The 48,990-nt window shown below is 50.3% G+C and carries 40 protein-coding genes (1 of these 40 cut by a window edge); 33 read left to right on the top strand and 7 right to left on the bottom strand.

The genetic code is table 11. From position 1 onward, the window contains the following. Nucleotides 1–111: 111 nt before the first annotated feature. From GX364_07550 to GX364_07510, 9 genes are all read left to right on the top strand, one after another. Complete coding sequence (locus tag GX364_07550) at nt 112–1,497, top strand: ISLre2 family transposase (GenBank protein NLI70701.1); 1,386 nt, start codon at nt 112–114, stop codon at nt 1,495–1,497. A gap of 150 nt (nt 1,498–1,647) precedes the next feature. Next, nucleotides 1,648–2,337, top strand: a complete 690-nt coding sequence (locus tag GX364_07545; GenBank protein NLI70700.1) for a DUF1538 domain-containing protein — start codon at nt 1,648–1,650, stop codon at nt 2,335–2,337. Nucleotides 2,338–2,387: 50 nt separating this feature from the next. Beyond that, on the top strand, nt 2,388–3,134 hold the full coding sequence (locus GX364_07540) for a DUF1538 domain-containing protein (GenBank protein NLI70699.1): 747 nt from the start codon (nt 2,388–2,390) through the stop codon (nt 3,132–3,134). Beyond that, nucleotides 3,058–3,765: a P-II family nitrogen regulator gene (locus GX364_07535; protein NLI70698.1), complete on the top strand. Its 708-nt coding sequence runs from the start codon at nt 3,058–3,060 to the stop codon at nt 3,763–3,765. The genes GX364_07540 and GX364_07535 overlap by 77 nt, the downstream gene beginning before the upstream one ends. 46 nt (nt 3,766–3,811) lie before the next feature. Next, nucleotides 3,812–5,068: a hypothetical protein gene (locus tag GX364_07530; protein NLI70697.1), complete on the top strand. Its 1,257-nt coding sequence runs from the start codon at nt 3,812–3,814 to the stop codon at nt 5,066–5,068. Nucleotides 5,069–5,151: 83 nt separating this feature from the next. Beyond that, nucleotides 5,152–5,619 carry a hypothetical protein gene (locus tag GX364_07525; GenBank protein NLI70696.1) on the top strand — a complete coding sequence of 156 codons (468 nt, stop codon included), beginning with the start codon at nt 5,152–5,154 and terminating at the stop codon, nt 5,617–5,619. 129 nt (nt 5,620–5,748) lie between these two features. Further along, on the top strand, nt 5,749–7,224 hold the full coding sequence (locus GX364_07520; protein ID NLI70695.1) for a M23 family metallopeptidase: 1,476 nt from the start codon (nt 5,749–5,751) through the stop codon (nt 7,222–7,224). A gap of 766 nt (nt 7,225–7,990) precedes the next feature. Next, nucleotides 7,991–9,694, top strand: a complete 1,704-nt coding sequence (locus tag GX364_07515) for an alpha-glucosidase (GenBank protein NLI70694.1) — start codon at nt 7,991–7,993, stop codon at nt 9,692–9,694. 32 nt (nt 9,695–9,726) lie between these two features. Then, nucleotides 9,727–10,965 (top strand): acyl-CoA/acyl-ACP dehydrogenase, encoded by a 1,239-nt coding sequence (locus GX364_07510; GenBank protein ID NLI70693.1) that lies wholly within the window; start codon nt 9,727–9,729, stop codon nt 10,963–10,965. A 274-nt stretch (nt 10,966–11,239) separates the two neighbouring features. On the opposite strand, the gene GX364_07505 is transcribed toward GX364_07510, so the two are convergent. Further along, nucleotides 11,240–12,322: a hypothetical protein gene (locus GX364_07505; protein ID NLI70692.1), complete on the bottom strand. Its 1,083-nt coding sequence runs from the start codon at nt 12,320–12,322 to the stop codon at nt 11,240–11,242. 299 nt (nt 12,323–12,621) lie between these two features. Here GX364_07505 and GX364_07500 point away from each other — a divergent pair, with 299 nt between their 5' ends. The 10 genes from GX364_07500 (at nt 12,622) to GX364_07455 (ending at nt 21,699) form a co-directional block, all read left to right on the top strand. After that, the gene (locus GX364_07500) at nt 12,622–12,795 is read left to right on the top strand and encodes a hypothetical protein (GenBank protein ID NLI70691.1); all 174 of its coding nucleotides are present in this window, start codon (nt 12,622–12,624) and stop codon (nt 12,793–12,795) included. Further along, on the top strand, nt 12,795–14,183 hold the full coding sequence (locus GX364_07495; GenBank protein ID NLI70690.1) for a homoserine dehydrogenase: 1,389 nt from the start codon (nt 12,795–12,797) through the stop codon (nt 14,181–14,183). The genes GX364_07500 and GX364_07495 overlap by 1 nt, the downstream gene beginning before the upstream one ends. A 206-nt stretch (nt 14,184–14,389) precedes the next feature. Further along, the gene (locus GX364_07490; GenBank protein NLI70689.1) at nt 14,390–15,598 is read left to right on the top strand and encodes an alanine racemase; all 1,209 of its coding nucleotides are present in this window, start codon (nt 14,390–14,392) and stop codon (nt 15,596–15,598) included. 128 nt (nt 15,599–15,726) lie between these two features. Continuing rightward, a complete protein-coding gene (locus GX364_07485; GenBank protein NLI70688.1) occupies nt 15,727–15,984 on the top strand; it encodes a ribbon-helix-helix protein, CopG family in 258 nt (85 codons plus the stop codon). Nucleotides 15,985–15,989: 5 nt separating this feature from the next. Beyond that, complete coding sequence (locus GX364_07480) at nt 15,990–16,340, top strand: type II toxin-antitoxin system PemK/MazF family toxin (protein ID NLI70687.1); 351 nt, start codon at nt 15,990–15,992, stop codon at nt 16,338–16,340. Nucleotides 16,341–16,383: 43 nt separating this feature from the next. After that, nucleotides 16,384–17,088 (top strand): gamma-glutamyl-gamma-aminobutyrate hydrolase family protein, encoded by a 705-nt coding sequence (locus GX364_07475; protein ID NLI70686.1) that lies wholly within the window; start codon nt 16,384–16,386, stop codon nt 17,086–17,088. A 457-nt stretch (nt 17,089–17,545) separates the two neighbouring features. Continuing rightward, entirely contained in the window at nt 17,546–19,159 is a 1,614-nt protein-coding gene (locus GX364_07470; GenBank protein ID NLI70685.1) for a spore germination protein, read from the top strand. Nucleotides 19,160–19,162: 3 nt separating this feature from the next. After that, nucleotides 19,163–20,260, top strand: a complete 1,098-nt coding sequence (locus tag GX364_07465; protein ID NLI70684.1) for an endospore germination permease — start codon at nt 19,163–19,165, stop codon at nt 20,258–20,260. Beyond that, nucleotides 20,257–21,447 (top strand): Ger(x)C family spore germination protein, encoded by a 1,191-nt coding sequence (locus tag GX364_07460; GenBank protein NLI70683.1) that lies wholly within the window; start codon nt 20,257–20,259, stop codon nt 21,445–21,447. The genes GX364_07465 and GX364_07460 overlap by 4 nt, the downstream gene beginning before the upstream one ends. A 21-nt stretch (nt 21,448–21,468) precedes the next feature. After that, complete coding sequence (locus GX364_07455; protein NLI70682.1) at nt 21,469–21,699, top strand: hypothetical protein; 231 nt, start codon at nt 21,469–21,471, stop codon at nt 21,697–21,699. A gap of 98 nt (nt 21,700–21,797) precedes the next feature. On the opposite strand, the gene GX364_07450 is transcribed toward GX364_07455, so the two are convergent. Continuing rightward, complete coding sequence (locus GX364_07450) at nt 21,798–22,799, bottom strand: MBL fold metallo-hydrolase (protein ID NLI70681.1); 1,002 nt, start codon at nt 22,797–22,799, stop codon at nt 21,798–21,800. A 334-nt stretch (nt 22,800–23,133) separates the two neighbouring features. Here GX364_07450 and glpK point away from each other — a divergent pair, with 334 nt between their 5' ends. From glpK to GX364_07435, 3 genes are all read left to right on the top strand, one after another. Further along, on the top strand, nt 23,134–24,630 hold the full coding sequence (glpK, locus tag GX364_07445) for a glycerol kinase GlpK (GenBank protein ID NLI70680.1): 1,497 nt from the start codon (nt 23,134–23,136) through the stop codon (nt 24,628–24,630). A 34-nt stretch (nt 24,631–24,664) separates the two neighbouring features. Continuing rightward, entirely contained in the window at nt 24,665–26,824 is a 2,160-nt protein-coding gene (locus tag GX364_07440) for an alpha-galactosidase (protein ID NLI70679.1), read from the top strand. A 206-nt stretch (nt 26,825–27,030) separates the two neighbouring features. Then, entirely contained in the window at nt 27,031–27,561 is a 531-nt protein-coding gene (locus GX364_07435; protein ID NLI70678.1) for a DUF4878 domain-containing protein, read from the top strand. Between the two features lie 386 nt (nt 27,562–27,947). Here GX364_07435 and GX364_07430 read toward each other — a convergent pair whose 3' ends face one another. The 3 genes from GX364_07430 to GX364_07420 are packed head-to-tail and all read right to left on the bottom strand — an operon-like array spanning nt 27,948 to nt 30,993. After that, a complete protein-coding gene (locus tag GX364_07430; GenBank protein ID NLI70677.1) occupies nt 27,948–29,135 on the bottom strand; it encodes a glycine betaine/L-proline ABC transporter ATP-binding protein in 1,188 nt (395 codons plus the stop codon). Further along, nucleotides 29,116–29,979, bottom strand: coding sequence for an ABC transporter permease subunit (locus GX364_07425; protein NLI70676.1), 864 nt, complete (start codon nt 29,977–29,979; stop codon nt 29,116–29,118). Before GX364_07425 ends, GX364_07430 begins: the two co-directional genes overlap by 20 nt. Nucleotides 29,980–29,991: 12 nt before the next feature. Further along, nucleotides 29,992–30,993 (bottom strand): ABC transporter substrate-binding protein, encoded by a 1,002-nt coding sequence (locus GX364_07420; GenBank protein NLI70675.1) that lies wholly within the window; start codon nt 30,991–30,993, stop codon nt 29,992–29,994. A 611-nt stretch (nt 30,994–31,604) separates the two neighbouring features. Here GX364_07420 and GX364_07415 point away from each other — a divergent pair. From GX364_07415 to GX364_07380, 8 genes are all read left to right on the top strand, one after another. Beyond that, the gene (locus tag GX364_07415; protein NLI70674.1) at nt 31,605–33,767 is read left to right on the top strand and encodes a DNA topoisomerase III; all 2,163 of its coding nucleotides are present in this window, start codon (nt 31,605–31,607) and stop codon (nt 33,765–33,767) included. A 45-nt stretch (nt 33,768–33,812) separates the two neighbouring features. Next, nucleotides 33,813–34,883: a DNA repair exonuclease gene (locus GX364_07410; protein ID NLI70673.1), complete on the top strand. Its 1,071-nt coding sequence runs from the start codon at nt 33,813–33,815 to the stop codon at nt 34,881–34,883. After that, entirely contained in the window at nt 34,880–37,207 is a 2,328-nt protein-coding gene (locus GX364_07405; GenBank protein NLI70672.1) for a hypothetical protein, read from the top strand. Before GX364_07410 ends, GX364_07405 begins: the two co-directional genes overlap by 4 nt. Nucleotides 37,208–37,267: 60 nt before the next feature. After that, complete coding sequence (locus GX364_07400) at nt 37,268–38,476, top strand: M48 family metallopeptidase (GenBank protein NLI70671.1); 1,209 nt, start codon at nt 37,268–37,270, stop codon at nt 38,474–38,476. 700 nt (nt 38,477–39,176) lie between these two features. After that, on the top strand, nt 39,177–40,538 hold the full coding sequence (locus tag GX364_07395) for a TrpB-like pyridoxal phosphate-dependent enzyme (protein ID NLI70670.1): 1,362 nt from the start codon (nt 39,177–39,179) through the stop codon (nt 40,536–40,538). 435 nt (nt 40,539–40,973) lie between these two features. After that, the gene (rsxC, locus tag GX364_07390; protein ID NLI70669.1) at nt 40,974–42,281 is read left to right on the top strand and encodes an electron transport complex subunit RsxC; all 1,308 of its coding nucleotides are present in this window, start codon (nt 40,974–40,976) and stop codon (nt 42,279–42,281) included. 55 nt (nt 42,282–42,336) lie between these two features. Next, nucleotides 42,337–43,347, top strand: coding sequence for an RnfABCDGE type electron transport complex subunit D (locus GX364_07385; protein NLI70668.1), 1,011 nt, complete (start codon nt 42,337–42,339; stop codon nt 43,345–43,347). 154 nt (nt 43,348–43,501) lie between these two features. Beyond that, nucleotides 43,502–44,290: a 4Fe-4S dicluster domain-containing protein gene (locus tag GX364_07380; GenBank protein NLI70667.1), complete on the top strand. Its 789-nt coding sequence runs from the start codon at nt 43,502–43,504 to the stop codon at nt 44,288–44,290. Between the two features lie 96 nt (nt 44,291–44,386). Here GX364_07380 and GX364_07375 read toward each other — a convergent pair whose 3' ends face one another. Further along, a complete protein-coding gene (locus tag GX364_07375; GenBank protein ID NLI70666.1) occupies nt 44,387–45,514 on the bottom strand; it encodes a 2-hydroxyacyl-CoA dehydratase in 1,128 nt (375 codons plus the stop codon). Nucleotides 45,515–45,589: 75 nt separating this feature from the next. Next, on the bottom strand, nt 45,590–46,915 hold the full coding sequence (locus GX364_07370) for a 2-hydroxyacyl-CoA dehydratase (GenBank protein NLI70665.1): 1,326 nt from the start codon (nt 46,913–46,915) through the stop codon (nt 45,590–45,592). A gap of 231 nt (nt 46,916–47,146) precedes the next feature. Here GX364_07370 and GX364_07365 point away from each other — a divergent pair, with 231 nt between their 5' ends. The 3 genes from GX364_07365 to GX364_07355 all read left to right on the top strand — a co-directional run. Next, nucleotides 47,147–48,025 (top strand): ATP phosphoribosyltransferase, encoded by an 879-nt coding sequence (locus GX364_07365; protein ID NLI70664.1) that lies wholly within the window; start codon nt 47,147–47,149, stop codon nt 48,023–48,025. Next, nucleotides 48,022–48,717, top strand: a complete 696-nt coding sequence (locus GX364_07360; GenBank protein NLI70663.1) for a DUF2225 domain-containing protein — start codon at nt 48,022–48,024, stop codon at nt 48,715–48,717. Before GX364_07365 ends, GX364_07360 begins: the two co-directional genes overlap by 4 nt. 176 nt (nt 48,718–48,893) lie before the next feature. After that, nucleotides 48,894–48,990, top strand: partial view of an amidase gene (locus GX364_07355; GenBank protein NLI70662.1) — the beginning only. Its footprint extends 1,343 nt past the window's final position; 97 of the gene's 1,440 nt are visible here — the first part of the coding sequence; it begins with the start codon at nt 48,894–48,896; its stop codon lies beyond the right edge, outside the window.

The following is a 48,990-nucleotide window of genomic DNA, read 5'->3' as shown; positions in this document are numbered from 1 at the left end:
GTTGGTGTAAATTTACTTTAGGACTTTGGAGGAAATCTTTTATAAAAAGCGGAAGAGGAACCTCGTAGTATCAGCTTTACCAAATATTCCCCGAAGGGAGAGGTTCCTCTGATGGATATAATTCAAGCGGTAGAATCGAAAGTCCTGCAATTGTCGGCAACAATTTTGGAAAGTATTAATGGCGGCTGTAGTTATTTTGAAGTTCAGAAGCGTTTAAAGTCTGATCTGAACCATTTGGGAGTTTCATTGATGAAAGAAATTTTGGAAGGTCTGGACGAAAAAATACGTGAAGAAAGGGGTGAGAGGAGAGGGTATCACGTTGTGCACAGGAACCAGAAGAACAGGATAGTAACGTTGTTTGGGGAGATGGAATACCGAAGGACCTACTATCGTGAGAAAGCAACCGGCAAGTATGTTTACCTGGCTGACGAACGGGTAGGGATAACCCCGCATATGAGGGTAGATCCGGTGGTCAAAGCAGAACTGATGGAAGATGCTGCATCTATTTCTTATGAACAAGCCACGTGCCAATTTGAGAAACAGTCAGGGGTGAAGCTAAGCAAACAAACGGTTGCGAAAACAGTTGAATCGTTCCCCCCGCACAAGCCGGAAGAACCTGAGTCAAAGAAGAAGGTAAAGACTCTATACATAGAATGTGATGAAGATCATATCCCGTGCAAGAGAAAGCCTGGCCTTCAAGCACGCTTGATATATGTCCATGAGGGTCGTGTCGGCACTAAAAAAAGGCCTGCTCTGAAAAACGCATATTACTTTACCAGTGTTACCAAAGACGTCACTGACTTTTGGTTTGAGGTGTGTGATTATCTGGCGTCCCATTACGACCTGTTTTACCTGGAAAAGATATTTTTATCCGGGGATGGGGCCAGTTGGATTCGCACCGGCACAGAAGTTATGCCCGACAATGTCTTTTTCCTGGATCGTTATCATCTGTCCAAGTACATATTGGGCGCCACCGGCCATGTTAAGGGCATGAGATCGAAGGTATACAACCATATAAAAGAACTTGACCTACCGGGAGCAGTTGAACACCTTCGTGAAGCAGCAGATCTTGCAAAAACCGAATCTAGACGGAAACGTGTAGAACATACAATCAGGTATATAACAAACAATTGGAATGGCATCAAAACGGCGGTAACCAATCCCGATGTAAGCTGTAGCGCAGAAGGCCATGTCAGTCACGTTTTATCTGATCGGATGAGCAGCAGGCCCAAGTCCTGGAGTATTGAAGGCGCGGAAAAGATGGCCTCTATGCGGGCCATGCAAGCCAGCAAAGAAAGTATTGAAGATATTTATTTAAAAGCCTGTCCTGAAGGGCAGCCGTTGCTTGTTCTGAAAGAAGAAGCGGAAAAGCAGATGAAAAAATTAAGGAAAAGAATTTATGGCAATGAATGCAGGGGAAACATGCCGTTACTGCAGGGAGGCTTCAGTTTCACCAGGGAAGCTATTAAAAGTTTGATAGATAAAAAAGTGTGTTAAAAATTACGGGGTTCTCTCTTTTTTCCTAAAGTAGGTTGACACCGTCAAAATTGGTGGGGGAAATGCCAATGCTTTTTCCCTGTGATATAATTGTTATGTCAATTGCAGGTTTTGCAGTCCGTGGCTGTAGATTCAACCGGGGAGGTATGCATGAAATATTTCAAAGGAATAGCTCTGGAAGTTCTTTATTCCATTATACCCATCACCGCTGTGATTGTAGTTTTGCAATTTTCCCTTATCGGATTACCCATCGATATTTTTTTACGTTTCCTGGCCGGGGTGGTCATGGTCATTCTGGGCCTGATCCTTTTTCTGGCGGGGATGCGGCTGGGGATACTGCCCATAGGTGAATTGATCGGTGCAGCCCTGCCCGGAACAGGCAAGGCCTGGCTGATGGTTCTGTTCGGGTTTGTACTCGGACTGGTAGCCACCGTGGCCGAACCGAATGTGCAGGTACTGGCTTACCAGGTGGATGCGGTTTCCGGCGCGGTGATCCATAAAAACGTACTCATTTTTGCCGTGGCCCTGGGGGTGGCTGTGTTCGTTGGACTGGGCATGTTGCGCATCATCCTGAAAATTCCACTTGCCTATCTGCTCGTCGGGGGGTATGGATTGGTTTTTTTTCTTTCCGCTCTTGCACCCCCTCAATTTGCACCGATTTCTTTCGACGCAGCCGGAGTGATCACCGGGCCGCTCATCGTTCCCTTTCTCCTGGCCCTGGGGGTGGGTACAAGTGCGGTCCTGTCCGATAAAACCTCCGTGGATGGATTTGGACTGGTCGCCCTGGCCGCCATCGGACCCATCCTGGCCGTTCTTCTGCTGGGGGTGATCTATTTTTGAAAAGCTTTCAGGTTTTTGAAGGGTTCACCAACGTAATTTTCGAAGTAGCCATGGCTTTGATTCCGCTGGTTCTGGTCTTTGTTTTCTTTCAGTTCCTATCCTTGAAATTGTCACGAAAAAAACTGCGCCGCATCCTGCTCGGTTTCGGGCTTTCCTTTGCAGGACTTTCAATCTTTTTGCATGGGGTACAGATCGGTTTCCTGCCGGCCGGAAGACAGATGGGGATTGAACTGGGCAATCTGCATTACAACTGGGTGTTGTTGCCCATAGGTTTCCTGTTGGGTTTTGTAGTCACGTTGGCCGAACCGGGGGTCCATATCCTCAACTACGAAGTGGAGAAAGCATCCGGCGGCTATATCCCCCAGAAGGCGATGCTTTTCACCCTTTCTTTCGGAGTAGCCACCGCCATAGCTCTATCGATGGCCAGAATATTGTATGGTTTTTCGCTGTGGCATTTTGTTATCCCCGGTTTTCTGCTTGCTTTTATTCTGATTTACTATACAAAACGAACTTTTGTATCGATTGCCTTTGATTCGGGGGGTGTGGCAACGGGGCCGATGACAGTTACTTTTATCATGGCTATTGCTATCGGGGCGGCTTCCTCCATAGAGGGGCGTATTCCCTTGATGGACGGTTTCGGCATGGTAGCCATGGTTTACCTGTTTTCAATTCTAGCAGTGTTGGTTCTGGGACTGCTCTATTCTGTAAAGGAGAGAGAGTATGAGCGTAAAAGTGAACAACAGCAAGAAGATCATCTTTACGATTGTCCGGAAAGGGAAAGCTGCCAGGATAGTTAAAGCATCCAGGGAGGCGGGAGCGGAAGGCGGTACGGTCGTCTTTGGACTGGGTACGGGAAAAGATGAGACAGAGGAGTTTCTGGGGGTTACTCTTGAACCGGAAAAAGAGATGATAATCACCTTGATAGCGGAACAGAAACTGGACGATGTTCTGTCTGCCATCGGTCGGACCGGGCGCTTGAACGAGAAGGGCAGGGGGATTGCCTTTGTCATCGATGCATCCAGGACGGCGGGGATTGTGCATCGATCGGTAACAGGGATGGAAGGAGGTAGCAGGCGTACAATGGAACAGGAATGTTCATATGATCTTATCGTGACCATCGTCAATAAAGGCGATTCTGAAAAGGTGGTCGAGGCTTCCAGAAATTCAGGGGCGGAAGGGGGCACCATCCTGTCCGGGCGCGGTACAGGGATCCATGAGCAGGCAAAACTGTTCGGCCTGACCATCGAACCGGAGAAGGAACTGGTGTTAACCCTGATAAAAAATGAGTTGACTTCCCGGGTCCTGGAGGCCATTGTTGATGAAATTCAGTTGAATCGGCCCGGTAAAGGAATTGCCTTTGTCATCAAGGTTGAAAGAGTGGTCGGCATCAGCCATCTGATGGAAACGGATGCCGGGAAACAAGGATAAAAAAACAGGAATCAAAATGACCCCAATCGGGGTGGAGGTGAAGCAGGTGAAAAATTTTGCCCGACTCCTGGTTTTCATGCTAGCCGTTGCTTTGATTCTGGCTTTCCCCGGAGCGGTAATTGCTGCCCCTGCGACGGGGCTGGTGCTTCAGGAAGGGGGGACGGTTTCCTTGCCTCCCCCTGGCCAGATCGATGATTATCTGCGGATGAACCAGCTCCAGATGGTGGGCACACATAACAGTTATCACATAGCTCCCGAAGCGGACCTGTTGAAAAGAATCTGTTTTTTTAGCAAAGATGCCGCTGCATGGGATTATACCCATCTGCCCTTGGCGGAACAATTTGAATGCCAGAATATCAGGCAGATCGAACTCGACGTTTATTTCGATCCCGAGGGGGGGCTGTATGCCAACAGGGCCGGTGCGCTTCTGGTTGGAAAGGATATCCAGGCCGGAATCCCGGCGCTCGACAGGCCCGGTTTCAAGGTATTGCATGTTCCCCATATTGATTATGGAACACATTCCCATACATTGAAGGAGGCGCTGGAAACGGTCAGGGACTGGTCACTGGAAAATGGCAACCATGTGCCGATCATGATCCTGATGGAGGTAAAGGGGCAATTGCCGGTGGAAAGCTTGAGCCTTCCCCTGCGCGCCATTATTGCCGTGGCCGAATTTTTCTTGCATCTGTTCAAGGTTCCTTTTGCCCTGCCCGAACCTGTAGGGGCAGAGGCCCTTGCTGCCCTTGAAGAGGAGATTCTCTCCGTATTCGACCGGGAACATATCATTTCCCCGGACGATGTCCGTGGCGATTACCTTACGCTGGAGGAGGCAGTGCTCACCGAAGGCTGGCCCACATTGGGCGAGGCCAGGGGGCGTGTTTTCTTCGCCCTCGACAATGAGGATGAAGTCCGTGAACTGTACCTTGAAGGTGCCCCGACGCTGAAGGGCAAGATCATGTTCACCAGTTCACCTCCAGGTCAGCCATCGGCCGCATTCATCAAGATGAATGACCCGATGGGGCAGAATGAGGCACTGATACGCGAATATGTCCGCCAGGGCTATATTGTCCGCACGCGTGCCGATGCCGACCTTGTGGAAGGAATTGCCGGAAACACGGAACGATGCGAGGCCGCTTTCAACAGCGGAGCGCAGTATATCAGCACCGATTTTCCATCTTCGGGGGATTCCGGATACATGGTTACTTTGCCCGGTGCAGAAGGATATGCTGCCCGGTGCAATCCCGTTAACGCCATCCATGCCGATGATCGTGACCTGTATGAACTGTTAGAACCGCCGAAATAATAACGAACCGGTTATATTTGCCGAAATCATTGGTAATACTAATGCCATCGCCATACGGTTAACCCTTGGAAAAAGAGGGAAACATGATGATTGACGACAGGTTTACAGCCGGTTTCATAGCCGGAATTATCGGCGGTGCGGTTGCAAGCATCCTGGACTATATTTCATATGGCCTTGGTATAACCAAACTGCTATATATCGACTGGGCATCCGTATTTATTCTGGGGCATCGTTTTGAAAACATCGGGGAGGCCCTTCTGGGGCAGTGGGGTAATCTACTCTTTTGCGGTATGGCAGGAGTAATATTTGCTTACCTGGTGGTTGGCGTTACCAGCAAATATCTGTATTTCAAAGCTATTGCCTTCGCCTATATGGTTTGTTTTTTTACGAATGCAATGGTTTTTATGTTTGATATGAACGCCCTGAAACCCATCGGTGCCTGTACAGCCCTTTCCGATATAATAACGGATGGTATTTATGGTCTGGTGCTGGCCTATGCTTACCTGAAATTTTATTTCCCCGCGGCCGGGAGTTCCCGGAATCAAGCCTGATTTTCACCCACAAATCACTTTCTGAAAGCATGCCCCGCTATTTTTCTGTACTGAACAGGGATGATCCCCATATTTTATTTCTAAAAAGGGAATTGATTTCATATTCTCTATCAGGAAAGGGTGATCGTCTTGAAAAAAAAGAGTCGCTTCATATACCGGGGCATTTCCATACTTCTGATCATGATCATGATCTATTATGGGGGGGCGGCCTTGAAACTGTGGGAACCGATAACACTCCAATCCCATGAAGCAGGCAGCGAAAAATTTTCCGAAGAAAAAAAATGGTTGGCCGGACGTGAAAAATTGTATCGCAAAGCCGCGGCCGAAGCCAACCAGGGACTGACAGGTATCGCTGCTGCCCATCAACTGGATTGGGGGTTGCTTGCTGCCATAGATTTTTTGCTCATCACCACCGAAAAATTCAACAGGGATAGCTTCATACGCGAATTCGATGTTTTTGAATCTGCAATGTATCCTCACTTCAATATACATGAACTTGCCCATGCTCTCCGGCCCGTGCTTCTTGAAGAGGAGCCATATCAAGTGGTAGAAACCGTGTATATCTTGAAAGAAGAATACAGGGGGAAGGGTGGCAAAATGCCGGAAGATGGCATCGGCAATGACCTTCCCGGAAACCCGGAAGACCTGGTCAATCTCGGCCATTACGATGCAAAGACCACGGAAACAAACGTTGTCTTTCCCTTGAAAGTCGATACCTATATGGGAACTTTCACCTATCGCTACACGGAAAAAGATTATTCCCATGTTGCAGGCTACGACGATGAGGGAAGGGTTGCGAAAATGATTCACATCAGAGGGCCGGTACTCACGGACAGCAATTACGAGGAGGATTGGAGTCGTTTCAAGAAAGCCATCGTCGAGCACGCCGGGCTGGTAGAAGAACTGGTCTCGACCGGGGTCAAAGCCAGGGATTTTGTTACGCCTGAAGATAAGAGAAAGATCCTGGAAATTGCCCAGGAACTGACCTACGGTTTCAATTTTTTTGACATGATCGGCCACTACGGTCATGCCTGGCCAGTCCTGGAAGGCGGACGAAAAGTGAGTTCAGTCTTTGGTTGGCGGCCGGATCCTTTTGGCGGTGGGCGCCGTGAATTCCATACGGGCCTGGATATTGCTCCCATGGTCAAGGGGAGGCCGGGGGATATCCTCGTGGCATCGGCCTCCGGAAAGATTCGTGCCCGGGGGGGGTACGGTTCACCCCGTGGTTTTTATCTGGAGATTGACGACAAGAACGGGTTACGACACCGCTATTTTCATCTCGATGGAAGAAAACCTTTTCATCAACGTGCCCTTACCGGAAATATCAAGGTGGGGGAAATCATAGGTTTTATGGGCACGAGCGGCAGATCCACGAATGTACACCTTCACTTTGATGTCAGTTATGACGGGCAGGTTCCGGCCATCCTGAAAAATGTTAAATGGATCGATGATGATGAACGCAAGGGCTTGAACCGCAAATATATCCATGAAAGATATTTTATCTGCCCCTGTATATTGCTCAAGCATGTTGCCCCCGACATTGAAAACAGCTGCAATTCCCCCAACCCGAAGGTTACAGGTATGTCCAGAAGGGAAATGCCTTGACATGGTCGTGTGGTTTTTGTACAACCTGACGGTGGATTTCATCTACCCCTCACCCTACTGCCAGAGAAAGAAAAGGTACAACCTGTCATTCTGAGAGAGCGGCTGTAGTTTGCCGCGACCGAAGAATCCCCTCCTCAAGCACCCCTTACTATCGGCATAAACTGGTTCCCGTTTTCCCCGTACGGATATGTTGGCGTCAGCGACATAGAGTGAATGGTTGCCATAGCCGGTGAAGGCGAGGAAGCGAAACGGGACTGCCGACGTGATGTGACAGAGTATTACCTGTCATTCTGAGGAAGCCCTGCTTTTGGGGCGACCGAAGAATCCCCTCCTCGTACACACCTTGGTGCCGGAATAAACTGGTTCCTGTTTTTTCCTGGACCGGTCGCCGAGCCAACATATAACAAAAAGAAAAAGAAAACGTGGGCGGCCGAGGAGACCCTTGCTAATACCACTTACTCAGGGGGGGAAGCCATTTCCCGGGTTTTATCTTTTCGCATACCAACAAAAAGAAAGCTTCAATTCCCGAAGAATCCCCTCCTCAAGATTAACTACTGCATGAATTTTACGGTGCAAAAAGTACACCCATTTAAAAAAGGAAATCGTCGCCCGATTATAGAAATAACCAGAGAGTTGCCGGGAAGAATTCAAAAATAATTTTGAATCATATACATGATATGTACGTTTTCACAAACAGAGCCAGATGGCCTGTATGAACATGGGATCAAGTTATTCAAAAAAGTTATTGAAAGGATGGTGTAGCCTGATGGCAGGAAAGAAGAACAACAACACCGACAAAGATTGGTGGAAGAAGGCGGTATTTTATCAGATTTACCCAAGAAGTTTCATGGACAGTAACGGTGATGGAATCGGCGACATACCGGGTATTATCTCCAAGCTCGATTATCTCAACGACGGCACGCCCGATTCACTGGGCATAGATGCCATCTGGTTTAGCCCCTTTTTTAGAAGTCCGGACCACGATTACGGCTACGATATCTCCGATTACTATGACATCGATCCGCGCTATGGAACACTTGAGGATTTTGACCGGCTGGTTGACGAGTGTCATAAGCGCAATATCAGGGTGATGCTTGATCTTGTTGTAAACCATACTTCAAACGAACATCCGTGGTTTCTGGAGTCCAGTTCCTCGCGGGATAACCCCAAGCGTGATTGGTATATCTGGTGTGATGGGCGGGGTCCTGACAACAAGCCCCCCAATAACTGGAGGAATAATTTCTTTGGCTCGGCTTGGGAATGGGATGAGCATACTGAACAGTACTATCTGCATTCTTTCCTGAAAGAACAGCCCGACCTGAACTGGTACAATCCCGAGGTGAAGGAAGCGATCTTCGACGTGGTACGTTTCTGGCTCGACAGGGGTGCGGATGGCTACCGTCTCGATGTGGCCCATCATTATTGCAAGGATGTGCTGCTGCGCGACAATCCCCCTTTTTATTTCAGGGAGAGAGTGCCTGACAAGTTGTCCTGGACTGACCGCCGACTGGAATACAACCTGTTTTACCTTCTGAGCTTGCCGGAGTTTCAGATCAACAGGTACAACAAGCATCATCCCGAGACTCATTACATCCTCAAAGAATTCCGCCGTATCCTGGACAGTTATCCGGGGAGGACCAGCGTGGGGGAGATCGAAAATGAAGACCCGAGGGTGACGGCTTCTTATTATGGTGAAAATGATGAACTGCACATGAATTTTTATTTCGATCTGATGTTCTGTCGCTGGCGTGCAGATTCTTTCCGCCGGGCCATCGACCGATGGGAAGAAATCTTGCAAGGCGACAAGTGGCCGGCCTATACCTTCAACAACCATGATCAGGCCCGCGCATTGAGCAAATACGACACAGCCAATCGGGGGGATAAACGTGCCCGTCTCATGGCCCTGGCATTGCTGACGTTCAGGGGGACGCCGTTTCTTTATTACGGTGAAGAAATCGGGATGAAGAATGCGACGCTTTCCAGGCATGAACTCCGGGATCCGGTGGGTTTGAAATGGTATCCGGTTTTCCCGGGACGCGATGGGGCCAGAACCCCGATGCAATGGGAAGACAGATATGGCGGTGGCTTTACCACCGCTATGCCCTGGTTGCCCATCGGCCCCGAACTGGATACACGAAATGTAAGTGTACAGGAAAACGATCCGCATTCGATGCTTTCTTTTTACAAAAAGATGATCTGGTTGCGCAAGGATTGGCCTTCATTGCAGACAGGAAGTTATCGGAGTCTGACCAGGGGTGTGCCCCACAACTGTTACATGTACCTGAGAGAGCTCGGTCAGGAGAGATTGATCGTTGCTCTGAATTTCTCTGATATAAATCAGAAAATCATGTTGACCAAAGAGGACAGGGAATTTGACATCCTCATAACTACCGATTCGACGCGCATGGAGAAAACAACGGGGAACGAGTTGAAACTGAGCCCCCTGGAGGGGTGTATAATAAAAATATAAGACGGTTTTACTCCTAGAAAGGGGGAATTCGAGTGCTGGACGCCCTGATGAGTGCGGAGGAGAAAGAGCTGCGAGATGAAGCTCGCTCATTTGTAAGGGAAGATGTGGATCGGGATCTGTTGATCAGTATGGATAGAGAGGAAATCATTTATCCGCGGGAGTTCATGGAAAAAGCGGCATCGCGGAAATTGCTGGGTTTGCGTTTTCCTCGCAAATACGGTGGGAGGGGGCTGCCATGGACCTCGGAGATCGTGGTTCTTGAAGAGATGGGCGTGCTGGGGACATCCCTGGCCTGTCTCTATTCCCTGGTCAGTATCGTGGGAGAAGCAATTGCTGTCTTTGGCACGGAAGAATTGAAAGAAAAGTATTTGAAGCCCACGATAGAAGGGAAACTGACAGCTGCAGAGGCCCTGACCGAGCCGCGGGGAGGTTCTGACTTTTTTGGCACGACCACGACCGCTCGCCGTGAAGGAGACGGTTACATTCTCAACGGTCAGAAAAGGTTCGTGGTTGGTGCCGAGGGGGCCGACTACTTTCTGGTTTACGCACGCACGGATCCGGATGGTCCTCCGCACAAATCGATCAGTGCGTTCATCGTGGATCGGGCTGCCGGCGTGAGGGTGGATCATGTATATGGAATGATGGGGACCCGGGGCGGGGGGACCGGAAGGTTGGTTTTCCGCGACGTGCGCGTGCCTGCCCGGAATATGGTCGGCGAGGAGAATCAGGGCCGGGAGATATTCTACCGCATGATGATTCCGGAGCGGATGACCAGCGCCGCGGGAGCCGTGGGAATGGGCAGGGCTGCGTTGGAGGTTGCAGCCCGCTACAGCACTCGCCGCAAGGCTTTCGGACTGGAGATCAAAAACTTTCAGGGGGTAAGTTTCAAGGTTGCCGAAAGTATTTCCCGTCTTGATGCAGCACGCGGCCTGGTTTATGCTGCGGCCAGATCGGTTGATGGCGGCGACAACCCGCGCCGTTCCCGGAGGTTGGTCTCCGAGGCAAAGAAAATGTCCACCACCTATGCCTGGGAAGTAATAAACGATGCCATGCAGATCATGGGCGGTATTGGCTATACCAATGTATACCCGCTGGAAAAATTGTTGCGAGATACCCGTCTGATCATGATCTGGACGGGAACCAACGAGATCATGAATTTGATTATCCAGCATGAGTATTACCGTGAACTTCTGGCCGATCCGTCTCCAGCCCGTGATATCGAAAACGATGCTGAAGAGGCCGGCAGGGAGGAAGAGAAAATTTATGAATAAACTTTGCCTGGAACCCGCGGTATCTGCTGTGAATTGAATCAAGGGCAGATCTTTTATCCGTAAATCGGTTATTTCCGGGGCGGTTCAGGTATGTCAATTCGAGGAGGCGCACCATGGAGGGGTGTGCCTTCCCTGTTCTTGTACTGCTTGCCTGCCGGGCTTCAGATTTCACCTTGCTGTCAAAGTAGTTACTGGAAGGGACGATCAATATAAACAATTATCATATTGCGGGGGCAAAAAATGATGCGTTTTATTCCTTCCCCCGGCAGGATGATCAACCTGTGAATATTCCACGGGGGTTGTTTCTTTTGCGAAAGCGGAGATGCTCCTCCACGAAATGTTCCACGCTTGACCCCCTGTTGAAAGCCGCCCACTGCAAACGTGGCAGGCCATTCCAGTCCGTGGGGGAGATGAGTGCTAACAGCAGGGTTTTGCGGTTCTGCATATTGCGCGGCATCTTTTCCCAGTGACTGCCGCGGTCGTAGGATATCCTTTGCCGGAGTATATTCTGCGTTATCCAGTTTATTTTGAGTGTTCTTCTGTCAATCTCCAGGAAAGGAAATATCCTGTCGGTGGCAGAGAAAGGAAATTCGATCGTCGGCAACCATTTCTGGCCTGGGAGGCGCTTCTCCTCGATCTTGCGGCAATAATTGAGAGTATGGCATTTTCGGTATCCGCTGCACCAGGCCAGATGCAAATTGGCGTCGGCGTCTTCGCCAAGGAAGGGATAGAAATTGTTCTGTCCCCCTGCCAGGATCGTTGCTTTCGACCAGCGTTTCTCTATCAGCGAGAAGGTGCGGTGACAGAGGGGGGTACGCCCCCTTTCCCTGAAGTTATAAACGATGTGCAACTCGTTGTTTTTATCGATGACGGCATGCCCGTGGTTGGTATTCCCTCCACCACCAAAATCGATTATTCCGGGCCCCCTCCATCTATTGTCATGGAAATAATGATGTTTCAGCCACCACTGTTCTTCCCTTGCAGAGGAAAGGAAATAGAGAAGGTGCATGGTGCCACGGTAGTCGCCGACCAGTTGAATCTGGTTTATCCGGCGATTTTTATTTTCCCGGTGAAAAAAGCTTTCTTCCCATGCCGCGCCCGTTTTTGTCCTCAATTTCAAATTGCCACGATGGTCTGCGGCCACAAGAAAAATTGTGTTGCCCATGCCACGGGAAGCGGTGTAGATGCTGACTTCTGCGGAGAGCTTCTGCACGGTGGACCACCCGGAGGAAAGGTGGTAACGCTTGCAGTACAGTTCTTTATTTTTTCCAAGAAAAAAAAGGGTAGCACTTTTCCCCGGTTCCATGACTATCAATGGCCGGAGCGGGGAAAAATTTTGATCTGCATGAAAATGCATCTGTGACCTCCTTGCAGGCGGCGGGTTTTATTCCGGGGTGAGACTATCCTTGCTCGAAGCCAGTCCTGAAATATATATATGTAAAATTGTGCTTGTTAATATTCAAAAACAAAAAAACCGTTAACCAGGAAAAAAATAACGACCCCGGGCCGGGTGCTACAGCCTCGATTGGCAGACGAAACGAGGGGATCGGGAATCTTCGGTTACTCACGTTTTCCCTTGATTTTGCACGTACCCGCAACACGGTAAATGAAACCCGGGGTGCAATATTTACTTCCGTAATGGCAACAGGGCGTTGGATGCTATCCATATTTGCCCTGGCCGTGATTTTTCCACCTCGCCTCGCTGACACTGCAGAATATTATGAAGGAAAGTTTGCCCTTGCCGGAGACAGGAGGCCGTTCGGTGGGGAATGGAGTACGGACAGCACGGCGAAGATCAGGGTTTGTCGTGAAGAACTGCCGTCTTCGTGATGCCTTTTTCGGGGAAGGCGCCCTTGTTTTTGGAACAAATTAAATGGTATAATGAGCAAAAAATACAGGAGACAGGGTACGTGGAACAAAGAGAAATTCAAATCGGGCTGCTGGGAATGGGAACGGTCGGGGGAGGGGTTGTTTCCCTGCTTCACAAAAACGGGGCATATATCCGGGCCAAGAATGGGGTTAATTTGAATATAAAGAAGATACTTGTTCGTGATCCCTCCAAGGCAAGGGCCGTGGATGGCTTGCCTTCCTCGATTTTCACCCGTGATGCTGCGGAGATACTTTCTGATCCCGGGATAGACATCGTTGTGGAATTGATCGGGGGGATCGAGCCTGCCCATAGCTATATGGACGAAGCTTTGAAGCAAGGAAAATACGTGGTTACCGCCAACAAGGATGTTATGGCCCACCACGGAGCGGATTTGCTTTCAACAGCCGGGGAAAATAACAGGGCAATTTTTTTTGAAGCCAGCGCCGGTGGCGGGATACCCCTTATCAGGCCTCTCAAGCATTGCCTTTCTGCCAACCGTATTGAAAGGGTCATGGGGATCATAAACGGAACCACGAACTATATCCTGACCCGGATGAGTTTTGCCGGCCTGGAACTGGATCAGGCCTTGAAGGAGGCCCAGGAGAAGGGTTTTGCCGAAGCCGATCCTTCCAATGACCTGGAAGGCCGGGACGCCGCTTACAAGTTGATAGTTCTTTCCGGGTTGGCTTTTGGCAGTTTCGTGAATATCGATGACGTTCATGTTCAGGGCATAAAAAATGTTACTGCCCGGGATCTGTTCTATGCGCACCAGTGGGGCTATACCATCAAGCTTCTGGCCACAGGGGAGCGGGTCAACGACGGCCTTTCACTTCGCGTTTTTCCCGCCCTTCTGCCCCTGAAACATCCCCTCGCCTCTGTCTACAATGAATTCAATGCTCTTTTCGTGGAAGGTGATGCGGCGGGAGAGCTCATGTTTTATGGAAAAGGAGCCGGGGCATTGCCCACGGCAAGCGCCGTGGTTTCCGATATCATCGATGCTGCACGCTGCCTTTCCTACGGGCCAAACAATGGAATTTACACGGCGCCTTCAAAGGATGTCCGCATTGTACCTGAAGAAGAAATCTATTCCAGCTTCTATCTGCGCTTGCAGGCCCAGGATAGGCCGGGAGTATTCGCATCCATAGCTACTGCATTCGGGGATGAGAATGTGAGCCTCGACATGATCTTGCAGAAACGCGGTGAAGTGGGAACAGCCGAAATCGTTCTGGTTACCCATGATGTTCACGAGGACGATTTTTTCCGGGCATTGGACCATATCGGACGTATGCCCCCAATTGGCAAGATCAACAGTGTTTTCCGGGTTCTCAACAAGGAAAATGGCGACTGATCCAGGCGGTTTGGCGATCCATCTCCGCTCTCCATGATCGACTGTATGCTTGCCCTGCCATTATCTTCTACCCGTAACAGGCAGGAATAATTCCGACAACGTGGAATATAATATTGATTAACAGTTGTATATATTACAGTATATAGTTGAGAGCCATAGCCCGTAAAAAAATACTATTGCAGGTGATCTTTTTGAATATATCCCCGTTGTCTTTCCGTCCAACATGGACGGAAATTGATCTCAATGCCATCATTCATAATATCCGGGAATTCCGGCGCATACTTCCTTCCGGGGTGAAGATCATGGCCGTGGTCAAGGCGGATGCTTACGGGCATGGGGCGGTGGAGGTTGCCCGGGCCATGGTCAGGGGGGGTGTGGATTGGTTTGCCGTAGCTTTCCTTGAGGAGGGAGTGGAATTGAGACTGGCGGGGATAAAAACCCCGATACTGCTGATTGGCCCGACTCCCCCGGAGCAGGTGGCGGCGGTAATAAAGTACAACCTTACCCAGACCATTTTTTCACGGGAAACGGCCGCGGCTCTTTCCCTTGAAGCAGTCAAGCAGCGGGTCAAGAAACCTGTTCATGTCAAGATAGATACCGGCATGGGGCGTGTTGGTATAGCACCGCAGGATACATTGGAATTCATCAAAGAAATCTCGTCGTATCCTGGAATAACAGTTGAAGGATTGCTTACCCACCTGGCTTCGGCCGATGAAGAGGATCTGTCCTATACCTACCAGCAGATCAAGCTTTTCAACGAAACGATACGTTCATGTCGGGAATCCGGAATAGAGATACCGTTGATCCACGCGGCCAACAGTGCCGGGGCAATCAATGTAATGGAATCGCATTACAATCTTGTCCGCCTGGGACTTTCCATCTACGGACACTATCCCCCGGGAAAAGCCATTGCCGATCACATCAGCTTGCAGCCAGCTCTGTCCTTCAAAACGCAGATTGTCTATCTCAAAGAAGTGCCGGCGGGGGCTTCTGTCAGTTATGGCGGTACTTTTGTCACGGAACGCGAATCGTTGATCGCCACTGTTCCGGTCGGTTATGCCGACGGGTACAACCGCCTTCTTTCCAACCGGGGCCGTGTTCTGGTGAAGGGAACCCGGGTGCCAGTTGTGGGGAGGGTCTGCATGGATTACGCCATGGTCGACGTTACCGGAGTGGACGGGGTCCGGATCGGTGACGAGGTGGTTCTTTATGGCCGCCAGGGGGAGGAAGAGGTGACCGTGGAAGAGGTTGCCACCCAACTGGACACGATCCCCTATGAATTGTTGTGCGCGGTTCACAAGAGGGTTTCCCGCTTCTACATGGAAGAAGACCGGGTGGTATCTTTCCGCAATCTTCTGGGACGCAATTATCTGGCTGACGGCCCCACAAAAAAATCCGCGGATATGGATTATTGAATTGCAGAATGGTAAAAAGTAATCCATGAAGGGATGTTGACAGGGGCCGCGATTGTAATATAAGGGATCAACTCGAGCGTGAAGGCATTTCTTGGGAGGTGTTTGTTTTGACCGAAACGAAAAGGATCATGATCAGTTTGCCCCACAATTTGTTGCGAGAGGTCGATGGAGTGGTTGCCAGAGAAAAACGAACCCGCAGCGAATTTATCCGTGAAGCGATGAGGCTATATCTGAGGGAAAGAGAGAAACAGCAGATCCGTGAAAGGATGGAGAAGGGATACCTTGAAATGGCCGGGATCAACCTTTCTCTTGCCAGGGAGTCCCTGGAGGTTGAAAACGAATCGATACAGGTTGCCGAAGAAATGATACGTGGAGAAAGAAGATAATAAACATGGAAATAAAAAAAGGCCATATATTTTATGCGGATTTGAGCCCGGTGGTTGGATCCGAGCAGGGGGGGGTCAGGCCGGTCCTTGTAATTCAAAATGATATCGGGAATCGTTACAGCCCCACTGTCATTGTAGCGGCTATTACCTCGCAGATCGACAAGGCCAAGCTACCCACTCATGTGGAGATAAGCGCTCGGGCATCCAATCTTGAAAAAGACTCGGTTATTTTGCTGGAACAGATACGCACCATCGACAAACAGCGGCTGCAAAAAAAGGTGGCCGAACTTCATGAGGATGCCTTGATTGATATAAACGAGGCTTTGAAGATAAGCCTTGGCCTGATCGATTTTTGACTTACATAACGGGTTCTGCCGATAAGTGGAGTGTGGTGGAAAATTGAGAAGAAAGATTATCGGCATCACCTGTGATTGGGAAGAAAACAGGGGCCGAATTTTTCTTGAGGAGGCGTACTCCGAAAAGGTGGCAGAAGCAGGGGGCGTTCCGCTGTTGGTTCCCCACCTTGAAGAAAGGTTCTGGCCTTTTTTGATGGGATTGTTTGATGGTTTCGTTCTCTCCGGTGGCGGCGATGTCAGCCCCCTGATCATGGGTGAGGAGCCTCTTTCCGGGGAAGGTGAAATATTTCCGCCGCGGGATCGGATGGAACTTTATCTGGCCAGGCAATGCCTGGCCAATCACGTACCGCTTCTGGGTATCTGTCGGGGGATGCAGGTTATCAACATTGCCGCCGGTGGAACTATATTTCAGGATGTCAACGATCAGCACCCAGGGCACATTCAGCACATGCAGAGGGCTCCCCGCCGTTATCCTTCTCACCGCGTTGAAGTGGTAGCCGGAACCCTGTTGCATGAAATTGTCAGCAGGACGGTTCTGGAAGTCAACAGCTTTCATCATCAGGCCGTCCGTGATGTGCCTGCTGCCCTGATCGTGGCAGCCAGGTCTGCCGATGGAATCATTGAGGCCATAGAAGGCACGGATTCCAACTTCATCCTGGGTGTGCAATGGCATCCCGAAGCAATGAATGATCATGCCTCGCGGGCAATCTTCGCTTCTTTCGTGGCCAGTATTGATCTCCAACAATAAACCGTATTCTGTCCTTCGTGAAACCCCTTTTTCACCTCCGGGCATGGCCAACAATACCTTCTTGATTGCCAACAATTTTCACAGGTTTACCTGGCGGCTGACCATGACCACCCGTGGTTTTCCTTCCTTACATTGCCATGCAAGTACAATTCTTGCATGGTTTCCTGTTCTTCTTTGCAAGAAATCCTTCTGCTATCAATGATATGCTGAACCAACCTATTTCCGTTTGTTTTGATGGGACGGCTGAATGGTTGCAAGCCATGATAAAAAATAATCTGGTCCCCGAAATTTGCGATCAACCGGAATTCAACCGGAACCGTGGCGGGAAAAATGCTGAAACGAGCCGTTCCCCGGATATCGATCTGGACTGACAGAAAATTATTTCGGCAAGTATAGTAAGCCCTGTACAGGAAAAACTTGTACTGTTATTTCACTTGCGGAGAAGAATTGTTAAACCATGAATTTTTTTGCTCGCCTGTTTCGTGGGAAAAAGAAACTGGTTTTCGATGACAACGCAGACATCAGCGAAAGGTATCACGCTGCTCGTGAAATGAAGCTGGTTTCCGACCTGACAGAAAATATCGCCATGATCGAGAAGGTCAGCGGCTCCAGCGCCGATCTGAATATAAGGCGTTTCAAGACCGGCAACGAGGTGGCGGTAGCCGCTATCTTTCTGGATGGATTGGTTGATGACAGTATTCTACAGGAAACGCTCAAGGTTTTGATGGTCAAGACTGCCGAAGTGCCCCGGTTGCAGGCCCGTAAAGAACAGATAATTTCCGCCGCCATGGAACATCTTGCCGTGGTCAACGATATTGAAGAAGTCGATAATATAGCCGAATTGTTTTACAGTCTTTCTTCCGGGGACACAGCGCTTATTTTTGATGGTACTCCCGCGGCGCTACTCTGCGATACCCGAAGTTTAAAAGAGAGGGGTATCCAGGAACCCGATGCAGAATTGACAATCAGGGGGCCGCGCGACGGTTTTTTGGAAAACCTGCATACGAATATTTCCCTGGTCAGGAAGCGCATCCGGGTGCCCGACCTGTGGATCGAAAAAATCACTATCGGCCGCCTGACCCGGACGGAAGTGGCCTTTGCCTATATCAAGGGGCTGGCCACGGATAAACTTGTTGATGAGGTGCGCCTCCGCCTGCAGCGCATCGATATAGATGGGGTTCTGGAGTCCGGTTATCTGGAAGAATACATAGCTGATGAACCTTTTACCCTGTTCCCCCTGCTCTACCCTACCGAAAGGCCGGACCGGACCTGTGCTGCCTTGCTGGAGGGGAGGGTGGCCATCTTCACCGACGGCACCCCCCAGGCCCTTCTGGCACCCGCCAATTTTTTCATGTTTCTGCAGGCGCCGGATGATTATTATGAAAACTGGATGGGGGGAACCTTTATCCGGGTGCTGCGCTATCTTTCCCTCTTCTTCTCTCTTTTTCTGCCCGGGTTCTACGTGGCGCTGATCAATTATCATCAGGAGATGATCCCCACGGAACTGCTATTGAGAATAATCGCCTCCCGTCAGGGGGTTCCCTTTCCCGTTACTGCCGAGGTAGTGATCATGGTGGTCCTCGTTGAGATCCTGCGAGAGGCAGGCGTCCGCCTGCCAAAAGCAACAGGTATGGCGGTCAGTATTGTCGGGGCCCTGATCCTCGGGGATGCCGCCATAAGGGCCGGGCTGGTGTCTCCGATAGTGGTGACCGTGATTTCACTCATGGCCATCGCCGGTTTTACGGCTCCTTCGTTTTACCTGGGTATCAGTATCCGTCTCATGAGGTTTGTTTTTATCATCGCGGCTTCCCTCTTCGGATTGCTGGGAATGCAGGTTGCTATCTTTTTTCTGGTTGTCCATCTCGTTTCCCTGCGTTCATTCGGGCTTCCTTACATGGCCCCGCTGGCTCCGCTCATTACCCGCGATCTGAAGGATTTTATCCGGATGAGGTGGCCATCGATGTTGACCCGTACCAAATTTCTGGGTGAAAAAGAACCCCAGCGTCAACCGGCAGGGCAGGGGGCCAAACCTTGCCGGGGTCAACAAGAAACTGAAAAGGAGGAGGATTGAGCAATGAATACAACAAAACTCACCAATCGGCAGTTATTTTTTATTCTCTTTATGATTCGTACCACCATCATTGTGGCCGTTCTGCCGCCGGTTGTGACAGTTTTCAATACCCTCCAGGACGCATGGGCATCGGTGATAGTTTCTTTTTTCACGGCCTCGGTACTGGTGATCATCATTTGCAGGTTGGGCATTCATTTTCCGCAGATGACCGTTTTTGAATACAGTCAGAAATTGCTGGGTCCCTGGTTTGGGCGGGTTCTCTGTTTTTCGTTCCTGTGGGGGCTTCTGGAGATAGCCGCCGTGGACATTCGTATCTACGGCGAAGCGCTCGTCGCCAATTTTTTCCCGAACACGCCGCTAATTTTTGTCATTGCCTCGGTGGCGGCCGTTTCTGCCCTGGCTGCTTACCAGGGCCCGGTTGTCATGGGCAGGGCCGCCGACCTGTTATTCCCATTTTATGTGTTGATGATCGTGTTGAGCATAACCATTCCCCTTCCACAGGCGATCAACCAGTTACACAACCTGCAGCCGGTTCTGGCTCGCGGCATCATGCCGATTCTGGGGGGAAGTGCTGTTATCACGGCCATGATTGCCAATCACCTCGTTTTGACGGTGTTGATTCCCGCCGTCACCAAACCCGAAAAAAGTTTGAATACGGCTCTCTGGTCCCTGGGTGCCTCCACTCTGACCATTGCCGTTGTCGCAGTGGTAACCGTCGCTGTCCTGGGCCCGCGGAAGGCTTCCAGAACATTCTTGCCTTTTTTCGGCATGATCAGGACGGTATTGCTCAGCAGGGCTTTCGAGAGGGTGGAGATACTTGCCCTGGCCACCTGGGGGTTCGGCCTTTTCATACTTCTTTCCATTATAATTTACTCCGGATCCAGGGGTCTTTCCCAGATCATGGGGTTGAAGGATCATCGCCCTTTGATTGCGCCCATGGTGGTGATATGGTCCACCCTTGCCACGTATTCCATGGGAAGCGTATTCGAGACCAAAGAGGCTTTCCGCCCGGATATTTTTGTATCTTACTGGACAGGGTTGATCCTGTTTCCCTTTGCCGTACTGTGGGGAGCCTATTTTATCAGAAGGAGAAAACTATGATGCGCATCGGGACAGTGACAGCCTTGATGGTAGTGGTCATGATCTGTTCCACATCGTTGACCGGATGCTGGAATTTACATGAACCCGAGGATCTGGCCGTGGTTCTGGCCACAGGTTTTGATTATGATGATGAAAAAGAACTTTTCAACGTTATCGTCCAGCTGGCCAACCCCCTCGGGGTAATGTCCACCGCGGGTGAAGGATCGGCAGGCAAACAAAAATCTTTTGAAGTGCTCTCGGCCTGCGGAAAAACACCCTTTGAAGCGATGCAATCCTTGGGGCAGACTTCCTGCCGGATGGTCTTCTGGGGGCACAATCGTGTGATCCTCTTCTCGGAGAAGATGGCCCGTCGCGGGATAAAAGAAGCCCTCGATGTCCTCGAGCGTAGAAGATTGACCCGACTTACCGCCCGGCCCGTGGTGGTCCAGGGGGATATCCGCAAAATGATGGAATCCGAATGCCCTTTTGAAGAGACGGGTGCCGAGGGGCTAGAAAAAATGATAGCCACCGTTTCGTATGAAAAATCGGTCATAAACACCAATTTGTTTATCGATCTTTACAATATCTTGGAGGAACCGGGAAAGGAGATATTCATGGGAAAGGTAAAGGTTTGCGAAGAAGAAAACGGGGAGGAGGGCAGCACTCTGGTAAAGGTTGGTGGAGGTGCCATTTTCAAGGGGGACCGCATGGTGGGGTGGGCCAGTCAGCAGCAGACCGAGGGGTGGCTGTTTGCCTTGGAACGCGGTTACGCCTTCAATTTCAACATTGAATGTCCGGGAAGTTCCGGGGGACATATCGCCATTGAAGTGCTGAAACCGGAAAGCAGCATGAAGGTTACGAGCAAAGGCCGGAAAGTAAGAATCAAGCTGAAAGTAAAAGCCAGAGGGACTATCGAGAATATACCCTGCAAAACAAATGTCATGGACAGGGATTTCAGGCGGGCGGCGGAGCGAAGATCCGCGCAGGCAATCCGCAACCGGATCAACGACATGATCGGAAAGTCGCAGGAACTAGAAAGCGATGTCTGCGGGTTCGGGTATCTGATTTACCGCGAGAGGCCGGATATATGGAAAAAGATCGGGGCTGATTGGAATGAGATATTTCCCCATCTTCCTGTTGATGTGGATGTACGTTTCCAGTTGATTCGTAGCGGTCTGGTGGAAAATCCCATGGGAATGCTTCAGTAGGGTGGGGAAGGGGAGGGACCGATGGTTTTTTTTGTTATTTTGGCAATGATTATCGTTGCTTTCATTCAGGGGCGGGCGCTGATCGGGCGGCAGCAGTGGGGTGAACTTGCTGTTTCCAGTTCACTATGGCTGCTGGCAATTACCCTATCTTTCCTGGCTGCCCGGGGTGTTCCATTGCCCAATTCTTTCAGAATGTTTTTTCCCATGTTTGAACGAATATATGATTTTCTGGGGATCCCCATGTTGCACTGAAAGGGTAAAGCCAATTTGTCAAGACGAGAAATACCGGAACAAATTGATGTAATCGGATCGTGGTGAAAAAGCAGTGTTGCCGGAAGAAACAGTTGATTTCAGACCACTGCCCGGTAGGTGATGGCATCGCTGTTTTCGACAACCTCGATTCTGCCTTCACTTTCAAGAAAAACCATGTGGGCGATCGTCTCCGCGATGGCAAAACGGAAATTATGAAGGGAGAGGTCGCTACCGAAAATCATACGGCAGATCGCAAAAGCAGTCTGCCCCTTCCCTGCATATTGCGCCATCAGATCAAGGCGTTCGCGGTGATGTTGAAACAGCTCCTCGATCCTGGTTCCGGCTCCGCGGAAAGGTTCCCCGTGGGCGGGAAGAACCAGATCGATATTGTAGCGGCCGATTTTATGCAATGAGGAGAAAAAATCTTTCAGCGGGTTCGGCTCACCCCCGGGCCATAGCCCGACATTGGATGTAATTTCAGGCAACAGGTGGTCGCCGGAGAAGAGGGTGTTGGTGTCCGGGCAGAAGAAACAGATATGGCCATCGGCATGGCCGGGTGTGTGGACCACTTTGACGCAAAGGTTTCCCAGCATCACCGTATCCCCTTCCTTTACCGTGTTGATCCGGGGCAGGACGGGAAAGATGTCAAGGCTGGTTTTTACCAGATTGTCCGCTATCTGATGAAGAAGTTTCTGTGGTACCCCGTGAACCAGATAGAAATCGTTCATGTTGCTCATCGTTTCGAAATCGGCCTGCCATATCGCCTGGATATCGAACAGGTCACGGGCGGACATGTAGACAGGGGCCCCGCTTCTTTCCTGGAGCCATCCGGCAGCACCGTAATGGTCGGGATGATAGTGAGTAATATATATGCTGCCAATGTCTTCCCACTTTATTCCAAGTTCTTCTATTGATCGGGTCCATCCCTCATGTGTGGGAGGGATGTTCATACCGGCATCGATGATGGACCATCCTTCATCACCCTTGACAAGATAGCAGTTGACATGATCGAGATCAAAGGGCAGGGGAAACGTAACCTTGTAAACCCCCTCTATACCCATATATTCAGGTTTGATATTCTTTCTCTCCTTCTTGAGCAATGTACACGATTCCTACAATTCGTTAAATATTCAGTAGATTCCTGCTATCTTCCACAGATATTTTATTTAAAGGTGTCCTTTCATTTGCCTCAACCTTCGAAAGTTCGGGTCGCGGGGCAGACCACAAACAGGATTGTCCTTCAAAAAACAGGTCTCCCGGTTCAGGTTCCTTCTTCGTGTTTTGCAGTGGCCGCGAGCCGATTCCCGGCGAAGGCATTGTCGGGAAGGAAGGGCAGGATTACAAATGATCCATGGAGAAATATTCAATACCGGAGAAACAGTATTTTTTCGCATGAATCGTTTGTTAAAATATATCACAGGGGAGGTTTTAGCCTTGAAGTATCTGTTGACCATTGACCAGGGCACGACTGGAACGACGGCTATCATTTGGGATGAGGACGGCTTGCCTCTGGCTCGGGTGAACCGCGAGCACAGACAGTTCTATCCGCAGCCTGGCTGGGTTGAACACGATGCCGGGGAAATCTGGAGCGCCGTTGTTGATACTGCCGGGCAGGCACTGGAGGAAGCGGCTGTCCGGCCGGCGCAGATTGCGGCCATCGGTGTTACCAACCAGCGGGAAACCTGTGTTTTCTGGGACCGGGCTACGGGCAAGCCGCTCTCGCGGGCTATCGTCTGGCAGTGTCGCCGTACTGCATCGCTGTGCGAGGAATTGCGCGCGAAGGGGTACGAAGATCTATTTCGTCAAAGAACCGGCCTGATCCTTGATCCCTATTTCTCCGGTACAAAGTTGAGCTGGGCACTGCAGAACATCGAGGCTGTCAGGGAAGCATCTGCGGAAGGAAGACTGGCCTTCGGCACCATCGATAGTTGGTTGATTTACAATTTTACCGGCGGAAAGGTTCATGCCACCGATTATTCCAATGCTTCACGAACCCTTCTTTTTGATTTGCATCGCCTGGAATGGAACCCGGAACTGCTGAAGATCCTGGATGTTCCGGCCGAGGTTCTTCCCCGGGTGTTACCCAGCAGCGGGATTTTCGGCATGACGGCACCGGATTCTTTCCTGGGGATGGAAGTGCCCATCGGCGGGGTGGCCGGAGATCAGCAGGCAGCCCTTTTCGGGCAAGCTTGCTTCGAGCCGGGTATGGCCAAGAACACATACGGGACAGGCAGCTTCCTTCTGATGAACACCGGCAAAAAAATTGTTTCTTCCCGCGCGGGCCTTCTCACCACCGTGGCCTGGGGGCTCGAGGGGGAGGTGGAATATGCCCTGGAGGGCAGCGTTTTCATTACCGGTGCGGCGATCCAGTGGCTGCGCGATGAGCTTGGCATCATCGAGAAAGCCTCGGAAGTGGAGGCTCTGTCGCGTGCTATTCCGGATACCGGCGGCGTTTACTTTGTTCCCGCCTTCGTGGGATTGGGAGCTCCATACTGGGATCCCTACGCGCGGGGCCTTATCATCGGTATAACCAGGGGAACGGGAAGGGCACACATTGCCCGTGCAGCCGTGGAGGCCATGGCTTTTCAGAGCCGCGATGTGTTGGAACTGATGAACAGGGAATCGGGTATCTCGCTGAAAGAGATACGTGTTGATGGCGGTGCCGCTGCCAATGATTTCCTTCTACAATTTCAGGCCGACCTGATCAACCTGAACGTTCGCCGTCCGGCCACCCTGGAAACAACCTCGTTGGGAGCGGCTTACCTGGCCGGGTTGGCGGTGGGTGTCTGGAAAAGCCGTGAAGAGATTGCCGACATGTGGAAAGAGGATGCCTGCTTTGAATCGGCAATGGGCGATGTGGAACGCAAGGAGCATTACCGCCGCTGGAAAGCAGCGGTGGAGCGTTCCTTGAAATGGGAAGACACAGAGTGATTGAAAAAAAACAGAGTAAAGGATCGGGTAAACCATGTTCAACGAAGCTTGCTTGATTTACTGTACAGATGGCGGGGAAGAGAAAACGCTGCAATTCAAGAACCTGGCTTGCCGGAAACCGGAATTGCAGATCCGGGTGGAGGAGGAACGGATTTCATCCGGCACGTTGCTCCGTCTGACCCTTCAGACAACCACGCGGATGGAGTTGGTTGATTTTCGGCTGGAAGCGCGTCCGTTGGGGATAGACAAAAATACGCTGATGATGGTAAATGGTTTTCAATCCTGGAGCTCCAGCCACGAGATGGCAAGTGACGAAAGGATCAAACCCGTTTTTTCCCTTTCCCGCTTTGCCACCGAACCTTACGGGGATTACGGTATTTACAGATATCCACATCGGCGGGGAAGATTGCACTCATGGACCTATACCCATTTTCGCAATCCATCCGCTCCATTTTACCTTTTTGGTTCCGTGGATGAGTCGCCAGGCTATACCCTCTTTGATTATGATTTTGACATCGGCACGCTTGTCATCAGCCGCGATTGTCGGGGTGTTTTTCTTCGTGAGGGGGAGAGCTACACCCTGTTGAATCTATATCTTGGTGAAGGCGATGAGAAAGAACTTTTTGCAGATTATTTTTCCCGGTGGTCACTACCCCGGAAAGGGGCACCCCGATGTACCGGCTGGACCAGCTGGTACAACTATTATACCAATGTCACGGCGGATATAATCGAAGAGAATCTTGAAGCCATCCGCAAGGAGAAGATCCCCATTGACGTTTTTCAGATCGACGACGGATATCAACGGGCCGTGGGGGATTGGCTGGAGGCCAACGAGAAGTTCCCGCAGGGGATGAAAGCGGTAGCTGTGAGCATCCGCCGGCAGGGTTTGAAGCCGGGGCTGTGGCTGGCGCCGTTCATCTGTGAACGAAATTCCCGTCTGTTCAGGGAGAAGCCCGAATGGTTACTGAGGGATGACCGCGGCAAGCCCGTCAGGGCCGGATGGAATCCCATGTGGAGTGGTTTCTTTTACGCACTGGATTTCTATGCCGATGGATTCAAAGATTATCTGCTGGAGGTTCTGCGGACTGTTGGCGAGGAATGGGGTTTCGAGCTGCTCAAACTTGATTTTCTTTACGGAGTTGCCATTCTGCCCCACCGTGGGCGCAGCCGCGGGCAGATCATGAGCGAGGCGATGGATTTTATCCATGAAAATGCCGGCCGTTGCCGCCTGCTGGGGTGTGGTGTCCCGCTCGGACCCGCAATGGGGAAAGTTGATTATTGCCGCATCGGCAGTGATGTGTCCCCTTTCTGGGAATACCGCTTGCTCAAATTGATCAATGTTCGCGAAAGAATATCCACCATCAACTCGTTGCGCAACACCATTGGCAGGGCAAGGCTTGACGGTTATGCTTTTCGCAACGACCCCGATGTATTCATCTTGCGCGATGGAAAGGCCGGAGTCAACCGCAACAAACTGAACAGGCAACAGCGCTTTACCCTCTTTTTCGTCAATCATCTGCTGGGGGGCCTCGTTTTTCTTTCCGACAACATAGGGGAATACAGTGTTGAACAGATGAATCTTCTGCGGCAGGCTTATCCGGCAAAAAAGAGGGAAATCATCGATATGATCCCGCAAGGTGACCTCTATCGCATCCGTTTCAGGGTCAACGGGGATGAATACCTCGCCCTGATCAACCTGGGAGGCAAAGCATGCCGTGTAAAGATGGGCCAGGGAACTTATTTTAATCCGGGCCGATTCATCATTCACGGGAACGACGAGGTGCAGTTGTCGCCATACGAATCCCTCTGCCTGCGAAAGGTGGTGCCGATTGATGGCGAACCTTTCCTTCTGGGCGCTTCCGGTCATATTTACCCCGGTGCACAGATCGAAGAAGTGAAGATAGAAAAGGATGGCGTTACTCTCGATATGGACAGGGAGGCAGCGGCGGAAACAAGGGTGTTTTTCGGTGTACCCTCCAGGGAGACCGTTTTATGTGTCAACGGGACCGATTACCGGGCTTGCCTGCAAGAAGATATGTACTATGTGGTAGTCAAACCGGAACCCGGGAAGACACTGCCGCCGGAGCGGGATAGAGGGAAAAAAGAATTGCCGCCTTCCCTGCCCCGTCAGGAACCGGGGCGGCCCACGGCCAGGAAGTTGTATCGAAAAGGCCGGGGCAAATGGCGGGAATAAATAAAGGAGATGCGGATATACATTAACTGTATCCTGTTTGGTGCATTATTCAATTTGCTGTTTGTATTTGTATTTGAAGGCCTGTCACCGTTATAGTAAAATGAAATGGCAGCAGGAAAATGATCTGAAATTTGCAGGATGGTTTTGCATTTGACCGGTTATCGGTTGTTGCAGTCAACAATCAAAAGAAAGAGGTGAAAATCGAGATGAAGGTCAGGGGAAATTTACTGTTGTTGTTGGCGGTTTCATTGGTCGCCTGCATGATTCTTGGGGGCTGTGGCGGTGTTCAAAGTTCACCGGCGAAGGTGGTCGAAGCCTATTTTGATGCCTTTCAACAGAAAGATATGAAAACGGCCATCGGCTATACCCTGAATGACGAGATGAACGATGAATACCTGGCGAATATGGAAGAGCTTCTGAAGGATTTTGAAATCAAAAGCTACAAAGTGGAGAAAGTTGAAAAACTGAACAAGACTCAGGCACTGGTAAGTGTGGAGGTTACGACAGCGTACAGGGGCAATGAGAACAAATCAGTTACCGAGGTTGATGTGATCAAGAGGGACGGGAAATGGTATATCGATGATGGCCGGGACAACAGTGATTGGGATGAAGATCGCAGCCCACCTGAAGGTCCCAGGGGGGATATGGATGATCACGAACACGGGGATGCAGAGAACAATGATGATGCTATTTCCGGGGATACAGACGATGATCGGGATGGCGAGGGGGAACGGTAGATAACAACAACTGGCAGCGTGCAATCGAATCAAAAAGCCTTTGGGAATATCCGTATTGCCAGGGGCTTTTTTTTGCCGGCAAGGACTGAACATGGCAACGGAAATAGAAGTTGATAGATCATCGGCATCGGAAAAGAATTGCCTTTCTGCAACAAGGGAGTCTGCCCTCCGGAAATGATTGTTTCCGATATGTGCATTGCAGATCGGGGAGCGGTCGCCGCTTGTGTGATCCTCCCCGTATATTCACGTTGCCTGTTTGAAACGGGGGGCCGGGATGTACAGGGATATTATCTGCATGTCGCGGAGAAATGGCGAGGCCGTCAATTTCGGTAGAAACCCCCGGAGGTAACAGCCGGAAATCATAGGCTGCCCAGGTTTCCGGCTGTCTACAGCATGGACGACAATACATGCACCTTGGACACTATACCTTTCAGGCTACCGTTGCCATCAACCACGGCAATGGGGAAAGGCGTTTTTGCTGCCATGCTCATGATGTCGGTCAGGACCGTGTCCGGCCTGGTCGTATTCACATCACGTATCAGTATATCCGTGATCTTCAGGTTGTTCTTGTTGGCTTGAATGGTATCATCAATGGTGATCACTCCCTGCAACCTCATCTTCTCTCCTACCACGTAGGCGCTGGAGACCCCATTGCTTTTCATCGTGTTTATGGCGTGGCCAAGACTGTCCCTCAATCTAACGACACTGTTGGGGGTAATCATCACGCTGCTGACAGTGATCACCTGGGTTTTATCCGCATTGTCTATAAATTCTTTGACATAGCCGTCGGCTGGGTGTTCACTCATTTTTTCCGGGGTTGCTACCTGAATTATTTCCCCGTCCTTCATTATGGCCACCCGGTCGCCTATCTTGAATGCCTCGTTAATGTCGTGGGTGATGAAAACTATAGTTTTATCCAATTTCCTCTGGATGGTCAGGAGCTCGAACTGCATATCTTTTCTGACCAACGGGTCCAGGGCCGAGAAAGGCTCGTCCATCAGCAGGATTTCCGGGTCGTTGGCCAGGGCCCTGGCAAGGCCGACTCTCTGTTTCATGCCACCGGAAAGGCTGGAAATTGGCTCGGTATCGTAGCCTTCCAGGCCCACCATGGATAGCATCTCTTTGGCTTTGGTGTGGCGTTCTTCCCTGGGGACTCCTTTTACTTCAAGGCCGTATTCCACATTTCCCAGCACATTTCGATGGGACATCAGACCGAAATGTTGAAAAATCATGGAAACCTGGTTTCTACGATAGTTGTTCAATTCCTTTCTATTGAATTTGCCTATATTTTTCCCCCTGTAGAATATCCTCCCCGATGTGGGTTTGTTGAGCATGTTGAAACATCTTACCAGTGTGGATTTGCCGGAACCGGACAATCCGATTATAACGAGTATTTCTCCTTCCTTTATATCCAGGGATACATCCCAAAGTGCTATTGTCACCCCTGTTTTTTTATAAATGGTATCCTTGTCCGCTCCAGCTTTTTTGAGCTTGATAGCCCTGGATTTTTCTGTTCCATAAAGCTTGGTCACGTTTCTTGTATTTAACAAAATATTATTCATTGGCCATTTCATTGTTTTTCACCAGCCCCTGGGTTAATCTATCCATTACAACTGCTATGATCACTATGGCAGTGCCGGACAACAACCCCCTGCCCATCTGTATACGCTGTACCCCTATCAGTACCTCCATCCCCAGACCCGTGGCACCGATCATGGATGTGGTTACAACCATCGATATGGCCAACATGAGCGTTTGATTTACCCCGGCCATGATTGTAGGCAGGGCCTGCGGTATTTTGACTTTTATCAGGGATTGAAGATTTGTTGATCCGAAAGCCAGTGAAGCTTCCAGAACTTCTTTGTCGATTTGTCTTATTCCGTGATTCGTAAGCCGTATAATGGGCACTATGGCATAGATGGTGGTGGCAATAACTGCCGGTGGTTTACCCAAACCAAAAAACAACAGGGCCGGTATAAGGTATACGAATACAGGCATGGTCTGCATGGTGTCGAGCAGGGGCCGGATCATTCCGTCGGCCCTGTCGTTGGCTGATATCAGGATTCCCAGGGGGAATCCCAATATCAGCGAGATAATGACAGACGCTATGATTATGGACAGGGTTTCATTCATCATCCCCCACAATCCTGTAGCCCCTATGAACAACAACAGGCTGCAATATAACACGCCATTCTTGATTTTTTTTGATAACCTCCATCCGAGGACAAAAACCAGCAGAATTACAACGTACCAGGGAATGAAATTCAAAGTGTTGTAAATGAAATTGACAAAAACAGTCAACACGTTCCTGATGCCATCAAAAAACACATCGTATTTTATACTGAAAGCTCTCACGGCGTCGTCAATGGCTTCCAGGTTTATGGGCAGTATGAAGGGAAAACCATACAGCATGCTCATATTGAATGTTGCCTACTTTCCCAGAATATTTTTCAAGGTTTGAGCGTCTGCAGGATCCAGCCATGCATCCACCAACTCTTCATGTTCCCCGAGGAACCATCTGGCAACTTCAACATAGTCTTCGGTACCGGTTTCCTGCATGTAGGCCAGGGCCTCCGATGTCAACTGGCTCGATGTTCTGTAACGGCCTAGAAATTCCATGAAGCCCCTGTTGGTTTCATCGTCTGCAAATTTGTTGCTTGCAGTTATGGTTACTTTTACTGCCGGGGGCATACACTTGCCGTCAAGGAACGTATCCTTGTCGTAAGGCTCATCGTCCAACAGCACCATGTCATACTTGCCCATCAACCAGGTTGGTTCCCAGTAGTATGCAGCGACAGGTTCTCCCCTCTCATATGCGGATGTTATGGCTGCTTGCAGGGCGGGATCGGAACCTGGCCTGAAATACTCGAAATTGTCATCGAGGTTGTAGTGTAAATATTTTTTATGCATGATTTCATCTATTTCCCAGCCGGGGATGGCGCCATATATCCTTCCCATACCCGGTTTTTCATCATCCGGGAACAATTCGGCATGATCTTTCAAATCCCATACATATTTCAAATCCGGAGCAGAAGCCTCGATGCCCCTTTCCGGATCACCTTCAATCACATATCTGGGAACATATATACCCTGGTAATTGTCATCAAAGTTTATACCCAATTCTTCAAACTTGCCTGCCGCCAGGTCTCCTTCATATGGAGCAATATTGTCAGTCCAATTTTCCATGTTCACGTCTATTTCGCCTTTCAATATGCCTTCGTGCATTACTGCGGTGGTACCGGGAACCTCGGTCCAGGTGTATCCAAATACTTCTTCCGCTATTACCCCGGCTACAGCATTGTGAAACATTATACTCTCCCAACCGGCATTGGCGAAGACAATTTCCTTGTCCCCGGTTTCCGTTCCCTCGGAGCAACCGATACCTGTCAAAGCAAGAGCAAAAAGCAAAACTATACTTATTATCTTTTTCATTCAAAAGCACCGTCCTTCAAATGTTTGTCAATCACGTTTTTTGGGCACGCCGGAATCAATGAAATACAAAAAAGATTACAAAAAAACTATGGAATCCCATAGTTAGCAGGTTAGCATAACAGAACTCCCTTCACGCCTACGAGGTTAGCTGGCGGGTTAGAGCAAAGGGCGGCTCTTCAGATTGATTCACCCCAAAAAAATGGTTCCCCCGTTTCTTGTAACAAGAATTAGGCGATGCTATTTGTATTTAGTTTTCCCAACCAATACGTTTAGCAATATAACATAAGAGTACATCTTTTGCAAATTTGCCGTAACGGCGGAGTGAGTCAAATATTATCGGGTAATGCCTTGACCTCAAATAAATTTATGGAAAAAATGTTAAACCATTCACCGATTTTCAATACCAACAACCTGTATCATTTTTTTCTCCTTCATCTTTATCCAGAGTGCACACGTACCATGGTTAGCATACAACCTGGCTGCATTTTCTCCTTGACAAATATTTGTTCGTACAACCAGTTTTGGGAGCAAGTCCCCGGTTTTCCAAAGAAGGAAATAAATGCTCTTTTAACGAAATATGCCTGTAGGTTTCCGGGAAGGGGTAGAAAAGCGTGGGGAAGATTTTGGTCGTGGCGGAGAAACCCTCGGTGGGGCGTGATCTGGCCCGGATCTTGAAATCCCGCAAGAAAGAAGACGGGTATATGGATGGTTCCGATTATGTGGTTACCTGGGCTATTGGCCATCTGGCCAAGCTTTACGATCCAGGTGATTACGACCAGAAATTCAAAAGGTGGAGCATGGGCAATTTGCCATTGATCCCTCCCCGGATGAAGATCAAGGTGGACCCCAAGCACAAGAAACAGTTTGATACGGTCAAGATGCTGATGAACAGTACCCAGGTTGCATCCATCATCTGCGCTACCGATGCCGGACGCGAGGGGGAACTGATCTTTCGCTATATTTATGAACTGGCCGGGTGCAAGAAGCCGGTTGAACGGCTGTGGATTTCCAGCATGGTGGACGAGGCCATCAAGAAGGGGTTCCAGTCCCTCAGGCCCGGGAATGAATTCGATAATCTTTTTTATTCCGCACGTTGCCGTTCCGAAGCCGACTGGCTTGTCGGTATCAATGCTACCCGTGCTTTCACGGTGCGTCTGGGCCATCTGTTCTCGGTCGGCCGTGTGCAGACACCCACACTGGCCTTACTGGTCCAGCGACAGGAAGAGATCGACAACTTCGTGGCACAGGATTACTGGGAAATCCGTGCTCATTACCCCGGTTTCAGCGGCCTCTGGTACGATTACCGCAAGAAAGTGAGCCGTACCTACGACCAGAACAGAGCCCGGGAGATAGCAACGAAGGTAGAGGGCAAGAATGGCATTATCAGCAATGTCCGGGAGGAAACAAAAAGGGAACTTCCTCCGCAACTCTACGACCTGAATGAACTTCAGCGTGACGCCAACAAAAGCTTCGGTTATCCGGCCCAGAAGACTCTCGATATAGCCCAGAAATTGTATGAAAAATACAAGGTGATCACCTACCCCCGTACCGATAGCCGTTATCTACAGGAAGAGATGGTCCCCGGCCTGAAGGCGTTGATTGAAAATATGGGGGCCGGCAACCCTTCCTACCGTCAGTATGCCGATTATCTGCTCGGCCTGCCCGAGCTGCCGATCACCGGGCGGATCGTGGACAACCGCAAGGTGACTGATCATCATGCCATCATCCCCACGGGAAAGACAGCCAATCTTCCATTGCCCGACCGTAAAATTTATGACCTTGTTGCCCTTCGCTTGCTGGCTGCTTTCTACCCGCCGCATATCTATAAAATCACGTCGATCACGGCAGAGATAGAGGGGGAACATTTTGTTTCACGGGGCAAGGTGGTGGAACAGGAGGGGTGGAAGGGTCTCCATGGAAATATTTCCGAGGAAACCGGAAATGAAAATGAAAGCCGCACCGATTCCCGTTCCGTGAAAGATACTGACCGGGAACAGATACTGCCGGCGCTGCACGAGGGAGACCCTGTCAGGGTTTGCAGTACGGAAATACTCCAGAAAAAAACCAGGCCTCCGGCTCACTACACCGAGGCAACCCTGCTTTCAGCCATGGAGAACGCGGGGCGGTTTGTCGATGATGATGAACTGAAGGAACACCTGAAAGAGAGGGGATTGGGTACCCCGGCCACCCGTGCGGGCATTATCGAACGCTTGATTGCCGTGGGCTACCTGACGAGGGAGGGGAAGAAACTTGTTCCTACCCGAAAGGGGATTGGCCTGATCGGTGTGGTTCCATCAGAGCTGAAATCTCCGGAGATGACCGGCGCATGGGAGCAGAAACTGAATGACATCAAGAAGGGACTTCTGAAGCCGACGGAATTCATGGTTGATATAAAGGATTATACTGCACACGTGGTGGGGGAAGCCGGGCGGGTGGATGCAGGGAAAATCGGGGCGTGGGAAAAAGATGAAGGGGAAAACAATACCGGGCACCGGGCTTCAACGGGCCGATCGTTGGGTAGTTGCCCTTCCTGCAAGAAAGGCGAGGTAGTCGCCAACTCGAAGGGATACGGCTGCAACAGATGGCGGGGAGGGTGCACTTTTTTTATCGGGCGGCAGATACTCGGGCGGCGGATAGGGATAGAAGACGTGAAACGGCTGATTCTTGAAGGAGAAACAGGCCTGATCGAGGGATTCACCTCGAAAAAAGGAAAGAAATTCAGGGCGCGCCTGGTTCTGGAAGAAGGTGGCCGTATCAGCTTCAAATTTACCTGATGGCGGCCGGTTTTCACATCTTCATTGGAGAGGGGGGATTTTCGGGTGATCAAGATATTGCATACCTCGGATCTGCATCTTGATGGAGGAAGGGAGGAGAGGTGGGCTGCACTTGCAGAGATTGTCAAGCTGGGCAGGGAGGAGCGGATCGATGTTATGGTCATCTGCGGCGATCTTTTTGACAGGCATGCCGATGTGGAAGGTTTGTACCCGCTCTGGAAAAGGGTATGGGCAGGCGCTGACTTTCGGGTTCTGATCCTGCCCGGCAACTGCGATGCTGACAGTTACCCGGAGGGCCTCTTTCCGGGAGAACGGGTAGAGGTTATCCGCAACTTTGATGAGCCGGTCAAGATAGGGGGCGTCAGGTTCTGGGGAATGTCCGGCAGTGTTTTTGGAAGTGCACGGATTGCCGCCGCCCTCTATTCCCGGAAGGAGGAACCGGGCGGGGGGGATACGGAGATACTCCTTTATCATGGAGAGCTTCTGGACTCTTGTTTCAGCAGGCAGGATTTTGGGGATGAGGGATATGAACATTACATGCCCCTGAAATTGGCCTATTTGAAAGGCCTGCCCTTTGATTATATTCTGGCCGGGCATCTTCATTCCCGTTTTGCGGTATGGAATCTGGAGTGCGGAGGTTATTTTGTTTATCCCGGGTCACCTGTTTCGATTACCCGTCACGAGACAGGTTTGCGGAAGGTGAATATTTTTACCGTCGGAGACCGGCCCTGCGCCAGGGAACTTGCAACCTTGCACTACGAAGAGGTGAAAATCCATCTTGACCCCTGGGGTGACGATCGTAACCCCGTCGAGATTGTTGGCGAGTGTCTGGAAAAACTCCCCGTCACGGCAGAAGTGATCCTGTCTGTGAAGGGATTTGTTGACGGGGGGAGGTTGGGCATGGACAGGAGGGAACTTGTAAAAGAAATTGACCGTGTCGCTGCCCCACGCTGCAACGGTGAAATAAATCATGAATTCGAGGACATCCGCCCCGTGCTGGAAAATGAAATCTTCCGCCAGTTCAACGAGAAAATCGTGGAGGCGGATTTTTCGGAAGAAAAAAAGGCCGGGGTTAGAGAAATGCTTGTCAGAGCAATGATGGGGGTAAATACATGAAGATAAAGGAATTTTCCATCTCCCGGTACGGCCCCCTGGATCATGGTAGCTACACTGACCTGGGGAACTTCAACTTGTTGTTCGGTTGGAACGAGGAAGGCAAAACGCTGACAATAGATGCGCTGATCAAGATGCTCGTTGGCAAAGCTTCCCGCGGCTTTGACCGGATCAACAGGGTGGAGGAAGAACCGGAGGGTTATATCCTCCTGGAAAAAGATGGCCCGGGAGAAATCAAGTTGCCGCGGGATGGCACCCTGACCACCGTTACGGGGTTGACTGCTTACGAGTGCCGCAACATCTTTGTCATCCGGGACAGTGATCTGGCGATCGCCAACGAGGGCGACTTCTACAAATATGTGACGGACCGCCTGGTGGGCCTCAAGACGGAGGAAATTGACCGCATCATCGGTGAATTGCGTCATACAGGGCATCTTACCCGGAAAGGTGATTTTCAGGACACCCCTCCCTTGAGACTCGGAACCCGCATGCGGCAGGCGATGAAACTGATGGGTGAAATAGACAACCGGCAGCAGGTACTTACGGGAGCCGGTTTTGAACAGATGGAAAATGAACTCCGGGAAACAGAACAGAAACTGGATGGGCTGGAAAACGAACCGGGGTGGCATGAAACGGCCGAAAAAAAAGAAAAATTGTCTGCCGGCCGTGAAGCACTGGATTCCCTGTGCAATGTTATGGAGGCTTGCAAGGATCTTTCTGTATTCAACCGGGACGATGAACAGAAATGGCAGGAGTACGAGACTGTTGTCAGCGGTAATCGGGCTGAACTGAATCTGCACTCTGCAAGTCTGGAAGAGGAATCAAGGAAACTGGAGCGCTACTGCAAGTCGAAAGAAACGGAAGAATTTCTGATGCAGGGGTATATACGCAGCAGGGATCGACTCGAGGAGGATCTGAAGCCCAGGATAGCGGCCTATCAAACCCGGAAAGAACAGTTCATGCGGGCAAAATCGCATGGTTGGGGGAGTTTTCTTTCCGTTTTCGGGCCACTGTCCATATTATCTTTCCTGCTTTCCACTGCCGGGATGTTCCTCTGGGAACAGGGCGGAGAATGGTTTTTCACCATGGCGATTCTAACTCTGGCAGCAATGTTGATCTATGCCGGATTCCTGTTTCGCATGGCCGGAAAAAAACGGCTTCTTGATGACCTGATGAAAGGAATCATCGAGGAGGCCGGGGAATTGAAATTCAAAGCCGAGACACCGGCCGGCGTGCTGGAAAAGATCGATGAATTTTCCCGTGCCGGTGCAGAAAAAAACAGGAAGATACGGGAATTGGAAGAAGAGATAGCCCTTTGCCGCAAGAAGATAGATACTTTGAACGATGAAATGGAAAAACTCGAAGCCATTGCCCGGGATGCGGAAGAAAAGATCAAAGAACTGAAAGAAAATGCCGGGGTAGATACTTTGCAGGAATATCAAGATCGGTTGAGACGCCGCGAGGAGCACGAGCGGGAGGCGGAGGGCCGGGCAGGGGTGTTGACCGATCTGTTTGGTGTGGAGGATGCCGATGATATAAACACCAATATTTCTTTCTGGAGGGAAATAATTGCTCTCCCTGGCGAGCGTCTTCGATCGACGGGGGGGCTCGTCTCCTCCGGGTATGACGGGGACAACCATGAATCGGTTCAGGATGAACGTTACCGGTTGAGGAACCGCAAGCAAGAATTGGTTCATGAACTTGAAAAACACGGAAGAGAAATGGAGATCCTGGGCAGGGAAATCAATACCTGCCTGGCTGCGGAGAATGAATATATTTCTTGCCGTACAACGAATGATCTTCGGGTGGCCCGGGAAAAATTACAGCGATTCATCTCCACATACCAGCAGCGCCGCGCATATACCCATGCTGCTATAAATATACTTGAACAGATCGGTGCAGAAGAGGAAAAAAAGGTTCAGGACCTTTTCGGCCCGGGCAGTGCAGTTAGCAAATATTTTGCGCGGATAACGGATAACCTCTATACAGAAGTCTCCCTGAACCGGGAAAATGGCATGATCGAGGTCCTTCGCTCCGACGGTCAGAGATTGAATGCCTGGCAACTTTCGGGCGGAGCGTACGACCAGCTGTATCTCTGCATCAGGATTTCTCTGGGAGAGAAGTTGTTGTCAGGCAAGAAAGGCTTTTTCATCCTGGATGATCCTTTCTTGAAATCGGACACCCGCCGCCTGGTGAACCAGATCAATTTTTTGCGTGACCTGGCTGCCCATGGCTGGCAGGTGATATTCTTTACCGCCAAGGATGAAGTTAAAACAGTTCTGGCAGGGGCTATCGAACGGGGAGAAGTCAGGTTGATCATGATGTAGCCGGTGTCTGAAAGAGATGCCTTGCAAGAGGCGGGAACCTGCAGATCGGGGGTAAACTGTTTGAAGCTCATATGGTTCGGGGACGGGCATGCGCAGGGGGTGCTCATCATCTTTGCCCTGGGGGCAATTGCACTGGTCATGCTCCTGGCTCTGGCATCTGCTTTTTTCCCGCGGGAATCAAGCCAGGATACGATCCGTTATTTTGATCAGGGATTCCTCGAGCAGGCCGCTCGTTACCAACGCTCAAGCATAGGCGTTTTTATCATCAACAAGCTTATAATATGGCTGTTTTATGCTGCTTTGATCGGTTTCACATGGAAATATTTCGCCGTATACAGGCCATCAAGTCCATGGTTGGTTCTTGGTTTTGTTTTTCTGCTGTTGACAGCTCTGCTCCTCCTTACATTTCCCCTTGATCATTATCGTGGATTCGTTATGGAGCATCGTTTCGGGCTCGCTACCAGTACATTTGTAAACTGGTTGGGCGATCATGCCAAATCGGCGGGCATCTCCCTGGTTACCTCCGGCTTTTCATTCTGGATCCTGTATCTGCTGAGGAACAGATTCGCGGACGGGTGGTGGATCATTGCCGGACTGCTGTTGTCCATCTTTCTGATTGTTTCCGTCTTCCTCTCGCCCCTTCTGATCGACCCCCTCTTTTACCGGTTTTACCCCCTGAAAGATGAACAGATGCGTTCGCGCATTGCAGATATGGCCACGGAGGCAGGAGTGGATCTGGACGAGGTTCTGGTAGCCGATGCCAGCCGGAAGACCAACAAGGCCAACGCTTATTTCACGGGATTGGGCGGGACAAAGCGAGTCGTTATCTACGATACCCTGGCCACTCGTTTTTCCGCAGAAGAATCCCTGGCCGTGATCGCCCATGAAATCGCTCACTGGCGATACGGGCATGTTTTCAAGGGTATCATACTGGGCATTGTCGGTATTTTTTCGGCTCTGTTCATCCTTCATATTCTTGCAATCAAACTTGGTCTCGGCGGGGGAGACATGCGCATCATCCCCCTGGCGCTTCTGTTCGTCTCGCTCCTTTCCTTTGTTGCCATGCCCGTGGGAAACAGTGTTTCCAGGCATTTTGAAAGGCAGGCCGACCAGGAAGCGATACGTTTGACCGGCGATCCGGAAGCTCATGTTTCCCTGTTCAGAAACCTTGCCCATGTCAACCTGTCCGAGGTGGAACCGCATCCCTACATCGAATTCCTGCTGTATTCCCACCCTCCCCTGATGGAAAGGATAAGAGCGGTAAAATAGAAAAAATGTCCCGCGGAAGCCCATCATACCGCTTCATTATCGGCTTTCAATGAATTTGCCGGTACCGGGGGGCTAAATTTGTTCGGGCAGCGACATCTTTCATCATATTTAGCTCAATTTTCCTCATCAGATTCACCTCGTTTTAATAAAATCAATACGAGGTAACTTTCCAAAAACCGGGACATTTTCCCCTGTCTTCTGATGGGACATTATCGCATGTGAATCACTTTGACTCACTCCGAGAAAAACCGGGTATTGACAAAATAATTATCGTATGCTAAAGTTATCCCCAAGTTGAATATTGTAAACAATGACGGGAAGTAGTAAGCAATTGTTGACAACGCAGAGAGCCGGGTTGAAGGGTAACCTGAAGCTGTGAGCCCGGTGTTGTGAGCATTGCCGAATGGATCCCCGAGTTTGCCGGCTGAAATTTGTTTGAATCTTGATTTTCTACAAAGAGTATGCCTGGCCGGAGCTTCCGCCGATAAAAGGAAGCAGGTATCGGAGACAATGGCAATTTCACGGCGAAGTCTCCCGCACCTGATAAAGAGATCTGTTTGTTTCAACAGATAACTCGGGTGGCACCGCGAGAAACCCCCTCGTCCCAAGATGGGCGGGGGTTAATTTTTTAAGGAGGTGTTTTTGACCGCTTTTTGTCCTTGCAACCGTCTCGAAAAAATTCCAAAGGAGGTTGTTCATGATGCAGGAGAACAGAATAATTCTACCCGAAAGAGAGATTCCCAGGGCCTGGTACAACATACGGGCCGATATGCCAAATCCTGTCAAACCGCCGCTTCATCCCGGTACGGGTCAGCCTGCAACCGCGGATGATTTTGCGGCCCTTTTCCCGATGAACCTCATCGAGCAGGAATTTTCGGTGGAAAGGTTTATCGATATCCCCGAAGAAGTGCTGGAAAAACTTCTATTGTGGAGGCCGACCCCGCTGGTAAGGGCTTATGCCCTGGAAAAATATCTGAAAACGCCGGCCAGGATCTACTTCAAAGATGAGGGCGTCAGCCCCGCCGGAAGCCACAAGCCGAATACGGCCGTAGCACAGGCGTATTACAACAAGGTGTCCGGAATCAAGAGGCTTACCACGGAAACGGGTGCCGGTCAGTGGGGAAGTGCCCTTAGCCTGGCCTGCAAACTTTTCGGACTTGAATGCAGGGTCTACATGGTGCGGGTCAGTTACGATCAGAAACCGTACCGCCGCGCGCTCATGAAATTGTGGGGGGCCGATTGTTTTCCCAGCCCCAGCGAGGAGACCGCTTTCGGGCGAAAATTTCTGCAGGAAGATCCTGATTGTGCCGGCAGCCTGGGAATTGCCATCAGCGAGGCGATCGAAGACGCCGCCAATTCCGAGGATACCCGTTATTCACTTGGAAGTGTGCTTAACTTCGTCATGCTCCATCAGACGGTCATCGGCCTGGAAGCGCAAAAACAGTTCGCGGCAGTGGGCGATTATCCGGATATAGTTATCGGATGCGTGGGCGGCGGTAGCAACTTCTCCGGCATTGCCTATCCATTTTTGCGCGACAAGATTCATGGAAAGGAAATTGACATTGTTGGAGTTGAACCAACTGCCTGCCCAACCTTGACCCGGGCTCCCTTCGGTTATGATTTCGGGGACACGGCTCAACTGACGCCGCTACTGGCGATGCATTCTCTTGGTCATGATTTCATGCCCGCGCCGATACATGCCGGTGGGTTGCGTTACCACGGCTCCTCACCGTTGCTGAGTCAGCTTCTGATTGACAAACTTGTTGAGGCCAGGGCTTACAACCAACTGGCCACCTATCGGGCCGGTGTAACCTGGGCGCGAGTTCAGGGGTCAGTAATTGCCCCCGAGACCACCCATGCCGTTGCGGCGGTGATCGAAGAAGCGCTGAAAGCAAAAGAAGAAGGGCGGGCCAAAACGATCCTGTTCAATCTGAGTGGACATGGGTTTCTTGATCTCAGCGGGTACGAAAACTACCTGGATGGAAATCTTACCGATTATTCCCTTCCCGAGGAAGAAATTGAAAGAAGTTTTAAATTAATTTCAAAACATCCGCGGCCGTGAAAGCGGGCAAAGGCAGAAAATGAATCGGGAAGCGGCTTCAACCCTGTTTAAACGCCCTCTCCGGGGAAAAAAAATAACCACGGGAGGGCATTTTTGTAATAGTAAGATAGTTAATAGTTTTTTAACAAGAAGGAATATAGACTTTTTTGTAGAACTATCTATTTTTAGGAAGGTTAACGTTTTGAAGTATTGTTATTTGATATCTGTTAAATTAAGGGGGCCGGGGAATGTTCTAGGTTACCTTCCGTACAGTTTCACAGATGCTTCTGGAGATGATATGTCTTGTTTATTGCAATGAAGGAATACCGAATGTTTTTGACGAATAAAACAAGATGTACTGATCTTTACTTTTTCAGACAGGAGGTGGTTCTGGCTAGTCAATAGATCTTTTCTAGGCTTTTATATTATAAAAGAAGAATTTGGGGGTGGTAAAGAGTGACACCGAAAACGTTTGAACGTGGGGCTTTTATTTCACACTACAAGGAATTCACAGAACATAAACCAATAACGACCATACCTCTGCCCGATGAAGTGGTAATTCCCCTGCACCAGCATACAGGGGCACCATGTTCAGCCATGGTCGAAGTTGGGGATAAGGTAAAGACAGGGCAGAAAATAGGTTCCAGTGATGCTTTTGTCAGCGCGCCTATTTTTTCCAGCGTGGATGGCGAGGTAATTGCCATTGAACCACGGCCGTATTTCACGGGAACGAATGTCAATGCGGTGGTAATCAAGGTGGCTCCCGAGCAGGAAGAGCCCCAGTGGAAGGACAATGACATCAGCAAAGTCAGCGCTGACCAGATCAAGGAGTATATAAAGGAAGCGGGAATTGTGGGGATGGGAGGAGCGGCTTTCCCTACTCATGTCAAATTGAGCCCTCCCCGATCCATCGATGCAGTAATCATCAACGCTTGCGAATGCGAGCCTTTCCTGACCTGTGACCATCGCAACATGTTGGAGATGCCCGAAGCATTGATCGAAGGTACCAAACTGATCGCCAAAACGGTTGGTGCTCCCATGATCTATTACGGCATCGAGACCAACAAAGGCGATGCCATGGAAGTGATCAGGAACAGGATTTCCAGAGAGAAAAACATGGAAGTTGTTGAACTGGATGTCAAATATCCACAGGGTGCCGAAAAACAGTTGATCAAGGCTGTAATGGATCGTGAGGTACCCCCCGGCAAACTGCCGTTTGACGTAGGCGTTGTCGTGCAGAACGTGGCCACGGCAATTGCTGTTTACGAGGCTGTCAGGTATGAAAAACCCTTGTATGAAAGGGTCTTGACCGTGAGTGGCGACGGGATTGCCAGGCCGGGCAATATCAAGGCAAGGATAGGGACATGCATCGATCATATCATCGAACAATGTGGCGGAATCAAGGCCATGGGCCAGGCGAAGGTAATCATGGGCGGACCGATGACCGGCTGGGCGCAGACCCGTCTTGACATACCCATCACAAAAGGCTCCAGCGGTATACTGGTATTCGGTACGGAGATGATTGCTGAAACCGAACATGAAGCTTGCGTACGCTGCGGAAAATGTGTTGACCATTGTCCGATGGGACTCTATCCGAACTATATCGGCACATATGCAGAAACCGGCAGATACGAACTGGCGGAGGAATGGGGTGCCATAGACTGTTTCGAATGCGGGGTCTGTGTTTATGTCTGTCCTTCAAACAGGCCTATTGTGCAGTTTGTGCGCGAAACCAAGCAGTATCTGGCCGCCAAGAAAAAATAATGATTGTCTGTAAAATCCGATCATGGACAAATTGTTTTCGAGGAGGGATTTAGAGTTGGACAAAGATTTAAGGCTTGTTACATCGCCGTCTCCACATTTACGTTCCGGGGAAACCGTATCCGGCGCCATGCGTGATGTACTTATTGCCCTTCTGCCGGTTACCGTTGTTTCCATTATTTTGTACAAACTGAACGCCGTATTTCTGATTGCGGTATGTTTGGTGACTGCGGTCCTTACAGAACTGATATTCCGCAAGCTTCTTGGAAAAAAATCAACATTGGGTGATAGCAGCGCCATGGTTACCGGTCTGCTCGTGGCTTTATGTTTCGGTCCGGGAACAGCATGGTGGACGGCTGCTCTGGCTACCTTTATCGGGGTCGGGCTGGCCAAGGAATTGATGGGGGGGTTGGGATGGAACCGTTACAATCCGGCTCTGTTCGGTAGGGTTTCGGTCATCCTGATAGTTCCCCTGTTCCAGCTGGTTACATCGGGCTTTGCTCCCCTGAAACCGTATCTGGGCAGTATCGATACCCTGACCCAAGCTACTCCCCTTGCACTTCTTGCTCAAGGCGAAGGAATGCCGAGTCTTCTTAAGGTCCTTATCGCACATCCGGGCGGGGCACTGGGTGAGACGACAGCGCTTTTTGTAATCCTGGGCGGGCTTTATTTGCTGCGCAAAGGACATATTTCCTTGCATATTCCAATCTCCATCGTGGCCACCGTATTCATCATTGGCCTGGCTACAATTCCCACCTTGGGTTGGGAAGGGCCTTTTTACCATGTTCTGACCGGTGGTGTTCTGCTCGGTGCTCTGTTCATGGCTACCGATTGGGTTACCAGCCCGATCACCACCAAAGGGAAAATCATTTTTGGTATCGGTATCGGTCTGTTACTGATGATTTTCCGGTTATGGCTTGCCCCCACCGAAGGGACGGCTTTTTCGATCCTGATCATGAACGCTTTTGTTCCGCTTATTGATCGTTACACGAGAAGGCTCAAGTTTGGTGAGGTCAAGGAGGGCGGGGCAACGGTCGTTCCCGCCAAGCCGGTGGAGAAGAGTAGTTAACGATTGCTATCATAAATATCAAAAGCAAGCAAGGGCAAATTACAGGGGGTGGGGTTGCTGTTATGGAAATCACACTTTGCATGATAATGAAACTGACCGGGGAAGCGCCCGCTAGAAGGCATTTCTGTTCCGGATCGATAGGGAGGTGTAGAACATGAAAAAAGCCATGTTATTCGATACATCCAAATGCACGGGATGCCGTGCTTGCCAGGTAGCTTGCAAACAATGGAATCAGCTGCCGGCAGAGCAGACAGAATTCAGAGGAACCTATGAAAACCCACCTGCTTTTTCTGCCAACACCTGGACCAAGATTGGATTCAGGGAATACTACAACGAGGAACTTGACAAGGATCAATGGATATTTACCAAACTTGGCTGCATGCACTGTACGGATGCTGCCTGCATAAAAGCTTGCCCGGCGGGTGCGATCAGTCATACCGATTTTGGCACGGTGGTTATCGATGATAAAAAATGCATCGGTTGCAACTACTGCGTTGCCAACTGTACTTTCAACGTGGTGGGGTTTGACCGGGTTGCCAACGTTGCGCGCAAGTGTACCTTCTGCCATGACCGTCTCTCGAACGGTGAGATTCCGGCCTGCGCAAAAACCTGTCCCACCGGTGCATTGACCTTCGGTGATCGCAAGGAGATTATCAGTCTGGCCAAGAAAAGAAGGAAAGAACTCCGGGAGGGTAGTTTCCCCAAAGCCGACATTTATGGCCTTGAGGAAGTGGGAGGAACCGGAATGCTCTATATCCTGAAAGAAGGCAAGGATAATGCGGAAGCCAAGTACGGCTTGCCGACCAATCCGCGGGTTCCTTTCGCGGCTTATATCTGGGACTATGTCTTCAAGCCGGTAAGAATGGTTCTGGTTGCAGCTCTGGCGTTGGCACTCTGGGCCAACAAATCAGATTCCAAGAAACAACCGGCAGCCGGTCAGTAAAGAGGCGGATAGCAACGGGCCTGTACCTGGTAGCTGGTACAGGCCCGTTTATTTTTGTTAGTGAATTGCGGCCCCTTTTTTTTACCCTTTTTCTTTCTACTCCAGCAGTTCGACAAAGGCCTGGATCCGGGTTTTGATTGCTCCTTCCGGCTGGAAACTGTAATTATCATCAATATGCAACATGGGCAGGCCCTTTTCCTTGAGGTAATCCCGCAAGTCGGGGTAATCAAGTTGGTGTGGATCACAGAAGGCGATGGTGTAGCCGATTACCCCGTCCGCCTTGAATTTTCTGGCCAGATCGACGATATAATCGAAACGTTTGCAGCCCGGGCCGCGGTCGGTGCGCGGACATTCAAAATTGACCAGATAATGCTCTTTCAAGGCCTGGTAGGGATCCTCCAGGTCGGGCACATCCTGATTCCAGGTCCGTGTTCCGATGCACGTGTCGTCGGAAACCACCTGGGCACCCGCCTCTTCGATGAATCGATAAAAAGTGGGATCATCGATGATACAGCCCCAGACCATGATCCTTGCCCGTGGGGGCTCCTTCACGGGGCGATTTTTTACTTCTTCAATAACCTCTTCCAGAAGTTCCCCGAATTCCTCGGCGGGCAGAACCCCGCCGAGGACCAGTATATCCATGAGTTCACTGCTGAGCAGTGTGGGGTTGTCGCCACCGCGCATCCGGTAAAGTTCCCTGATCAGGGCGCGGTTGCGATTGAATACAGCTATTGACTCCCTGATCATATCCTCGCTTATCTTTTTTCCAGTATACTCTTCCAGGCTTTCCTTGAAAAAAACAAGTTCCCGCCTGTAAAAATCCTGTGACCAGCTGAAGAGCTGGTGGGGATAATTTACCAGACGTGAATAATCGAGCGGCCGGTAGTAGGTCCATATGCCGTAGAGCCTCTGGACCATATCACAACTATGTGAGACAACCAGCCCATCCAGGAACTCCAGGCGCCCTTTCATTTCCTGTGCATAACAGTTGCGGACGTAACTGCAACCGTATGGTTCCAGGTGAGAGTCAACTTCGGAAGTTGTATCTCCCGGGATCCCGGTGATCCGGTAGGGCACTATTCCTGCCGCATGAATTATCTCCGGCGGAGCAAAGCAACAGATATAGCCAAATATTTTTTTACCTTCTTTTTTAAGTTCCTCGGCCCTTTTGCTGCGATTGCGGGAAAGCTCTGCTACGCGGGCCAGGCCCTTGAGTTCAGACATATTCCATCGCTCCTTTTTTACTGTAAATAATACTGCGCGTTGACCGAACCGAAGCAACTACACGGGAAAAAAGTATTATTTACTTTTTTTTGATTTCTCCAATGTTTCCATGAATGCTTGCACCCTGTTCTTGATCTGGGCATCCGACCAGTGCCTGGGGTCAGCCATGTCGCTCTCGAAAACCAGCGATGGTATCCCCAGTTCAGCCAGGCGATTTTTGGAATGAATCTGTCCGAAGGACATTACCCGGCATGAACGGGTCAGATGCATGATGGCCCCGTCCAGGCTGAATTCATCGACAAGGTGTTTGAGCAAGTTCCCACCGGTTATACCCCCGAATACGGCGGGGTTGCATATTTCCGGCATTGTCTCGGTGCCGAAGGCATGGATCATCCTTGCCCGTGACCAGGTTCTTTCCACCAGTGCTTCAATCGGGTCGCTGATATCGTATTCCATCCATTCGGTGATATTGTACGGGGACTCGAAGGCCACAACTGCCCCCAGGGATTCCAGATAGTTGAACATGCCAAGATTGTACCAGGGGGGAAGACCGAACCAGATCAGCCGGTATTTTTCTTCCTCCAGGACACCGATCTTGTTGTCAACACGGTGCTTGACTTCCTCGTACATCTCCTTGTAGAACTCCACCGCTTCCGGTTCACCGATCATGTACATCTGGGGGATGATGGCGCTGAAATAATCGGTAGATCCCATCGGGCAGGGTTTTGCCCTGCGCAGGTATACCACTTCCCGCCAGTATTTCAAGGCTTCATGTGACATTTTGAGCAACTCCCGCAGCAGGTCCAGGTCAAGTTTTTTGCCGGTTTGTTTTTCCAGAAATTCTATCTGGCCGTAAAGATCTCTGCGCAGTTGTTCCTTGTAATGCTCGATTATGCGGGGATCATCGACGTCAACATCCCATGGGGGAGCCAGCGGGTCCGAACTGTAAACCGGTACATCTATGTACCTGGTGGCGATGGTCTGGAACCACTTCCAGCGGGGTTCACAGGCAAAACCGGAACCCAGCAGCATGGTAGGATGGCCCATCCCACCGAGGGGTGCCTCCGGAACCTCCCCCGTGTCAACGTATTTTTTACAGTAACCGAGAGTGTTGGTGACATACGAGCACAGCTCCGGCGAATACCCTTCCCCCTCTGCTGTTTTGATGAAGTCGAGTGCGATCATGGATGCTGCGCACATCGTCCCAAAATTTTCGGGCCATTCCCAGAGCAGGTCGAAAACCTTCAGAAGTTCCGGGGGGATTCCCACCATACACCAGGCCAGAGGCTCGTTTTCATCTTTTCTGGCCATCATTCTCATGAAAAAGCGAGGCAGAAGTTCTTTGATTTTCCTGGTCGTCTGCAAGTGTCTTTTGGCGCGTTTCATTTCACTGACAGTCATATAAAACCTCCTAAGTATACGTTATGTGATATAGACAGTATATTTGGATATTTGGGACATCTATTATAGATTCGCTGTTCGGGGACAATTTCCTGCCAATAGGGATCGATTCATACCGGGAAGCGGGGCAGCCATATCCTTTTTCCCGTTATTTTGCAGGTGGAATAACCTTTTTTTGTTTGACAATTGCCATAATATCGTGTTAATATTTCTTCAAAGTTTGGGGGAAAAATGCACATGAACAAATTGAAATTGGGCCTTCCCGCCGGCAGCCTTCAGAATTCCACGTTGGAAATATTCAAGAAAGCCGGTTACAACATTACCCTTACGGAAAGATCTTATTTCCCGTATATAGATGATGAAGAAATTGATTGTATCTTGATTCGCGCCCAGGAGATACCCGATTATGTACAGGAAGGGGTCATGGATGTTGGCCTGACCGGGAAAGATTGGATTACCGAAACGGGTGCGGATGTCATGGAAGTAGCCGAACTGGTATTTGCCAAGACAGGCCTGAGACCGGTACGGCTCGTTCTTGCTGTTCCGCAGGATTCGGAGATCAACACCATCGGTGACCTCGGGGGGAAGAAGATTGCCACGGAACTGGTGGAGACCACGCGTCGTTATTTGAAAGAGAAAGGAATTGCTGCCACCATCGTCTTCTCCTGGGGAGCCACGGAAGTAAAACCGCCTGTTCTGGCCGATGCAATCGCCGAGCTCACCGAAACGGGGCGCTCACTCAAAGCCAACAACCTGCGTATTCTGGAGACGATCCTTGTTTCCACGCCGCGGCTGGTCGCCAACCGGAAGAGCTGGGAAGACCCGTGGAAGAGAAAAAAAATAGAAAACATGGTCATGTTGCTTGAGGGGGCGCTGTTGGCCGAGCAGAAGGTGGCCTTGAAAATGAATGTCAGCGCTGACAATCTGTCAAGGGTGATGGAACTGTTGCCCGCTCTGCGCAAGCCTACCATTTCCAACCTGTTCCAGGAGGAATGGTATGCGGTGGAGACTGTTGCTGAAGAGAAGGAGGTCAAGGAACTGATCTGCCGTTTGAAGGAAGCCGGGGCCGAAGGCATTTTCGAATATCCATTGAACAAGATTATACCTTGAAACTGCAATCGAAAGCCGGGGTGATGAGGATCAATCGATCGGTCTTCTTCAGAAAAACATTTGTATGCCCGATCTGCCGGAACAAATTCAGGGAATATCGCATCAAAAAAAGCAGGCAGCGGATTATCAGGGTCGATACAGATTTTGCTACTCATTGCGATGGCCCCAACCCGATCTATTATACGGTCAGTGTATGCCCTGTCTGCGGCTACAGTTCCACCAAGAATTTTACCATGCCATCTTCGGCTACGCACAGAAAGCTCAGGTCGGTTCTACTTCCCAGCGGGGAAGATTTCAGCGGGGAACGCACACCTGAATTGGCCATTCTTTCCTTTCAACGGGCTATCGTCTGTTCTGTCTTGAACCGGGAGAGAGCGGTTATCAGGGCGGGACTTTATTTGCAACTGGCATGGACCCATCGTTTTGCCGATGAAGAGGATGAAGAGAGAATCAACCTTGAAAATGCTTTGAAATATTATGTTGAAGCTTATGAAACGGATCGCGATCTCACCCATCAAGTACCCCGCATGGTCTACCTCATCGGAGAACTGCACATGCGTCTCGGCAGGGGCCGCGAAGCGATACGCTGGTTTGACCTGTTGACCACACAATACAAGGATACTGCGCCGCATTATGTCAGGATGGCCCGGGAAAGATGGCAGGATTTTCGCGGAATGCATGCTGATTCGTGACCTGTTGACACCCGGCAGGGGAATTCCACCTTTCCGCCGCGGTAGGATTTTTTCTTCAGCCCCCGTGTAGCACCGCTTGAGCATGTAGAGGTTTTCATCTCTATCCCTTGTTGACAGAACTTGACCTCCTGCGATAGGCTTGTAAAAAGATGGTAATCGGGCAATTTGCTGTTAAAATGAAGGAGAGGGGTGTTTCCATGGAGGTGCTGGATCTGGATGCCACCGCGATGGCCGCGAAGATTGCCACCCGTGAATTGTCTTCACTGGAAGCGG

The organism is Bacillota bacterium, assembly GCA_012518215.1.
Lineage (GTDB): Bacteria > Bacillota > Dethiobacteria > DTU022 > PWGO01 > JAAYSV01.
The sequence above is the reverse complement of the archived record's forward strand: the minus strand, read 5'-3'. Positions and strand labels throughout refer to the sequence as shown.

Bases quoted from the DNA above. Each gene is read 5' to 3' on its own strand.
- GX364_07425 (NLI70676.1), bottom strand. From the start codon at position 29,979: ATGAGCATGCTGTATGGTTTTCCCTTCATACTGCCCATAAACCTGGAA.
- GX364_07480 (NLI70687.1), top strand. From the start codon at position 15,990: ATGGAAATAAAAAAAGGCCATATATTTTATGCGGATTTGAGCCCGGTG.
- GX364_07465 (NLI70684.1), top strand. From the start codon at position 19,163: ATGAATACAACAAAACTCACCAATCGGCAGTTATTTTTTATTCTCTTT.
- GX364_07470 (NLI70685.1), top strand. From the start codon at position 17,546: ATGAATTTTTTTGCTCGCCTGTTTCGTGGGAAAAAGAAACTGGTTTTC.
- GX364_07515 (NLI70694.1), top strand. From the start codon at position 7,991: ATGGCAGGAAAGAAGAACAACAACACCGACAAAGATTGGTGGAAGAAG.
- GX364_07370 (NLI70665.1), bottom strand. From the start codon at position 46,915: ATGACTGTCAGTGAAATGAAACGCGCCAAAAGACACTTGCAGACGACC.
- GX364_07455 (NLI70682.1), top strand. From the start codon at position 21,469: ATGGTTTTTTTTGTTATTTTGGCAATGATTATCGTTGCTTTCATTCAG.
- GX364_07365 (NLI70664.1), top strand. From the start codon at position 47,147: ATGCACATGAACAAATTGAAATTGGGCCTTCCCGCCGGCAGCCTTCAG.
- GX364_07535 (NLI70698.1), top strand. From the start codon at position 3,058: ATGAGCGTAAAAGTGAACAACAGCAAGAAGATCATCTTTACGATTGTC.
- GX364_07395 (NLI70670.1), top strand. From the start codon at position 39,177: ATGCAGGAGAACAGAATAATTCTACCCGAAAGAGAGATTCCCAGGGCC.
- GX364_07375 (NLI70666.1), bottom strand. From the start codon at position 45,514: ATGTCTGAACTCAAGGGCCTGGCCCGCGTAGCAGAGCTTTCCCGCAAT.
- GX364_07430 (NLI70677.1), bottom strand. From the start codon at position 29,135: ATGAAATGGCCAATGAATAATATTTTGTTAAATACAAGAAACGTGACC.
- GX364_07460 (NLI70683.1), top strand. From the start codon at position 20,257: ATGATGCGCATCGGGACAGTGACAGCCTTGATGGTAGTGGTCATGATC.
- GX364_07420 (NLI70675.1), bottom strand. From the start codon at position 30,993: ATGAAAAAGATAATAAGTATAGTTTTGCTTTTTGCTCTTGCTTTGACA.
- GX364_07505 (NLI70692.1), bottom strand. From the start codon at position 12,322: ATGCATTTTCATGCAGATCAAAATTTTTCCCCGCTCCGGCCATTGATA.
- GX364_07525 (NLI70696.1), top strand. From the start codon at position 5,152: ATGATGATTGACGACAGGTTTACAGCCGGTTTCATAGCCGGAATTATC.
- GX364_07435 (NLI70678.1), top strand. From the start codon at position 27,031: ATGAAGGTCAGGGGAAATTTACTGTTGTTGTTGGCGGTTTCATTGGTC.
- GX364_07380 (NLI70667.1), top strand. From the start codon at position 43,502: ATGAAAAAAGCCATGTTATTCGATACATCCAAATGCACGGGATGCCGT.
- GX364_07540 (NLI70699.1), top strand. From the start codon at position 2,388: ATGGCTTTGATTCCGCTGGTTCTGGTCTTTGTTTTCTTTCAGTTCCTA.
- GX364_07405 (NLI70672.1), top strand. From the start codon at position 34,880: ATGAAGATAAAGGAATTTTCCATCTCCCGGTACGGCCCCCTGGATCAT.
- GX364_07550 (NLI70701.1), top strand. From the start codon at position 112: ATGGATATAATTCAAGCGGTAGAATCGAAAGTCCTGCAATTGTCGGCA.
- GX364_07485 (NLI70688.1), top strand. From the start codon at position 15,727: ATGATCAGTTTGCCCCACAATTTGTTGCGAGAGGTCGATGGAGTGGTT.
- GX364_07545 (NLI70700.1), top strand. From the start codon at position 1,648: ATGAAATATTTCAAAGGAATAGCTCTGGAAGTTCTTTATTCCATTATA.
- GX364_07440 (NLI70679.1), top strand. From the start codon at position 24,665: ATGTTCAACGAAGCTTGCTTGATTTACTGTACAGATGGCGGGGAAGAG.
- GX364_07500 (NLI70691.1), top strand. From the start codon at position 12,622: ATGCTATCCATATTTGCCCTGGCCGTGATTTTTCCACCTCGCCTCGCT.
- GX364_07495 (NLI70690.1), top strand. From the start codon at position 12,795: ATGCCTTTTTCGGGGAAGGCGCCCTTGTTTTTGGAACAAATTAAATGG.